The sequence below is a fragment of the Pseudocalidococcus azoricus BACA0444 genome, from assembly GCF_031729055.1.
GTDB classification, from domain to species: Bacteria; Cyanobacteriota; Cyanobacteriia; order Thermosynechococcales; family Thermosynechococcaceae; genus Pseudocalidococcus; species Pseudocalidococcus azoricus.
Map to the genome: position 1 here is coordinate 57,496 of NZ_JAVMIP010000012.1, position 41,209 is coordinate 98,704.

Here is a 41,209-nt window from a genome sequence, read left to right on the forward strand (position 1 = left end):
GGATCAAGCCAAAACCCAACTCCAAGCCCACTTTATTTTGCGAAACCGCGATATTGACAGCCAGGCCGGACAGTTAGCCTACGATCAAGTTGTCACCGGCGATTATCACTTCAGCGAAACCCTTTTAACCCGCATTACCCAAGTCACCGCGGCCGATATTCAACGGGTGGCCCAAACCTATCTGGTGACTGAAAAAGCGATTCAAGGGCAATTTATCCCGAGCGAACTCACCGCCACCTCGCCCCAGGCCAGCGGAATGCAAACCAGTGAAGATTTTAGCCCCGGGATTCCCGTGGATCCGGCCGCTGTGGCCCAATTTTTGCCCCCTGTTACCCACGAACCGCCCCACTCCCACCAGGCCTTGCCGGAAAAATTCACCCTCAAAAATGGCTTACGGATTTTATTGTTACGGGATACCAGCACGCCCACGGTGACCTTAAGCGGCCATATTCAAGCCGGAACTGCCTATGATTTGCAAACGAAACCCGGTGTGGCCAATTTAACCGCGGAAAATGTCGGCAATGGCACCAAAACTAAGACTGCATTGGAACTGGCCCAAGGTTTAGAATCCCGCGGGGCTGGCCTGGAGTTGGCGGCATTTCGCGAAGGCGTGGATTTGGATGGCTATGTTTTGTCGCCGGATTTATCGTTACTGTTAGAAACCTTGGCCGATATTCTCCAAAATGCGACATTCCCCGAAGCTGAATTGAACCGCAGTCGTCAACGGGCCTTAACGGATTTACAGATGGATTTAGATGATCCGAATCGGGTGGCAAGGCGCGTCTTTCAGCAAACCATTTATCCCAGCAATCATCCCCTGCATTCCTTTCCCACCCTTGAAACAACCCAGGCCATTACCCGTGATGATTTAATTCAGTTTTATCAGCAGCAATACACGCCAGAAAACACGATTCTAACCCTAGTTGGAAATTTTGAAATTGAGACGGTTTTAGCTGAATTAGAAACCCTGTTCGGGGCCTGGTCAAACAATCTAAACTCTCTGAAGTTAAACATCCCAAACATTGAGTTACCTAAACAAAATTCCTTTACTAATCCTGTCTTACCCGGCAAAACCCAGGCCATTACCTATTTAGGACATCAGGGGATTGAACGGCGAGATCCCCGGTTTTACGCGGCCCTCCTGCTCAATCACATCCTTGGGGGCGATACCTTAGCCAGCCGGTTGGGTGTAGAAATTCGGGATCGTCTCGGCTTAACCTATGGAATTTACAGTTACTTTGCTGCCGGACAACATCCTGGGCCGTTCGTGATCCAAATGCAAACCGCCGCTGAAGACACCCCCCCGGCCATCACGGCTACCCTATCTCTCCTCAAACAACTCAAAGAATCTGGGATCACTGAAGCCGAACTGGCCGCCGCCAAACGCACCCTGATGAATAGCCATCCGGTGGATTTAGCCAACTTGGATCAACTGGCCCGCTCGATTTTGGCTCAGGAAATTATTGGCCTCCCCACAACTGAAATTCGCGACTTTCCCAACCATTTAGCCGCAGTCATGTTAGAAGATGTTGAAAACGTGATTCAAGAGTTGATCCACCCCGAAAATATGGTGATTGTCTCCGCGGGGCCTGGGGTAAACGCACCGGAACTTCTCACCGCGACTTAACGTTCTGATAACACACTCACCCGCACTGTATCTCCAGACTTTAAGGGGCGGCCACTGCGAACCACATAGCGTTCCCCCGGATTCAGACCCGTAACAATTTCCACCTGCCCATTGCGGCGATTGCCCAACTCCACAGCCCGCACCTCAACCTGATTATTTGTGACCACATACACTTGGCCCTCCTTAGCCGAGACATTACCCTCCTGCTCCCCAGCTAATGCACTTTGAGGTACCACAATCCGGGCCTGAGTTTCCCCTTGAAATGTCACACGGGCTAACTGACCAGAACCAAACCGTTGTTGGGGATTATTGATCAGAATTTCAACTGGAACCAATCGGGCAGTTGCTTCGGCGGCTGGGGAAATCCGGCTGACTCGACCGGAGAGGGTTTCATTGGGGGCAGCATCAAGGGTAATCTCGGCCGATTGGCCAACTCCCAGATCCGCCGCTTCCCGTTCCGATAGCTCCACCACGACTCGGAGTTGGTTTAAGTTCCCAATCCGTAGCAATTCATTCCCCGGTTGAACCAGGTTGCCCGTTTCCGTTAAGCGTTCCAAAACAACCCCATTGAGGGGCGAGCGAATCAGGGCATATTGGAGACGGGCCTGGGTTTGTTTGACAATGGCGGCTTGGGCTTGAACTCGGCCTTGGGCAATGGCAACCCCTTCTTGGGCCGTTTGGACTTGGGCCTGGGTGGAGGCGAGGACTTGGCGTTGGGTCTGGGCGGTGGTTTCGGCCTGTTCGGCGGTCTGGGCGGCAATGGCTCCACTGGCTAACAACTGTTTTAAGCGGGCGGCATCGGACTGGGATTGCTGTAGATTAAGGCGGGCTTGTTCAACGGCAATGCGGGCATTATTCACCTGGGCCTGGGCCTGGACGACCTCACTGCGGCGGGCGGCTAATTCCGATTCGGCTTCAATGACGGCAGCGCGCAAAAGGGCAGCATCAAGACGAGCTAAGACCTGGCCCTGGGCCACCCGATCCCCCACATCTACCCCTAAACTGAGCACCTGTCCCTCCACCTGGGCGCGCAAGACCACATCCTGATTCGGACGCGTCGTTCCCGTAAATGTCACCCTGCTGCCTAGGGTTCCAGGTTTAGCCACCGCCAAATCTACAGGGATTTCCGCAGAGACCGGCCTGGCCGTTGCATTAGGAGAGAGTGAAGTCTGACATCCCGCGCTCCCCCAGGCCAGGGCTACTATTAATATCCCTTGTGCAAAAACGTTCATCCGGTTCATGGCCAAAATTCTCCCCACGGCGACATCCCATCATTAATTAATGCTTTGGGCCTCTTGTCATTGTCAGCCAGCTTGTGATCCATCCCAATGCTAACCATTGCCTTTTTTAATTGCGAACATTGCCTTTGATAAGACGGCTCAAACAGAGACTGGCCCAGGCCTGGGGAGGTAGATTGGCCTGGGGGAAGACTGCCAAGATTGGGAATTTTCCTGACAAAAGTTGAATGTTAAACTAGAAGGTGACAGATGCAAAGCGATCAAGACAAACCGATTCATTTACCCTCGAGGTATCTATGGCTACAACGTTAGAACTCACCCACGCAAACATTGAAAAAGTCTTGGATGAACTCCGCCCTTATCTCATGGCTGATGGCGGGAATGTCGAGGTGGTTGAAGTGGAAGGGCCCATTGTCCGGCTGCGGTTGCAAGGGGCCTGTGGCTCTTGTCCGAGTTCAACCATGACGTTACGAATGGGGATTGAGCGGAAATTAAAAGAGTCCATCCCCGAAATTGCTGAGGTTGAACAGGTTTTCTAAGGAGATTCATCGGATATTTCAAAAACACCTATTGCCTTAGACTGGCTGGCGCGGGCTGGGGTTCAATACCGTTAGCAGCTTTTTTAATCTTTTTCAGAAACTGGCTATAGACCTAGACCCATCTGGGAAATACTACAGCCGCGCGTCCAGAAACCTATTGATCCCTTGTCCTTGCAGCTTTTACTGGGACAGGGATTTTTTGATGGATGGTCACTATCAGGCCAACGTGCCTAGGATCACAGGCCGGGCATAGATTGATCACTGTTCCTTGCGGGTGGGCCTGGGAGAATCAATCCTATGTGATGGATTACCCACCGATGTGTCCTGCTTCCTTAATGGCTAAACCGATTCCCCAAAACCAAGTTGCGGCTCCCTTGATTGCTTGTATTGACGATAGTAGGACGGTGCAGCGGCAGATTTCTCTCACCCTCACGGCCGCCGGGTATAAAGTTTTGCCAATTACGAGTCCCACCCAGGCCAAGTCCCAACTCCTGGCCACTCCCCCGGCACTGATTTTGTTGGATATCGTCATGCCTGAGGTAGATGGGTATGAGCTTTGTCGGCAAATTCACCGGACTCCCGGCCTGGCTGAGATCCCCATTTTGATGCTGACGGCTGCGGATCACCCCATTTTTCGGATTCGGGCCCGAGGTGTTGGGGCTGAGGATTTTTTATCTAAACCCATTGCCCCCGATATTTTGCTGGCACACCTGGCAAAACTACTGCATCTCGGTCAATTTCCAACTAGGAGACCTCCCATGAGACAGGATTTTGCGATACCCTCCCCCACTCCGACTCTTGACCCAAAGCCCTATTGGGACTTGGCCAGCCAACGCCTGGGCCTGAGTAACCGCCAACGCCAAACCTTAATTACAACAGGTCAAAAATTAGAGCGGGCCCTGATGAATCAACCCCAACGGGCCGATCTCTGGGAAAAGCTGGGGATGGTGTCCTACTTGCTGAATCATCTCACCCTGGCTGTTTTGGCTCTGAATAATGCCCTTAAGCTCATGCCAGAACACCATTACCACCATCGCAATTTGGGCTGGTTGGCGGAAGAGTTGCAAGAGATTGAATCAGCCATTCAGCATTACCAGGCCTGGTTAGGGGTTGTGCCTGATGATGTTTATGTCCAAGGTCGTCTAAACTTACTTCAGAGACAACCCCAAGCCTAGTGATCCCAGAAAACCCCAGGCAACTCCCTGTCCTAAGCGGGGTAAAATACAGGGCAAGTCAAGGTCGAGATTCATGCCGAGACTAAAGACCAATTAGATTTTTACAAGAAATAATTCTTTGCATTAAAGCTATGGATCGGATTTGGGTTCTTGGGCGTAATGTTTTCCAGGCCACCTTTCGGGAACGGGTGCTCTACATCACGGCGGTGTTTGCGATTTTTCTGACCTTGGCTGTGGTCTTACTCAGTGAAGTCTCCGCAGGGACAGAAAATAAAATTACTCTGGATGTGGGCATGGGGGCGATTAGTCTCTTTGGCCTGGTAGTGACCGCTTTTGTCGGGAGTGGTTTGATCAATCGGGAAATCGAGCAGCGCACCGCCCTGGTAATGATCGCTAAACCCATTAGTCGGGCTGAATTTATTATTGGGAAACATCTGGGCCTGGCCGCAGTTTTGGCGGTGTTAGTGGCCTTGATGACGGTCATTTTCTTTATTGTGATGAGCTTCAAGGGGTTTACCTATCCAGCCGGAGCAATTACAATTGCCTCGATTTATCTCATTTTAGAGTTGGCGTTATTGGCTGCCGCGGCAATTTTATTTGGGGTCTTAACCAGTTCCTTGATTGGGACATTATTGACCTTAGCTCTTTATTTTATGGGGCATTTCAGCAAAAACCTGATTACACTCCAACAACGGATGGAAGATGGGTTTGTCAAATCCCTAATTAATACCATTTATTTAATTGTGCCTGATTTATCCCGCCTGGATCTCAAAAATGATGCGGTCTATGGAATTTTGCCGAGTTCTCAACAGTTAATCATCAATGGGGTCTATGGCCTGGTCTATACGGCGTTGTTACTTTCCCTGGCAACTTGGATATTTTCGCGACGGGATTTCTAAACAAGAGTTGACCAAATCTGATCCAGGCGTGCTTAAGGAAGATACTCAGCAGAATTTATGGCTGTTTCTTCAATTCGTAGGCGTTCAACCTGAATCTGGGGATCGGCGTTCAAGTCAGTTAAGATTTGCTGGGCCTGATGATATAGAAATTCTGCTAAACATTCAGTTGTTGGATCAGTAGTTAAGGTAAACAGGCGTAAATCTGGATCATGGGCCTGGAGTAGTTTGACAACGGGATCGCCTTGATACAAGAGCAGGGCATGATCTAAGTTTTGATCTAACCAGGCCCGCCAAACCAGCTTTAATTCGCCAAACTCAATCACCATGGCCTGGGGATTTAACTGGGGGGCGCGCAACGTCAAAATAACCTGCCAACTATGACCATGAATACTCCGACACTTGGGGGAATTCTCGGCCTGGTAAAAGCGGTGGGCCATTTCTAAGTTGTGGCGAATTTCCAGACGAAACATTCATCAATACAGTCACGCCCCTTCTAGTCTAATCTATGGCTGGGGAACCCTTTCGGGCCTGGGATATGGACAGATTCGGGTTTGTGATCGGCTTAACAATGGGAATCGGCCATCGGGGCTTAGGATGTATATACCTTGACAGCCTAGATGTTTTCTCGGATATATTCTACGAGAACATTGATTCTGAGCTTTTCCTTCTCGTCCTTCCACCCCAACCCCTATGGAACTCAATCCCGAACAGGCCGCCATTGCTGAACATCTCCACGGGGCAATTTTAGTTTTGGCTCCGGCCGGCACAGGGAAAACCAGGGTCTTAACTGCTCGCTTAATCCAGGCCATGAAGGCAGGGTTCCAAGCTCAGGATATTTTGTGTTTGACGTTTACGAACCGGGCTGCTCAGGAAATGAAGACTCGCGTCCGCCAAGAAATTCCCAACCAGGCCGAGCAACTAACGATTAAAACCTTTCATGGTCTCTGTGCTTGGATGTTACGGCAAGAAGCCACTGCGATGGGTTTACCGGCCGATTTTACGATTTTTGATGATCGCGACTGTCAAGAACTTGTCCAACAGATTTTTAACCTCAGTGATCCCCGCGATGTCAAACAATACACCAGTGAACTGATGACGACTAAAAGTCGCGGGTATTGGCAGGGTGATGATGGCTGGTTAGGGGTATTTCGGGGCCTGGGGGATTACGCACCACAGGGGGTTAAATACCAACTGGCCCTCCAAGAACGTCACACCCTCGATTTTGCCGATTTAATTTACTATGTGCGCCGGATGTTACGGACTGATCCGGAAATTGCCCAACGCTGGCAACAACGGTTTAAGCTCTTACAAATTGATGAAGTCCAAGATACCCATAGCTCTGAGTATGAAATTGTCGCCCATTTGGGACGGGGTTCCGGCAATATTGCCCTGATTGGAGACCTGGATCAGACGATTTTTGAGTGGCGGGGGTCAGAACCTGAGTTAATTTTGTCCCAGTTTCGCCAAGAGTTTCAGCCCCAAGTCTATGAACTGGCCTGGAATTATCGGGCGACTAAATCTTTGTTAGCCACAGCGGATCAATTTGCCCAGGAGTTTGCCAATCGCCACACCCGCATTAGTGCCGCCCCCAGTTGCCCGGCTGGCCCACCCCCGATCATCCACCAGGCCCCGACTGCCCAGGCCGAAGCGCAATGGATTGGTCAACACATTCAAGCACTAGCCAAAACTACCCCCAACTTTAGTTACAGTCGCACTACAGTTTTAGCCCGCAATCATTTCCGCCTGGCCGAAATCAGCACAACCCTGAAAGCAATGGGAATTCCCTGCCTGACGGTGGAGCAGTTTGAATTTTTCCAACGTCAAGAAGTCAAAGATGCCCTCGCTCTAATCCGCCTCCTCCTGAATCCCTTTGATACTACGGCTCTCCGGCGAATTCTTTTACAATTAGTCCCACAAATTGGCCTGGGAACCATTAATACAATTCAAAAACAGGGCCAGGCCTGTGGGTTGTGGTTAACCGACTTAATTGATTTACCCACCCTCGAAGACGGCGATCCCTTTCATGCGATTCTCCAGGCCCAGCAGTCCGGCAAGATTATCGTTTTTGATGTGGAGACAACGGGCTTTTCGGTGGCAGAATCGGAAGTGATTGAAATTGCGGCCCAACGTTATGACGGCGGCGAACATACCCTGAGTTTCCAGCGGTTTATTACCAATCTCAAACCCGTTGGTGAAACCGAGGCCGTCCATGGTTATAGCGATCAATTTCTGATGATTCGGGGCCGGCCGGCTAAAGAAGTGTTTAAGGAATTTCAACGGTTTGCCCAAGGGGCCTATTGGGTCGGCCATAACCTGGGGTTTGATGTCAAGATGATCAAGGCCCACGCCCGCCGCGTTGGTTTAGAGCTAAATATTTCTCGCTGGGGAGACACCCTGAATTTAGCCCATCGCTTTGTCCAGGCCCCCAACTATAAACTCGCCACCCTGGCCCAACATTTTCACCTCAAGCAAACCCCCACCCACAAAGCCGATGATGATGTCCGCACCACCGTTGAACTCCTGAACTGCCTATTACCCTTGACCCTGCCCGGCCGCCCCCAACGCCAGGCCCTGATTCAACGCTATCAACGCCAGTTTTTCCCCTTTGCCCGACAACTCTCCCAATGGCGACAAGCAAGTGATCAACTCCGGCCAGGAGAGTTAATCCGCCAAGTCATTCAAGATTCTGGGTTATATCGCCATTACAGCAGTCAACCGGAACGCCTAGAGAACTTGGATCAACTCATTGATGTCTTTACAGAGCGGGATCAAGCTCACCTCCATCCCCACACCGCCCTCCGAGAGATCATCGAATTTACCGCTCTAACACGCAATATTGACCGCCTCACCCAGGCCGAGAATCTTGTCCCGTTAATTACCGTGCACCAGGCTAAGGGGTTAGAGTTTGATCGGGTCTTTGTGGCTGGCCTGGCCGATGGAGAGTTTCCAAGTTTTCGCAGTGTCCAAGAAGGTCGGCTTGAGGAAGAAAAACGCCTGTTTTATGTTGCCTTGACGCGGGCCCAACAGCAGCTTTTTCTATCTACCCACGCCCAAGATGATCGTGGCAAGAAAGCTCCCAGCCCCTTTTTAACGGCCCTAGCCTAGGCCTGAAGCGAGTAGAAAGGTATTTCTTCTGGATCAACCAAGTTGGATGGAGCCTAAGTCTAATTAAATCTCAACGAGATTGAGTCTGAGCCAGCAAACTTACAAAATCTTGATGCTAAAATGGGGGGCCTGGTTGCCGATGTAGCTCAGTGGTAGAGCACTCGATTCGTAATCGAGCGGCCGTGAGTTCAAATCTCATCATCGGCTTTATTAAAAATCAAGGGTTTTAGGCTCTACATTAAGTCTTCTAGCTTAGTTTCTGGAAGGTACTCATAAGTAGTTATAGCTATTCCAAGTAGGAGTGGGACAGAGAGGAGAGAACAGCGATAAACTTAACGATTGTTGTTCACTTTGACATCCTCCCCGCCCTATAGCTTGCGTGCAAAGCAGGGCTAGGATTCCTTGTTTCACAGGGAGTCTCAAGACTTTGCCCTCCACAAGAGTTCTTTGCGAGATGCCCTCCCGCTGTTGTTTGCCCTGATCCTCCAGGTTCCTCCACTCTACGGTGCGAGCCTCTGGCGATGTGGCGGATTTCCTGTCCCGATTGTAACAAAGCCGCCCTAAAGTGCGGGGCTTGCATCCCATTTCTTTGGTCATGGTCATGAGTTACAGCTTGGATTTACGTGAACGGGTGATTGCCTATCTCCAACAGGGTGGTCAAATCACACAAGCCTCCAAAATTTTTCAGGTGGGTCGCTCCACGATTTATCGGTGGCTGGGACGAGATAATTTAGCCCCAACCGTGGTCACTCGTCGTCCCCGGAAACTGGACTGGTGTGCACTGGAAGCAGATGTGAGAGCCTATCCTAATGACCGATTAGCAGACCGAGCAAACCGATTTGGTGTCGGGATTTCGACCATTGCCTATGCCTTGAGCAAACTTAAAATCACCCATAAAAAAACAACTTTTACAAGCGAGCAAAGCTCCACGGTACCGAGAACGGTGTCACTCTGAGCGGATGGATGACTTAAAAACGTTGCAAGGATGGGTGAAGCAGCACGGGAGTTTCAGTCTCGTTTACGTTGATGAAACCGGATTTGATACCAATCCCACTTGTGTCTATGGCTGGTCAAAACGGGGGAAGCGGTTATTTGGAGACCAACAGGGGAAACGACGGAAACGAGAGAGCTTGGTTGCTGCTCGGCGAAATCACATTAAGGATTTTATTGCACCGATGCTTTTTAATGGCTCTTTGGATGCGGTGGGCTTTGCCGAGTGGTTGAGCGGTTATTGCTTACCCGAGTTAGACCAACCCTCGCGCCTGATTCTGGATAATGCCCCAATCCACCAAAAGGCCGTGATGCTGTGCATGACCGTTGGTCTACAAGACCGGGTTGAGACCGCCGGACACCCGGTTCTCTTTCTGCCTAAATACTCCCCTGACTGCTTCACATGATCGTTGGTCTACAACAAAATAGAGCATGATTTTAGTGTGCTGAAGTGAGCCAGAGTGTATGCTGCACCCGGAACTTCTATTGACGAGATTATCTGACACTATTGTGCTGCTCAATGTCCCATTCTTAATCGCAATAACTATAAAACTAGACGGACTATCTTTAACCCAGGTGAAACGTTTAATGAAATTGAAGATATTGTTGGTGGTGGCGATTTAGACTACGATGATGCGCTTCGTAAGCTAGGCTTGGGATAGACCTCTAATTTGAAGATGGAGCAGTGGTTTTCCCAAGAATATCTTGAGCGGAAAGACCATCTCCGGCCTGATTGCCCATATACCAGAGAGAGGCGGCGGCTTCGGCCCGGGTGACAGGTTTTTGCGGTTGTAACAAGAGGGTGGCTCCAAAAATCCGGCGAATATTGGATAAATCTCCATTTTGAAAATCAGCAGCGGTGGCACTTAGTGCTTCTGGGGTAATTCGATTGCTGTCTTTGAAGCCCCAGGTTTGTTCGATTCGATCAACGGCAGTGGTGGTTAGGTTTCGCTGAACATCTAAGGGGACTTTCCACTGGAGAAGAGTTTCTCGAGTCAAGGGGGCATTGGGGCGGAAAAGGGGAGTGACACTGCCTGTTAAGGGACTGGGTAAATATCCAGCGGCAGCCAGGCCTTGAATGTAGGGAAAGTCCGGGTTGGTTTTCGGGACATCATTAAAGAGGGGTTTATCATTGGGACTGCCCAGGCGAATTTGGCGGGCCGGACGGTCGGCATAAAAGCGATTATGGGCCGTGACTAACCAGCGGGCGTAGGTTCCCCTGGTAATGGGCTGGTTGGGGGCAAATTGTTGGGGATTTTGGGAACTGCCCGTGATGACTCCAAGTTCTGCTAAATCCTGGAGGGCGGGTTGGAGGGTGGCGGGAGCTTGGGCCAGGTCGGTAAAGGTTTGGGGCGGGAGATCCGCAGGGCTGGCCTGGGGAGTGGGAGTGGGGCTGGTAGGTGAATTAGTCGGATTGGGGGCAGGCTGTCCAGGCCCAAATTGAATCGTGAATTCTGTACCGTTGTTAGTGGGGGGATTCAGGGTGAGCCGGAGTTGATCGGTATCTTTTTGGGCCTGAAGAATCAGTTGAGTGCCAACGGTTTCTGGGGGTTGCAGTTGCCAGCCGAGTTGGGTGAGTTGTTGCTGATAAAAGCCTTGAATAGCGAGGGGAGGCTGACTGGTTTGCCAGTGGGTTTCACTTTGGCCATTGTCGAGGGGAAGAGTTTTGATCAGGCTGGCCTGGGGAAACTGTAATTCAGGGGGAAGTTTCAGGGGGGCCGGACTCGCTTCATTCCAGGTTTGGGTATTGGGATCTGCGGAAAACGCTTGTTCCCAGGCCTGGTTTCCGGCACATCCGGCCAAGCTAGTTACCACTAAGATGGGGGTAATTTTCAGAAAAATCCATCGAGATAGGGGAAAAGACATCGGTGGTTACTACTCAAAATTTAGAATCGGCAATCCTTAGACCCAGGCCAGTTTGCCCAGACGTACCTAACTTGGCTGATCGGTTGGCTGAGGAGATGGCCCATTAATTTTGCCATTTTGCTGATTGAACAGAGTTTGTTGAGGCCGACCAATTTCCAGGCCCATCTTTAACATTGTCCTCTGAACCCGCTGCCGTAACTCTCGCCCCACCGCCCACTGCCGCCCAGGTTTGGTCTTAATCCAAATCCGAATCGTCAAGCCACTGTGAGTCAATTGTTCAATGCCCAAGACTTCCGGGGGTTCAAGAATTTGTTCCTGCCAGGCCGGTTCTGTGTATAGTTGAGTCGTAACTTGTTTAAGGCAGTCTAGGGCCTGGTCGGCTGGGGTTTTGGGGTCTATGTCAATGGTAAAGTCCACTCGTGACCAAGTCCGCGTCAAATTTTCAACCACCGAAATGGCACTATTGGGAATGGTAATCAGCCGCCCCTCCCCATTCCGAAGCTGGGTAATCCGCAGATTCATATTTTCAACGGCCCCACTCACGGCCCCAATCGCAACCACATCCCCAATCCCAAACTGATCTTCCCAAAGGATAAAGGCTCCGTTAATCAAATCCCGCACTAAGCTCTGGGCCCCCAAAGATAATGCAAAGGCTAGTAAACCACCAATGGCAATCACGGAAACCACAGGAATCCCAACACTGTTCACGATCAGGCCAAGGGCAATGGCATAAATGAGGGTCGTTTTCAGGCCAGCAAAGACTTTTAAGGCCGTACTAATACGGAGATGACGACGTTGGAGATCGGTTTCGGCACTGACGGGATAACGATGCCAAAGAGTTCCCATCCGTTCGAGAGCAATGTCACCCAAGGAGTTGGCTAAACCACCCAGAAACCAAATGACAAGCCACCAAATCGGCAGCCCCAAGACCTGTAAGGCAAAAAAGCGTGTCCAAGGAAATAAATGCAGAATTAAGAATGTGCCCCCCAGCCACAAAGCTGCCTGACTCCAGGTCAATAAAAATTGAATCAGCTTTAGGAACTTGATGTGCTTGTCTTTCAGGTCAAACTCTGACGAGAACAGTTCTGGGCCTGGGAGGAGTTGGAAAAAGCGTTGCAGGCCTGTGGGGGGAGGAGTCGGGTTTGGCTCTGGGGAATCTAGGGGGGCCTGAGTATAGGCTTGCTTGAGGGACTGCAGCCGCAGAGTTAAGAGCCGCTGGAGGATGAGTACCCCTAAACTGAGACTAGCCATGAGGACTAAAATTTGGCAGGCCCGGCTCAATTGGCTAATTAAGGCATCAGGGGCACGTTCGGCAGCGGCTTCTCGGAGGGCGACTTGAATTTTTTTCTGCCATTCCGCAGCTAAATCAGGAATAGCCAGGCTATAAAAATCGGCATCAGTTTCTGTAACCGTGAGAATTTTTTGGGGGCGTTGTTGCTCGTTTGTCCGCACCGTAATAATGGTTTCCCCGTTAAAGAGGGCCACACCGGCGACAACATTGTCGGGCTTGGGATATCTAAGCTGGAGAGCATCCACAAAACTAAAGCTCACATCCGTAAATAAGGCGCGCCGGAGGTTGGCTTGAATGAGTTCAACCCGCATTTCTACAGGCAATAAGTCCCCAGGGTTATCCCGATCCCGCACCGTTGGAGCCGTCACTGCAAATAATATTTCGCCATCAAACCAGACTGGGGCAGCTTCAATATTCCCTTGCCGGACGACTCCCGTTGGCGGTCGTGATGAGCCGGAGGTCGTCAGTCCGGGGATTGTAAACTGGCCCCAACTTGGTAACTCTAGCCCCACGACCAGCAAAAAACTGAGGGTCATCAGTAGCAGAGATTTCCCCCAGCCCGAGAGTCTGAGCCTAGGGAGAAGTCGCGTCTGATTCCAGTTTTGCTGATGTGTCTGAGTCATGATTGGCTTTAGTTTGGGCTTCCAACTGTTCGAGGCGACTGAGGAGTTTTTGATTTTGGCGTTTCAATTCGGCTAGATCATCTTGGACGGTTTTCAGGGCCTGGGTGTTGCCGATGGCTTTTTGGACTTTGGCCACCCCTTCATCCGCAGCCCGCTTGACTCGGCCATCTAAACATTGTTCGGCCATTTGACGCAAGAGACTCAGGGCCTGGGGGTTATCCATTTGGCTTAAGGCCGTGATTGTGGCAATTTGGCTCAAGAAAAAGCTTTCACTGCTGAGATGTTGCAGGCGGTTCAAGATGCGCTCCAGCAATTCTGGGGTTTGATTTTTGCCGAGAGTTCCCAGAGTTCGGATGGCCGCTAAACGCAAGGGTTGAGGGATTCCCAGTTGGGTATAGTCCAAGACCAAATCCACAGCTTCCGGTAATTCCTTTAAGGCTCCCAGGCCCCCAATGGCTCCAGCCCGGACGACTTCATTCCAGCCAGCCCGTTCTTCTAAGGCGGTTTCGAGAATCTTGAAGACTTTTTTCGGTTTTGGTTTTTCCCCTGGTTTGGCCGCGGCAATTTCGCCAATCCCCCGCAAGGCCGCTGCTTCAACCAGATAACTAGGATCTCCATGAATCGCAATGGCTTTGATCAGTTGATAGGCTTCGGTGGTTTTGAATGAGGTGATGGCTTCGACACAGGCCCGGCGCACCCTCGCTTCTGCATCTTGTAATCCCACAGCCAGGCCATGGAGGGCTTGATCCAACTTAATCGTTCCCAACTGTTTGGCAATTTCGACGCGCACACCCCAAAACGGATCGGTTTCTAATCCTTGGGCGAGGGCGATAACCGCTTCTAATCCCCCTTTTTTGGCTAAGGCTTTGGCAGCATTGATCCGACTGAGGGGATCCGGATCCTGTTTGAGTTGGGCTTTCAGTTCGGGGAGTGGGTACTCTAGCGTGACAGTTTTTAAGGTGTGGTTGCCAACATCAAAGCTAATAAATTGCGGTTTTTGGGAGAGGGAAATGTAAAAACTTTGTTCAGGTTCATGAATCCGGACAGAAAGAGTTTGGGTCATTACCTCATTGCGATCAGAGACAAAGCCAAAACCCAAAGGAATCTCTAAATCAAACAAGCCGCGATCTAAGGGAGATGTGCCTTCCTTGCTGGCCTGGGATTGGGTCACGGTTAAAACGGCTAACTTGCTCTTAGAATCCCATTTATAGGCGACTTTATAGTCTGGATGTCCACCCCGGAAGACGTATTGATCAAATAAGGGGAGTAAATTCCGGCCAGTGGAGGTTTCAATTGCTCTTAACAAATCAATCGTTTCGACGGTTTTATGGGCATTGGCCTGGACAAAGGTATGAATGGCTTTCCAGAATAATTCTTCTCCCAATTCTGCCCGGATCATGTGATAGACACAGGCCCCTTTTTCGTAGAGGTGACGGTCATACAATTCAATCGCTTCTCGATAGACGTGGGTAACAATTGGACGGCGATAGCGGGAGCCATCTTCATGGAGGTAGTTGCGAATTTCCCCAAGACGATAATAGGCAGCTTCATCAGTTCCGTATTCCTGCTCTGTCCACATGATTTCAGAATAGGAAGCCATCCCTTCTTTAATCCAAGCGTGGGACCAATGTTTAATCACCACTAAATCCCCAAACCACTGGTGGGCTAATTCATGGGCAACGAGGCTTTCACTGTTGCGGTTGTCGAGGGCGGCCCGTTCATCTAATAAACAACGGTCGGTTAAAAGCGTCGTTGAGGTGTTTTCCATACCCCCAAAAATGAAGTCATCGACACAGACTTGGGCGTATTTGGGATAGGGGTAGTTGTAACCATATTTCTGACTGAAAAACTCAATCATTTGGGGTGTTTTACCCATCGTTCGCTGTCCGTCTGTTTCCCGGCCGGGGGTGACGTAATAGGTGACGGGTTTGCCTTGCCAACTGTCGTGCAATTCCGTAAATTCCCCAACTGCCAATGTCATTAAATAGGTGGGATGAACTTGGGGTTGATACCAGTGATAAATTTTGTGGTCGCCCTGATCTTCAACACCGCGCAATTCTCCGTTAGAAATGGCCATAAACGGCTGTGGCACCCGAACTCGAACTTCAGAGGTTGCTAACTGGCCGGGATAGTCAAAACAGGGAAACCAAAACCGGGAGTCTTCATCTTCCCCTTGAGTCCAGGCCTGGATCGGTTTATGGGGATAGTGGGCATCGGGCAAGACAAAATAAAGGCCCCGTTCCGGATGATCCAGGTGATAGTCAATTTTGATCGTGATGGCCTGGCCGGGGGTGGGGGGGTGGGACAGGGTGATTTCGAGTTGTTCGCCGGTGTAGTTAAAGGTTTGGGCCTCGTCGTTAATCCACACCCCGTTGATGTTTTGGTTGACAGCATCGAGGGTGAGTTGCTCCAGGCCTGGGACGATGGGGTTTAAGCGAATCTGACAGGTTCCCCAACATTGCTGCTGTTGTAAATCTAAATTGAGGTCTAAGAAAATGTGTTCCACCTGGCCTGGGCGATCTGGGTTGTAGTGAGGTTTTGCACCCGCTAAGACAAACGAAGGCCGACTTTCCCCATCCAAAAACGACCGAAGCTCTACAGACCCAAGCATGATTCAAGCCAACTCAACTGCACTTTTTTCAGGGTAGCGTGGATAGTTAGAATGTGAACAATCCTGGGCTATGGGAGTCTTGGGCTAAGACGAAATTGTGGTTAACCTTTTTATCAGTCCTACCCGGTACACTCTTAACTGTCTTAGTTGCCGTAACTGCCGCTCTACGATTTTATGAACCCACTGACTTCTCTCTCCCATTTACCCCCAAACCTTCAGAGAATGGAGCATCTGGGCCTTTGCCGCAACCCTCTTGGTGGCTCTGGTTGATCTTGGCCTTAAGTGGTTCAATAGAAACTTGGCTCGAAACCGAGAAATTGAGAGAGAGCAACGCCAGAATCGACGCGATTTTGCGCTCTTAAAATACTTAGCCAATCCAACACTAGAAAATCAACAAAAACTAAAAGCAATTTGTGAGGAAATTAAGCAATTCCAGGCCTGGGCGGTGTTGGAAGATAATTGACTTAAAAATCTCATTACTTCTTGATTAAGATATAGGCCTTAACAAATTCCGGGAGTTGATAGATATAATTCTGAAAATCCTGACGGCTTGGAAACACTCCAGTCAAAAAATCCAATTGATATAGATTAGGAATAAATGCCCCACCTGTATCAGCAATCACCCCTAACCGGAGCTTATGTCCCCCCCCGGCCTGATCTTCTAACAGAATCACCCGTCCCAGGCCAATGTTATAGACATCTCCGGCAAAAGTCACTTCGGGTTCAATATCAATTTTATTGGTAATTTCACTGCCATAGCCCTTAATGGCTTTAACTTCCCGAAAATACCAATAGCGTTTTTGATGATAGGGTTCTAGTCCTTTGACAAAAGCAATATTATTATTCCGATCCACATTGAAATAACTGGCTGAACCATCGGGAAACTGAATTAAAATTGTCCCCTGCATTAAGGCATCTTCAAAGGCAGCTCGGGTTAAATAGGCAATCGGTTGTACACGCCCATACTCCTGACCCCCAGGCTCATAAATACCGGCAATCACCTGCTGCTTTGTGTATTGACGATAGAAATAGTCCTGATTCGCATTAGGGGGCAAAGCATAAAGAGCCACGTTATAAGTCGCGGTGCGGGTACGAGAACCACGGTGGGTAAAAACCGCATATTTGGTCAACCGTAACTTTTCAGTTTGTTGGGGATTGCGAGGATTGTAGGGTTTCCAGGCCATGACTCGGAAATTTTGATTAATAAATTGACTATCCAAGAGGCGAATCGGTTGCTTTTTGCTAATGTCCTCCGTCAAGGTGGCAATCATAAAATCAAGAGTATTTAAAACATCCGTTAATGTCACCCCTTGGGCCGCCAAAATTCCATCCCGCTGCACCACTGGATCCGAACTACCATATTGGGCAAAATAGGTACGGGTATTTCGTAATACTCTCAATAACTTCGAGGGGGCTGTCCGAATCGGTAAGTTGGGCAATGGCTGAGGATGAAAGAGGCGGCGACTATCAATTTGAAAGGTATGATGACTAAATTCATTAACAGCGGTATAAGTCGGTTGGGCGGGCTGTAGCGGGGGAACAGCAGTGGGCAGAGTTGGCGTGGGGAGATTTTCTAGTTGCGGTATTTCTGGAGGAGGACTGGTTACGGCCGCTGGGACCGTTTCACTCTGGGCCTGGGAATAAAAAACCATCACGAGGGAACCTACCCCCAGGCCAGCCACCAGAATCCCTGCCCAACGCTTGAGGAAATTTTTATTCACTAATTTACGACTCCCAGGCCCCTCGTCTCGTTTTACGTTACCCCACCCCAAGCAAGCATCGCAAGAATAGGCTATTCTACCTAGGGGCCAAGTCTCCCTGAAAAAAATGGCTTAACTGTGGTTTGCGGTGTGATTTGAACCAATGCGGGTAGTAAAAACCATTGCCGGCCTGGAGGCCTTTTTAGAAAACCTGGGAACAACGTCCCGGCCCACATCGGCCACTGTCGGCTTTGTTCCTACGATGGGCGCGCTTCATACCGGACATTTAGCCCTGATCCACCAGGCCCGCCAAGACTGTGAAATTGTCATCGTCAGTATTTTTGTCAACCCCCTCCAATTTGGCCCCCAAGAAGACCTGACCCGTTATCCCCAAACCCTGGCCCAAGACTGTGATCTCTGTCAAACTGCGGCAGTTGATTTAGTTTTTGCCCCCAGTGCCGCGGAACTGTATCTCCAGGCCAACCCAACCCGCGTCATTCCCCCCCCAGAATTAACAGAAGTCCTCTGTGGTCTCAGCCGGCCGGGACACTTTACTGGGGTGGCTACGGTGGTTTTGAAACTCCTGCATCTGGTCAAGCCCCAGCGAGCCTATTTCGGTCAAAAAGATGCCCAACAGTTAGCCATCATTCGCCGCCTGGTTGCTGATCTAAATCTGCCCGTTAAAATTATCGCGGTGCCCATTGTGCGAGAGTCAGCGGGCCTGGCCTTAAGCTCTCGCAATCAATATTTAACTCCCTTAGAGCGGGAGCAAGCCAGAGCTATTTTCCAGGCCCTCAACCAGGCTCAAACCCTCTTTCAGCAAGGAATCCGTGACCGCGCCGCCCTCATTGCTACCGTCCAAAAACATCTGACACAGGTTCCAACCCTGACCCTAGACTATGTTGACCTCGTGGATCCCCGGACAATGCAACCCCTAGAGGCGGTTCAAACCCAAGGATTATTAGCAACTGCGGTCTATCTGGGCCCTACCCGCCTAATTGATAACTGTCTTTTAGATGCCTGTCCGCCAATTTTGGCCATTGATGGGCCAGCCGGAGCCGGAAAATCCACCGTCACCCGTCAAGCTGCTGCTGCCTTGGGGCTTCTCTACTTGGATACAGGGGCCATGTACCGGGCTGCAACCTGGTGGCTGATGACCGCAAAGGTAAACCTCGGGGATCCCATTGCCGTAGCCGAGACCATTAGCCAATGTCGAATTGAATTTGTGCCCCAATCTCAACCTGGCCTGGCCCCCAAGGTCTTCATCAACGGCCAAGATATTACCCAGGCCATCCGCGCCCCCGCAGTCACCGCCCATGTTTCCCAAGTCGCTGCCCAGCCTGCTGTTCGGAAAATTCTCGTCAAGCAGCAACAACTTCTGGGCCAAAATGGTGGGGTGGCCGCCGAAGGGCGAGATATTGGCACCCATGTGTTTCCCCAGGCCGGCCTGAAAATCTTTTTGACCGCCTCAGTGGAAGAACGGGCCAAACGCCGCTGGCAAGAACTCCAAGCCCAAGGCAACCCTGACATTAGCCTGGCCCAACTCCAAGCCGACATTAGCCAACGGGACTACGCGGATCAACATCGTGCCTACGCGCCCTTTCGCCCGGCCCCCGATGCCATTGAAATTGTCACCGATCAGTTGAGTATTGAAGCCGTCATTGCCGAAATTATCAGGCTCTATCAAGTACGGTTTTCCGTTCCTTAAATTTTGGTTCTCTTGTGGTAACTTCGCGAGCTTGTTATGATCTAGTCATAGCTGGTATTCAGTAAATTCCTTTTAATGCGACTTGCGAACCCTCTGATCACTCACTCTTTCACAATCCCCGTGCCAGCTATCCTCCGATTGTGTGGATAAAAGCTCATCGTTCAAAGGTCGTTTACTAATGACTGCTGTAATGTATCTGGCTAAAGCTCCCCAATGGAGTACGCTGACCTTTACTTCAACCCTCTATTTGCAGCCCGTCCTCGACACACTTCTGGCCCATGTCCCGGAAGCCTACCGTGAAGAAGTCCGCCTTGGATTGCAGGAAGCCCTCGTCAATGCCGCCAAACATGGCAATGAATTAAATCCCCAAAAAGTTGTCCTCGTCCGCTATTCCATCATTGATGAGCAGATTCACTGGGTTATTACCGATCAAGGGGCGGGCTTTGATCCCCCTTCTGCCTACCCAATCCTGATTGAAGACTTGCTCCCGGCAGAAACATCTGAAGGTGGGCGGGGCTTATTTATCCTCTATGAAATCTTTGATGAAGTCTATTGGAATGCCCAAGGAACCGAACTGAGCCTCTCAAAGGACTGTCATCATTGTCTTTCCACCCTCAATTCCTAGATACTGGCTACATCATGGATGCCAAAACTACGCCTTAGCCAAGGGTAAGCTGAGGATAAAATCCCGGACTGATTCCATGGCCGCAAGGTTAATTTCATGGCCCATCTTTAGCTCTTGATAGTTGACAGCAATTTGGGCTTGTTGGAGTTCCTGATAACTGGCCTGGGCAATGTTAACGGGCACAACTAGATCGGCTTGGCCATGGATCATCAGGATCGGTGGGGCCGTGATCGGTAAAGCTAATTGAGGATGGAGATAACCACTCAAGACCACCAGGCCCGCCAAGGGTAATCCCAGGCCAACCTCAAGGGTCATGGCTCCACCTTGGGAAAACCCAGCTAAAACGGTGCGCGATAAATCCAAGGGAGTCGTTGTCAACCAATCGCTTAGGGCCGCCCGACTTGTCTCCAGGCCTGGTTTATGTTCAAAATCTGTGAGGTCATACCACATATAGCCCCCCGGTACTTGCGGATGGGGAAAGGGGGCCTCCAAACAATAAATTTGCCAGCCAGCCAAACCGAGAATTGGAGCTAAGGAGAGTAAATCTTGACCATTGGCCCCCCAGCCGTGGAGGAGAATCAACCAACCCGCCGGTGTCGTTAGGGGAGGTGTGGGATAGGCCTGGAATAATAACGCCATAGACAAGCAAATGAGCGGGAACCGGAGATCCAGAGGCAAGATTTAGTAGGCTAAGGTTTCTAGGGTTTGCCGCAGATAGGCTGCCACTTGGGTATCTAAGTCCGCATCTGTCATCACCCGTAAAGCCGACTCTTGCAGCCAACGTTTGAAACCAGAACTCTGGGCAATGGCCTGCTTCAGAGACAGCCAAACCTGGGAAGAATCCGAGGCCGGGGGAGCAACGGGCAGTAATGGTTCAATCATAGGTTTTCCGAAGAGCCTCGCATAAAGTACCCCTACTCCCCTTAGCCTAGCCCAGAAAGCCACTGGACTCCGTATGGTAGGTTACGTTTTTTAAAGATTCCCGTCCCATGTGCATAAATTTTATGAACCTATGCCTAGAAATTTCCGACCTCATCGGCTACTTTGACCCCTTGCAATAGGCCATAGCGAATTAAGCCGGAACGAAAGCCCTGGCTCATCAACCCTAAGGATAAAGCCGCTTCCACCGTTGACCAGCCAGCCGTTAATAATCCCCACAGGGCCTGGGGCGAAGTTGTTGAGGCGATCACATCCTGCCAAAAGGGGGCCACGGCCGAAGACCAATCTGCGGTTTTAACCTCGGTGAGGGGGAGTGTTGTGGCAATGGCCTGGTAGTCGGGCAGGGAAATCACATAGGGCAAACAATAGACCTGATAAATCCGGCGGAGATGCTCCGATTCTTTTTCCGTCAGGGGTGGGTAATCTGGCAAGGTGGGCCGATGACACCAAGTGGCCATGAGTAATTTCCCTCCCGGTTGCAATACACGGCAACATTCCTGGAGAAATTGGGCTTTGTCCGCCATGTGTTCGCCACTTTCCAAGGTCCAAACCAGATCAAAACTCTGATCGGCAAACGGCATCTCTAGGGCATTGGCCACCTGAAAACTGACCCGATCCGCCAATCCCAACCGTTGCGCGCGCGATTGCCCCCGGCCCGCTTGCACTGAACTGAGGGTAATGCCCGTCACATTGGCTCCGAACTTTCCGGCTAGGTAGATGGAACTGCCGCCAATCCCACAGCCCACATCTAAAATGTCTGCCCCCCTCTCAACCGCTCCCCAATGCAACAGTTCTTCAATGAGGTCAATTTGGGCCTGGAGCCGGGATTTGGGGGTTTCGCCCGTGGGGCCATAATAGCCATGATGCATATGTTCGCCCCAGATTTGCTCCCACAGGCCTGAGGATCGATCGTAAAAGGCGGAAATTTTCTGCTCCAGGGATGGGGCCATGGGCTTGATTGCTCCAAGATAACGGCATAATTTTAACTGACTGACTGCGGGGGTGGCGGGAACAAATTTTGCACCAAGCTCTCTTATTACGCTCTATTCTGCAATTGGCCCTTTGGTGGTGTTCCAGATGTTAACCATTCCCCGGACAATCTGCTTAGGTTTTTTGGCAGTGATTTCCATTGGCACATTTTTGCTGGTGTTGCCGATTTCGACCAGTAGTGGGGCCTGGAATGATCCCATTGTCGCTCTGTTTACGGCAACCTCAGCGGTTTGTGTCACCGGCCATGTTGTGGTGGACACGGGGACGTATTTTTCAACTTGGGGACAGGTGGTAATTCTGGCCTTGATTCAAGTCGGGGGCCTGGGTTATATGACCGCCAACACTTTTTTAATTCTCCTGTTGGGGCGGAAGTTTAAGCTCAAGGAAAAAATGGCGATTCAACAGGCTTTGGATCGGCCAGGAATGAATGGGGGGCGGCAAATGGTGCGCTCGATTATCGCCACAACCTTGATCTTTGAGATTACAGGTATTTTCCTTTTGTTACTCAACTTCCACTCTCAATATGGCTGGGGCCATGGCCTGTGGCTGGCGATTTTCCATAGTATTAGTGCCTGGAATAATGCCGGGTTTAGTTTGTTTAGTGATAACTTGATCTCCTACCAGGCCTCCCTGGGAATTAACCTGACTATTCCCGCCCTGATTATCTTTGGGGGTATTGGCTATGAAGTGATTTTTGAAATTTATACCTGGTTTCGAGATCGCCTGGATCACAAGGCTGGCCTGTTAACCTTTAGCTTAAATTTTAAGATTGTCACCACCACTACCACTCGCCTCCTGCTTTTTGGCACTATTGCCCTTTTCCTAATTGAGGTCAAAACATCCCCAGAGTATTTTGATTTGAACTTTGGCCAGCAAGTCCTCGTGGCCTGGTTTCAGTCCGTGACCGCCCGCACCGCCGGATTCAATACGGTGGATATTGGGGCCATGAGTAATACGGCTCTGTTTATGATCATTGCCTTGATGTTTGTCGGAGGTAGTCCAGGGGGCACTGCTGGCGGGATTAAAACCACCACGGCTCGGCTCCTGACAGGAATTACGAAATCTACCTTGCAAGGAAAAGAAGAGGTCTTGCTTTATGAGCGACAAGTTCCTCCCTCCCTGATCATGAAAGCGGTGGCTGTAACGGTTGGTTCCGCCGTAGTCGTCATCTTCGCAACCATTATGATTTCCATTGCGGATCGGGATGTGAACTTTATTAGAATCCTGTTTGAGGTTGTGTCCGCCTTTGCCACCGTGGGCCTATCTACGGGAATCACCGCCAGCTTATCCCTTGTTTCTAAGGTAATTTTAGTGATCACCATGTATGTGGGTCGAGTTGGCATTCTTCTCTTGATGGCGGCAATTATTGGGGATCCCAAACCCACGACCGTGCATTATCCCGAAGAAAATCTGTTAGTGGGTTAGTCCCCTTGAAAACAGTGATTCGCGCAATTGAACGCTATTTCCTCCTGGTGGCTTTGTCCCTCTCTCTCTTGGCTTTGGGATATCCAGGGCTGTTTACGGGCTTTAGGGCCTATATTCCCCAACTGCTGGGCCTGGTGATGTTTGGGATGGGGTTGACCTTGGAGTTTAAGGATTTTCAAGGCATTTGGCAGAAAAAGTCCTTGGTGGGGATTGGGGTGTTGCTGCAATTTTTGCTTATGCCGACTTTGGGCTGGGGATTAGCGACACTTTGCCAATTACCGCGGGATGAGTTTGTCGGGCTGGTCATGGTTGGGGCTTGTCCAGGGGGAACGGCATCCAATGTGATTACCTATTTGGCCCGAGCCAATGTGCCTCTCTCCGTGGTCTTAACCCTAACAACCACCCTGCTCGCGCCTCTCCTCACACCTCTATTAATTTATGCTCTAGCCCGCACCAAAATCGATCTAGCTTTGGGGCCGTTGATGGGGTCTGTATTTTGGATTGTGTTGTTTCCCTTACTAGATGGCTTAATCCTCAGGCGACTTTTGCGGCGGCGTTTAGAGCCAATCTTAGCTATTTTTCCGGCCATTTCCATCCTTTTGATTGCCCTGATTATTGCTACGGTTGTGGGGCAGAACCAGGCCCAGATTTTACAACTGCCTTTAATGGTGATTTTGGCGGTAGTTTTACACAATGGCCTGGGTTTATTACTGGGGTACTGGGGGGCGCGCCTATTTCAGATGCCTGAAGCCGATTGTCGTACAGTGGCAATTGAAGTGGGGATGCAAAACTCTGGCCTGGGAGTGGCTTTAGCGACCCAATTTGTTAATGCGACCGCTGCCCTCCCCGCGGCTATTTTCAGCCTTTGGCATAATATTTCTGGCATTACCTTGGCGAACTACTGGGCCGGTCAACAGGATCGGCATCTACAGTCTCAAGATGGGGACTAAAGGGGTTTAAGAAATAGAAGCTACAAACTCTAGCGTGACAATTCATAGCCAAAGGCAGCCTCCCAGAAACCTATTCCTCTCCGCAACTGTCATAGATTGAAACAACGATAACACTATTCAATTTTGCCGATCCAATATGATGTCCCACCCGTTTCGTTTAGCTATCACTGGCCTGGTTTCTACGGTGCTGTCTGGGGTTCCCTTGGCTACCCTGGCCCAGGCCCCGAGTGATCCTTCTTCTTGGCTCGATCAACCCTTAACCAACTGGAACCGCCCAACCTCAGACTTTCCGGCATTGCCAAAACCCTTGCCCGCCACCAATATCAGTCAATGTGTGAGCCAAATTCGCCAGCCTAGCCTAGATGCCGAGCGGGCCGTAGTCGCCAAAGGCTGGAAATTGTTTGGCCCCTTGCAAACCTATGACACCACCCAGTTGTTTTTAGCCACCTCTGGTTTTGATGGGATGTGCCGGCCCATGGGCTTCCAGGCCTTTGTCTATGTGGAGGGCCGTTACGCCGGGACGCTCTCCCCTGTATTAATGGACTCCCGGAGTGATGGGGTTCTTTATGCACCTTATCTGAACAGTGGCAGCGAAATTAACGTTGAGTTTGCCCGTTATCGCAGCACGGATCCCCTCTGTTGTCCCTCTGGGAAAAGCTTTGTTACCTTCAAGATTCGTCCTGATGAAGTTCCCGACTTAATTGCGACTACTGTAACAACAACCGAAAACAATGGGAATAATTCCACTCCAGTTTCTACCTCCAGTCCGTCTATGGTGTTAGCTGGCCCCAAATGGTATCTCCAGGCCATTGGTAACCAAAGGATTCCACTAGAGCAAGTCAAAGCCAATCCCCCCTATGTGGAATTTAATGCCAGTGAACAACGCTATTTTGGCTCTGGAGGTTGTAACCGATTTACGGGGGGGTTTAGGGGGACGGGTAATGCCTTGAAGCTTGGCCCCGCTGCCAGTACAAAAATGGCCTGTTTACAGGGTAATGTCCAAGAGATTGAATCTCAATTCTTCCAGGCCATGGGGAAGGTAACCCGCTATGAAATCCAAGGCAACACCTTGCGGCTCTACGCCCAAAACCAACTGGCCCTGGTGTTCCAATCCCGATAATTAAGTCCCAATAGCCTTTGATCAGGATGACCCTTAATTCCCACAGACATTGGGGCTATAGCTTCAGGTTTCTTTAACAGCCAAGGAAAGCTGAATATGTTAAAACCATAGTAATTCGTTGTCTCGATGTCCGGGAGAGTCGGCTATGGGTTTAGCTCGTTTATCGCAAGGGTTAGTTGTTGCCAGTCTGATCGGAGTTGGTGCGCTTGGGGCGATGCCCATGTCTCCAGCCCAGGCCTGTGGCTACCATACCACCCACTCCACTGCTAAAGGGTCATTTCAAGTCCCCAATGCGCCTTGGCCCAATGTTTTAGGCCTGGGGGGTGGTTTGTTTGTTGTTGGCACGGTTGTGGCTGTTTTATATCAGAAACATCAAAAATCCCAGGCCAACCCCTCCACAATCCCGGCCCCCAGCGACATTCTTGAATCTGAAATTCCTGCCCCGGCCAAAACCCTGGTTTAGGGGATGATTTCTAGGAGAGTTTGAACGATTAGCCAGGGAAACCTTAAGCGAGCAATGATTCTCTGGCTATATTTTTTGACTGGCTAGCCCTAGAAATTTGCTGGAACAAAACTACGCCAGTCACTGCCAATCCGAATCGTAATATCTGAGCCAAAGCTCCCGGTTGCATCTACTTCTACTAGATCTTTAGCAACATTACCCAAGCCCAAGTTAATTAGCATGGCTACGGCAGCTTCCCGATCCCCCTGCTGGGCAATAACTTGTGTTTTTGCTTCGGGATGTGACCATTCAGAATCCAGATAGACATTTCGGTAGTTTTGGGCCATCAAAAAGTCAGCAAGGGCTTGTCCGGCCTGGTCGCTATTGGTGGCATTTTGGATCGCAATTTTTAAGCCTTTGGGGTCAACGCTCTCTGTTCCACTCCAACTCGCATCTTTTTCAAAAAAGTGGCGGGCCACCAAGCGATCAATCGCCTCATAATTGGGCAACCAATAACTAGCATCGTAGCCATCGCCACTGAACTGACCAGGCAACAGTAGCATATTGATATTTTTGGAGGACGTGCCCAGGCCAAACTGTAATATGGCCATCATCTCGCCAAAACTCAGGTCGGTGTCCACATATTGCTGCATGACTTGATACAACTGGGGTAGCTTGGCCAGCATGAGGGGATTGGCAATTTTTTTCTGTAGGGCTTTTAGTAAAATCTGTTGCCGCTGGGCGCGGCCAATATCACCGAGACCATCATGGCGGAACCGGACAAATCCCTCGGCTTGATCTCCATTTAAGGTTTGCAGCCCCGGTTGGAGGTCAATAAACAGTTTTTGGGTATTGTCGGTATATTTCATCCGCACAGGGACATTCACTTCCACACCGCCAATTAAATCCACAAGCTCCCGAAACGCTTGAGTACTGATGCGGATGTAACGATCCACCGGCACATAATTTAGGGTGTGGCTGACGACCTGAGTGGCTAAGGGCGCGCCCCCAAAGGCATTGGCCGCGTTAATTTTTTGCATCCCATAGCCAGGAATTTCGACCCGACTATCCCGGGGAATGGTTAAGACGGTAATGGAATCTTGATCCGGATTCAGGCGGGCTAAGAGGATCGTGTCACTGCGCCCATTCAATGATTCATGGTCATAGCCGCGGGCATTGGGTTCTAAATCTACTCCCATGACGAGGACATTGATCGGGCGGGCCAGACCATATTGAAACCCACGCCCAAATAATTCACCCCAGCCCCCAGATAGTGCCCCGTTACTCTGGCGTGAGGGTGTCATCAACGAAAGGGACATCCCCAGGCCCAAGGAAACTGCCGATACGGTTGCAAAGGCCACACCCCACCCTAACCAAGCCCAAGGAGAACGATTTTTGCGGGGGACTGCCATGGCCTGGGCGGTGCGAGGAGAACGAGATGAGCGGGAAGCACGTTGTTTTGATGAAATTGCCAAGGTTCTATACCTCATTTACCAGAGAGTCTTGGGAAATCGTGGGGGGCGTTAGGGGAGTGATTCGACATAACACCTGAACTGGGGTGACGTTGGACTTAATGATTGGGGACATGGGGGTAAATGTTCTGGAAAAACCAAAGCAGAATTGACCGGTGGATAACTGACTGGAATGGTTGAGAAATGAGCTTCTAAGGTGGAAAGGATCGGCAATGAGTTTATATACCTAATCTAGTATCTTAGGAGATTAACATTTCTCTGGGGTGCTGTGACCAAGGTAGAGGGATCGAAATGCCAAAGTTAAGTCGGCCGGAAACTGGATCAAATCGGCAATAGATGCTGGTTAAGGACATTGGCCACCCCTGGATAACCTATAGGTTGTTCTTCTCATACCGCTGCTCCAGCCTATCTAATGCTATACACTGAGTTCGTACTGTGCGTGGGAATTAGTCAGTTCTATGCAGGCTGTGATTATTGCGGGTGGTAAAGGGACGCGTATGGCCCCGTTGACCCAAACCACGCCCAAGCCAATGTTGCCCTTATTAGATCGCCCCTTTTTGGCCTGGATGGTGGATCGCTGTCGGGCTGTGGGGATTACGGATATTTTGATTAATGTTCATTACCACGCGCACCAGATTGAAGACTATTTTGGCGATGGCGGGGCCTGGGGGGTGCAAATTCGTTATCTGCGTGAGGAAACTCCCTTAGATACGGCCGGGGCGATGAAGTTAGCGGAACCCTATTTTACCGGTGACTCGTTATTGGTCTTTAATGCCGATATTTTGACGGATTTAGACCTGCAAGAATTGATCGACTGCCACCGCACCGCCCAGGCCCAGGCCACCCTAGCTTTAACCCGTGTGACTAATCCGACCGCCTTTGGCCTGGTTGAGCTAGCCGAAACTCAAGGGGGGGGGAATCAAGTCGTTGCTTTTCGGGAAAAACCCACCCCTGAGCAGGCGGCTGAATTGGGCATTGACACCATTAATGCTGGAACCTATGTCCTCGAGCCAGGGATTTTTGCCCAGTACGATCATGGCCAGCCCTTAAGTTTTGAGCGCACAGTTTTCCCCCAACTCCTGGCCCAGTCACAGCGAATGGCGGCCTTGATTTGGGAGGGCTATTGGCAGGATTTAGGCACACCCCAGAAATATTACCAGGCCCATCTCGATAGCTTGGCGGGAATTATGCCCTATCCGATTGCCGAGTACGCGACTGAAATTGCCCCCCAGGTTTGGGCCGCGCCGACCGCAGAAGTTCATGCCCAGGCCATTCTTAAGGGGCCAAGCTATATTGGCGAGAAGGTGAAGATTGGGGCCAAGGCGGTTGTGCCAGAGGGAACAGTGATTGGTCAGGCTTCCTTGGTGGATCGGCCCTTGGAACCCGGTATTTATCCGGCGGGGACATTAGCCATCTGAATACGCTCTCCCCCCTACAGCGATTAGCCGGCCTACTGACTGGAGCGACTCTGACTGCAGTTGGAATAGTTTTTGTTTGGTCTGGCCTGCCCCACACCGAGTTAGTCACTTGTCAGCAAAATCAAGTGCAGCGGATTGATTGCCTGAAAGAATATAAAGTCCTTTGGTGGCTGGTGCTAAAGAGGGTGACCCTCGATAATCTTCAGTCGGTTGGCCTGGGCCTGGGGGAAAATACAGACAGCGATCCGGTTTATCGTCTGGACTTCCGCAATCATCAAGAAACCCTGGAATTTGGGCATTCGTTATCCGAGGAGCAGGTCAAGGCCGATTTGTCCCAAGCTGAAATATTTATCAAAGACCCCGCTGCCTCCCCGTTAACGTTATCTCGATTTCACCAGGCCTGGGAGTTTGTGATTTTAGGCTTACCGATTGCGGCCTTGGGCTTAGGAATAATTCGCCACCAATTTCTCGGACTTTCTCCCGTGGCGAACATAGAGCAGCCAAGCTGATTTTAGGCGAAAATATAAACATCCTCACTGAATGAATTGTTTTGAGTATCTACGAATCAGCCACCCAGGCCATTGCCCAAGAACTATTTGCTGCCACCCAAGAAAACCGGAACTTTTTTAGCCAACTCCGAGATCAAGCTCGCTTAGACGACAAACTCCTGGGGTGGACAATGGAACATCCGGGGTTACGGGTGCAGTTGTTTCGGCTGATTGATTGCTTACCCTCGCTCCATAGCAAAACCGAAATTGCCCGCCATCTCCAGGAATATCTCAGTGATTCCAGCGTGGAGTTACCGGGGGGACTAAAAAGCCTGCTCAATTTTGCTCAAGCGGATTCGATGCCCGGTCAATTAGCAGCAACAACGTTTACCACCGCTGTCCAGGCCCTGGCCCATAAATACATTGCCGGAGAAAGCACGCCCCAAGTCCTGAAAACTATTGATCGCCTCAAGAAAAATGGCATGGCCTTTACGATTGATATTCTCGGGGAAGCGGTGATTACGGAGCGGGAAAGTCAGGCCTATTTTCAAAAATATCTGGATTTAATTCAAACCCTGGGAGAAGCGACAGTCGCGCAACAACCCCAAGTTTCGGTGAAATTAACCGCTTTTTATTCCCAATTTGATCCCCTCGATGAAGCGGGCAGTGCCAAAAAAGTCGGGTCACAAATTCGTTTATTACTGCGCCAGGCCCAGGAACATCGGGTAGCGATTCACTTTGACATGGAGCAATACCGCTACAAAGCCAGCACGCTGAAGATTTTGCAAGACCTGTTACTGGAGCCAGAATTTCGCGACCGCACGGATATTGGGATTACCCTCCAGGCCTATTTGCGGGACTCCTATCAAGATGCCCAAAACGTCATTTCCTGGTTGCAACAGCGAAATTATCCGGTGACGGTGCGGTTAGTGAAAGGGGCTTATTGGGATCAAGAAACGATCCAAGCTGTCCAGAAAGATTGGCCGCTGAGGGTTTACAGCCACAAAACCGATACGGATGTCAACTATGAGCGAATCACCCAGCTTTTACTAGAGCATCATGCCGTCGTCAAAACTGCCATTGGTAGCCATAACGTCCGCTCTCAAGCCAAAGCCATCGCCATTGCCCGCGCCCTGAATGTCCCCAGTGAGGCCTTTGAATGCCAAGTCTTGTATGGGATGGCCGATAAACTGGCTAAAGCCTTGGTAGGTCTGGGGCAACGGGTGCGGGTGTATTGTCCCTATGGTGATTTAATTCCAGGGATGGCCTATCTGATTCGCCGCCTCTTAGAAAACACGGCCAATAGTTCATTCCTGCGCCAAAGTTTAGGGGATGTGGATGTCGCCGCCCTGATTGCCCCCCCAATTCCCAGTAATGACTTTGATTTAATTGATGTCCACACCACCGCCGAGAAAGAATCAAGTTTTCATAATTCCCCGGATACCGACTACGCCCAGGCCGAGGCCCGCCAAGCCATCCAAGCTGCTTTCCAAACCGTGCGCCAAAACCTGGGAAAAACCTATCTGCCGATCATCAATGGTGAGCCGGTCAACACGCTGCATTTTGATCACTCGGTGAATCCCTGCAATCCCAGTGAAATCATCGGTCAAGTTGGCCAAGCTACCGTAGAACAGGCCGAACAAGCGATCCAAGCGGCCCAAGCCGCCTTTCCGGGATGGAAAAATACCCCGGCCACCGAACGCGCTACTATTCTCCGCCGGGCTGCTGACTTAATGGAGCAAAAACGCCCAGAACTCGTGGCCTGGATGGTCTTGGAAGTCGGAAAAGTAGTCGAAGAAGCCGATCCGGAAGTCTCGGAAGCGATTGATTTTTGCCGCTACTATGCCGATGAGATGGAACGGTTGGATCGGGGCTATACCCGTAATTTTCCCGGCGAAACCAATCACTATTTCTATCAGCCGCGGGGCCTGGCGGTGGTAATTTCTCCCTGGAACTTCCCCTTTGCGATTCCGACTGGGATGACTGTGGCGGCGTTGGTAGCGGGAAATTGCACCATCCTCAAACCGGCTGCACCCTCTGCGGTGATTGCGGCTAAACTGGCGGAAATTCTCCAAGAAGCCGGAATGCCCCCTGGCGTGTTTCAGTATTTGCCGGGGCCTGGTTCTCAGGTTGGTAGTTATTTAATAAATCATCCCGCTGTTCATCTAATTGCCTTTACAGGGTCTCAGTCTGTGGGCTGTCGGATTATTGAAGAAGCCGCCAAACTCCGGCCTGGCCAGAAGCACATCAAACGGGTAATTGCGGAAATGGGGGGCAAAAACGCCATCATCATTGACGAAAGTGCAGATCTTGACCAGGCCGTGGCGGGGGTTGTCCATTCAGCCTTTGGTTACAGTGGGCAAAAATGTTCGGCCTGTTCGCGAGTGATTGTCCTGGAGCCAGTGTATGCCACGTTTGTTGAACGCTTAATTGAAGCGACAAAATCCATCAATGTCGGAGTCGCGGAAGAACCCGGTTCGGGGATGGGGCCTGTGGTCAGTGAGTCGGCTCAAAAAACAATCCAGGCCTACATTGCCAAAGGTCAAGAAGAATGCAGTTTAGCTTTAGAAATGCCCTCTCCCCGGCCTGGTTACTTCATTGGCCCGGTGATTTTTACGGATGTGGCTCCGACAGCAACCATTGCCCAAGAAGAAATTTTTGGCCCGGTTTTGGCAGTCATCAAAGCTGAGAATTTCCAACACGCTTTAGAGATTGCCAATGGCACGAACTACGCCTTAACTGGAGGCCTATATTCCCGCACTCCCAGCCACATTGCCCAGGCCCAGGCCAAGTTTGAAGTCGGAAATCTTTATATCAACCGAGGGATTACCGGGGCAATCGTAGATCGACAACCCTTTGGGGGATTCAAACTGTCAGGAATTGGCTCCAAAGCAGGCGGGCAAGATTATTTATTACAATTCCTAGAGCCACGGGTCGTCACCGAAAATGTTCAACGTCAAGGCTTTGCCCCTATTGCTGGTGTAGATAGTTAAGCTGGTTAGACAAAGGGTGAAGCTATGACCGAAAAGCTAATTATCAAAAACTTTGCAGGCATTGAAGAGCTAGAAATTGAAGTCAAGAAAATCAACATTCTCATTGGCTCAGAAACCAGTGGCAAAAGTATTTGTGCTAAGTTACTCTTTTATTTCAAAAGCTTTTTTAGTCAAATGTCTTTAATTATCGAAGGTGGAAACACGAAAGAGGATTTAGATACTGATTATTCTCGGAAATTTACTGAATATTTTCCACGGAATTCATGGAGCAAAAATGATTTTTATATCAAATATGAAATTGCTAATGAATTTATAAGTATTAATAGAAACGAGAATCAAAACGCAGGAGTATCATTAGATTATTCACCCTATTTCTCCAACTTTTTCGATAAGTCTTCAGAAGATTTAGAAATAATGACAAGTAGAAAGTTCTTGATTAACAAGGAATACGAAAACTACGATAAAATTAGTAAACTTTATGTTATTTCAAAACAATTCAAAGGTGAATTTTTTCACAACCTAAGCAATCATTTTAAGAAAGACATAAAATTTGATCAACTATATATTTTATCTGGTCGTTCGTTTTTTTCAATCTTTAATAGAAACTTATATTTGTTTTATTCGCAAAAGATAAATGTTGATCCATTTTTGCTCTCTTTTGGTTTAAGTTATGAAGACATTAAGGATCTGCGCGAGTCTTTTCACAATCGGATTTATAAATCCATAGAGAAGCAAAAATCTCAATCTGAAATTAAGAAACTGGCTGAGGATTCTTTACGTGCTAAATATATTCGCCAGGATGGCCAAGATTTTCTGCTTCATAGTGATGGAAGGAAAGTAAGCATAACTAATGCATCATCTGGTCAACAAGAGCTTCTTCCTTTAACAATTATCTTAGAGGCACTACCGCATATGGCCCCTAGTTCACTTGGCTACACAGTTTATGTTGAAGAACCAGAAGCGCATCTCTTTCCAAGTACTCAAAGAAATATTATCGAGTTAATGGCTACAGTTTTCAACTCTTGTGAGGATAAGTTACAGCTTTTTATCACAACTCACAGCCCTTATGTCCTAACAGCAATTAATAACCTCCTCCAGGCCGGGCAAATCTATGAAACGGCTGATGAGAGTACCCAAAAGAAACTTGAAGAGATTCTCCCAAAATATAAGTCACTCCATACGGCTGATGTGGCTGCCTACTCTTTATCTGAGGGTCGTTGTCAAAATATTATTAATTCTGAAACAGGCTTGATCGATGCCCAAATTATTGACTCGGTTTCTGAAGACTTAGCAATTCAGTTTGATGAACTTCTTGATTTAATTTAGACGATCAATGAAAAGATTTCCCGGTTGCGAACAATGGTTATCAGACAAAATAATACCCATCCAAGAAAACAAGAGTAAAATTAATTTCCTCAATCCTGAGCAACGGCAAGTTTACAAACTTAAGATTGATGGATGCGCTATTAATGATAACTTAACGCCCCGATGTGATTATGGCTTAGTGCCTTGTACTCATGTGGAAATTTATATCGAACTTAAAGGTAGAGATGTATCGGGTGCAATCAAACAAATAGAATCTACAATTCATGAAATTTCTAGTGATTCCAAGAAAATAAAAAAGCTCTGTTTTATTATTTGTACACAGGTAGCAATTCCTCGAACAGATCAACAAAATTCGCAGACAAGATTTAAGAATCACTTTAACGCTATTCTTTACATTAAAAGAGGTGGATATGAATATGATTTAACCAATTGTTGTTAATTAGTTTAATCTCTTTCAATGATGGATACACATAGCTTTAATTTAGTCCTCAATGGGCAGCACTTTATGGCACGCTATAAAAGGTGAGCAGTCAAGACATTATGGAAGCATTATCAATTCCCACCTGGGTGATTCATATTTCGAGCGTTTTGGAGTGGATGGCAGCGATTGTTTTGATTTGGCGATTTGGGGAACTACATCCGCAACAAGGTTGGAAGTGGTTAGCTTTGGCGATGTTACCGGCCCTAATCAGTGCGATGTGTGCTTGTACGTGGCATTACTATAACAACGATGTTCAACTTGAGTGGCTTGTGGTTGTCCAGGCCGGCTTAACATTATTTGGGAATACGACCCTTTGTCTAGCGGCGGGATGGATTTACTATCGTTACCAGGCCAAGTTACCCTAATTACCTGCTTCTTTTGATTTATAAATTCGCTTAACTAATCAACGTCAGTTGTGATCCGGCCGTGGTTTTAGTGACAGCGATCCGGGTTTGAAACGCAGCTTGGAGTTGGGGCATATGGGTAATGGCTAAGATGCAGGCAAAATCTGGGGCAATACTATTCAAGGCGGCAATTAACCGTTCACAACCCTCCTGATCTTGGGTGCCAAACCCTTCATCAATAATTAACAGTTGCAGTTCACTCCCACTTTGACGAGCTAACAAACGTGAAAGAGCTAACCGGATCGCAAAATTGACCCGAAAAGCTTCCCCACCAGAATAGGTTTCATAGGGACGGGTGCCTTGGGTATCAGCAATCAAAATATCCAGGGTATCAATCAGCTTATTGGGTTCTTTACGGAAGGCTGCACCAACGGATTTAGTGCCTCGGCCCGCTTTTTGGGTGACAAACTGGACGTGGAGTTGACTGCCCGTTAACCGCCCAAGAAGATGATTCGCTTCGGCTTCTAGCTGGGGTAAAAGATTTTCAATCATCAGGGCCGGAATGCCATTTTGACCAAAAGCCTGGGCCAGTTCTTGATAAATTTGCAGTTGGGACTGGGCGTGGGCCTGTTGTTGTTGGAGTTGGCCCAGTTGGGTTTGGAGTTGGTGGTGTTGCTGTTGTTGTTGGCTGAGACGACCGAGGTGGGCCAGATGGGTTTCTAGATTAGTTTGGGCCTGGTTCATTTCCTCGGCAAGTTGCTTAAGGCGGCTGGGGGTATCTTGGCTGTGATGGAGTTGGGCTTGTAGGTGTTTGATTTGATTTCCCGTCTCTGCAATTTGCTCTTTAATCTTGTCTATGGCGATGGCCAGATTTTGGATGGTCTGTTGAAGTTGGGGAGCCGTGGCCTGGGCCTGGGTCAGTTCTTGCCATTGGAGTAAATAAGGCTGATAGTCCCGCAGTTGGGCCTGGAGTTGATGGTGAGCGGTGGGGTCATAGTCAAGCGCGTCCAGTTGGGCCTGGATGGTTTGCAATTCTTGAGCTAAGTCGGAGTTGGTGGTGAGGGTCTTAAGTTCCGTTTGGAGGTGATTTTGATGCGCGATCAGGGCCGGGAGTTGTTGTTCCAGGTGATGGAGTTGGCGGCGGGCTTGGTTCAGTTCGGCTTGTTTAGCTTCGGCCCAACGCCACCGTTCGACTTCGCCTCGGGCCAGGGCATGAGTTTTTTCGTCATAGTTGAGGGCGGTCAACTGGGTAGTCAGGGTGTGCCATTCGGGGGCCTGATTTTGGACCTGTTGCTGCTGCTGGAGTTGGGATTCAAGGGTTTGAATTTCGTTAAAGATGCGATGCAACTGTGCTTCCAAGCTCGTAGTATTTCCTAATTGGGCTTCGAGGCGGCCCCGCTGCTCTAGGACTTGATGGAGTTGACTCAGTTCTTGATCAACCTCGCGATATTCCCGACGCAGGACTTGAATTTCCCGCTCGGACACCGCTAACTGTTCCCGAATCACCCAAATTTGATCCAGCAGATCTTGTTGAGACTGCTCATGGCGTTGTTTGACCAAGGCCCAATGCAATTCATCCAATGGCCGATCACAGAGGGGACAACAGGCATCTGGAACCGTTAACAGTTGCATTTTTTGCTCCAATTGTCCCAGTTGAGTTTCGAGATCCCGTTGCCGATCTTGGAGTTGTTCCATAAAGCGGCGGCGTTCCAGGCCCTTGTCTTGCAGATGTTGCAGATACACCCGTTGCTTTTGGAGATGGGAGATTTTGCTGGTGACTTCTAAAACCGCTTGTTGAAGTTGGGGCTGGCCGGCCTGTTGTTGCTGGAGTTGGCGGGCATTGTGGCGTAATTCATCCATGCGGGCGACAAGGCGGGAGTGGGCGCGTTCCTGTTCGAGTTCCAGTTGGCGTTGGTGTTGCAGGAGGGGAAAGGCTTGATTTTGGAGGTCGTCAAGATCGTGCAGCTTGGCCTTGCTGGTGTGGAGGTTTTGGAGCGCGGCTGTGATTTCAGCTTCTTTACTGATAACTTTTAAACAATCAGCCTGTTGCTGTTCTAGGCGGGTGAGTTGAGATTGGCAGGTTTGTAATTGTTGATGGAGCGTCAGGCTGGCCTGGTCGAGGGCTTGTTGCAAGTTTTGGCGGCGAGTTTCCAGGCCCCGATAAACCGTAGCTTTTTCTGCTAACTGGCGATCCTGGGTTTGCAGGTGTTGCCAATAATCATAACCGGCCTGGATTTGAGCTTGGGTCTGGAGGAGGGGGCGCAGTTTTTGGAGTTGGGCCTGGGCTGTGGTACAACTTTGTGACTGGCGGGTGAGTTCTGCTTGGAGATGAGTCTGTTGCTGGTTGGCCCAAGTCAGTTGTTGCTGCCAGAGTTGTCGGCTTTGGGACAGTTCGGTTAGTTTTTGTTGCTCGGACTGGAGGTGTTCAAGCTGTTGCCGTAAAGCTCGAATTTTTTGCTCTAGGCTAACTTTTTCGCAGGCTAAATCTTCTAAACCCGTGAGTTGGGCTTCAATTTGGCTGAGGTTTTGCCCTAATAGCCCAAGTTGACCTTTATATTGACGGGCAGAATCACGGGCGGCCTCGGCTAGGGTTTCATAGTGATCCAGTTTGAGTAAATCGGCTAGGAGTTGTTTACGTTCGGCCGGCCGTTTGAGCATAAATTCATCGGCGCGCCCTTGACGTAAATAGGCCGAATTGATGAAGGTTTCATAGTCCAAATGAATCTGTTGGCAAATGCGCGCTTGGGTTTGGCGTAAACTGCGGCCGGTTAAACTCCGAAATCCTGATGGGTCGCCTATGTTGGCAGTGGCCTCAATCCGGGCCTGGAACTCCAAATAGGTGGCCTGGTTTCGGCGGCGAGTGCGGATAATTCGATAACATTGCCCCTGAATTTCTAAAACAAAATCAACTTGGGCTTCTGTTTGACCGCTGTGGATCAGATCATCTTCATTAATGGCCCGACTTTGTCCCCATACCGCCCAGGCCATGGCTTCTAATAGGGATGATTTTCCAGCACCATTGGGGCCACAAATACAAGCCAACTGTAAGCCGCTAAAGTCCAAACTGGCCTGGTGATAGCTGAGAAAGTTTTGTAAGGTTAGACGCAGGGGGATCATCGCATTATTAAGCAAAAATCCACAATTAAGCTCAGTATAGAATATTCTCTGTAGTTTTATACGTTCAGGGTGGTTGCTTGGCCTGGGCAGCGATTCTGTCTGCTGATAACCATAAAAACTTCGAGTTGGGAGCTAAAGTTGTACCTTAATAATTAATCATGACCCCCTTTGGGAGCAGATGAAGCAGGTCAAAATTACCCTGATTATGCAGGTCTTTATCCATGAAACTGAAACAGAGACGGAACAATTTACAAAGTTTAGCGACATTTATGGTTATAGACTTTATGTTCTTCAAGTTGTTTAATTAATATCATCCATTCAGTTAAGCGAAAGGCACATGATTGTAGTCATCAATTCTATCCAATCACCCAGACTGATATTGACTGAGTAACCAGGCCCCGACTTGGGATGGATCTGTTTATCGACTGCGGTGCAGCACTTCTAAGATTCGGAAAGACCAAGCTCACCGGATGCAGATAGCCTCATATTTTTAGTTGTGTAGTGCATCAGATTTGGCGACAATGCCCTGCCTTAAACTCAGCAATGGCTTCTTCTGCCAAACCCTCCAATTTACCGTTGGCGATGTCTTGTTCTAACTGCTCATCCCAACGCTGATAATCCACATCAAAAAGCCACTTCTTTAATTGTTGAAACTCATCAGATGAGAGAGTGAGGATGGCGGCTTCAAGTTGCTCCAGAGTTAACATATATAGAATATCTTGCTACGTGAACAGTGATCAAATCATAGCTTTTCTGTACGAATGAATCTGTCATACAATGTTGTGCTTGAACAATACCTAGGCCCAGTTCATTTCCTATTTTCTAAATCCGTTGATCTGCTGATGCTCAAAGTGAGGGTAAATAGAGTGGAGCCAGGCCTGGGAATTAACATCTACAACGGCCAACGCCAATTGACAATTTCTGGTGGATCAATGCCATGTTCAAAGGCGTAGTTAGCAGCTGCAATTTGTTGATTGCGGAATTTCTCCTTAGCATGGGCTCCGGCAACTGTTAGTTTCGGCACTCGGTTAATCACATCAATGGCAATACTAAACCGATCTACCTCGTTCTCAATTGCTAACTCTAGAGGGGTGTTGATGTTGCCTTTTTCCTTATAGCCCCGGACATGGAGATTAACGTGATTGTGACGGCGATAGGCCAGTTTGTGGATTAGCCAAGGATAACCGTGAAAGTTAAAGATAATCGGCTTATCAAGGGTAAATAAACTATCAAAATCTCGGTCACTCAGGCCGTGGGGATGTTCCGTATCCGGTTGTAACTTGAGTAAATCGACGACATTAAGAAAGCGAATCTTCAAGTCAGGAAAGGCTTCCCGGAGCATGACATTGGCCGCCAACGCCTCTTGGGTCGGAATATCACCACAACCGACTAAAACAACATCGGGTTCATAGCCCTGGTCATTGCTGGCCCAATCCCAAATCCCAATCCCTTTGGTGCAGTGAACAATCGCCGCATCCATATCCATGTACTGCAAATGCATCTGCTTATCACAGACAATCACATTGACATAGTTTTTGCTTTGGAGGCAGTGATCGGCACAGGAGAGGAGGGAATTCACATCCGGGGGCATATAAATCCGCACGACTTCTGGATCTTTGTTGGTGACAATATCTAAGAAGCCCGGATCCTGGTGGGTAAAGCCATTATGATCCTGCCGCCACACTGTCGAAGTAATCAGTAAATTTAAGGAGGGAACCGGGGCCCGCCAAGGCAATTCTGCCGCTTTTTGAATCCATTTGGCGTGTTGATTAAACATCGAATCAATCACATGGACAAAGGACTCATAGGTGGCAAAAAAGCCATGCCTTCCAGTCAGTAAATAGGCCTCTAACCAACCTTCAAGGGTATGCTCACTCAACATTTCCATCACCCGGCCATTGGTCGCCAACTCACCCCCATCGGCATCTTCCGGCAGATATTCAGCCAGCCAAGTTTTTTTACTCACGGCATAGATGTCATTGAGTTTGTTGGAGGTGTTTTCATCGGGGCCAAAAACCCGGAAGTTGGTCATATTCCGGGCCATAACATCCCGTAAAAAGACACCGAGAGGTTGGGTATTCGGGGCTTCAAATGTGCCTGGTTTTTCTACAGGAATGCCATACTCGCGGAAATCTGGCATCCGTAAATCCTTACAAATCCGGCCGCCATTGGTGTGGGGGTTAGACCCCATCCGTTTTTCACCCTTGGGCGCGAGGGCCTTGAGTTCCGGGATCAAAGTACCGTTTTCATCAAAGAGTTCTTCCGGCTTATAGCTCTTCATCCAGTCTTCGAGCAGTTGCAGGTGGGCTGGATTTTTGACAACATCAGCCATCGGAACTTGGTGCGACCGCCAAAACCCCTCAAATTTTTTCCCGTCAATTTCCGCCGGGCCTGTCCAACCTTTGGGAGTGCGGAAAATAATCATCGGGTAACGGTACAGTTTGGCGACTCCGGTGCTCCGAGCTTCGGCTTGATAGGTTTTGATTTTTTCGATGGCATAATCTAGGGTTGCGGCCAAGGCCTGGTGCATGGTTTCTGGGTCTGAGCCTTCGACAAACAGGGGTTCGTAGCCATAGCCTTGAAACAGTGCCGCTAGATCTGCATGACTAATCCGAGACAGGATCGTGGGGTTGTTAATTTTGTAGCCGTTCAAGTGGAGAATTGGCAGCACTGCTCCATCGGTAATTGGGTTGAGGAATTTGTTGCTGTGCCACGAGGTCGCTAGGGGCCCGGTTTCTGACTCGCCATCCCCGACAACCACGACTGAGATCAAATTGGGATTATCAAACACTGTGCCGTAAGCATGGGAAACGCTATAGCCCAGTTCGCCGCCCTCATGGATCGAGCCTGGGGTTTCGGGGGTGCAATGACTGCCAATGCCACCGGGGAAGGAGAATTGCTTAAAGAAGGCTTTGAGACCCCGGGCGTCTTCGCTTTTTTCTGGATAGACTTCCGAGTAACTGCCATCGAGATAAACCGGCGCAATCACTCCCGGCGCACCATGACCCGGCCCCGAGAGGTAAATCATATCCAGGTCGTATTTTTTAATAACCCGATTCAGATGTGTCCAAATAAACGACTGGCCTGGACTGGAGCCCCAATGACCGAGGAGGCGTTTTTTAATCTGATCAATATGCAGCGGCTCTCGGAGTAAGGGGTTATCCTTGAGGTAAATCATCCCAACAATAAGATAACAACAGGCCCGCCAATAGGCATCCATCAGTTTGACTTCTTCAGGAGTTAAGGGATTTCCGGTAATGGTGGCGCGGGCTGGGCCGTAGGGACTAAGAGATTGATTATTTGGAAGTGCTTGGCCTGGGGTGGTCGGTGTCATAACCATGATGCTAAAAACCAGTTATTCAAAGGACAGGCATTTTTTAGTCTTAGCTTTGTTCTAGCACGAATTTTTCGATGATCTGGGAAATTTAGGCTTTATTTAATCTATAGCAAACAGTAATTATTCATGAGAAAATACCATACATAGTCAGATGAGAAGAATGGAGAACAAAATAACCTAAAAACAGTTCAAATAGATATTTTGTAATTTTAAACGTCTTCAATAAGTGCCACACCTTCCTTAAGAAGTTTTTAACTTGCAGCCACACTGCTTCAATCGGATTTTGTTCCGGTGCATATGGAGCTAATTTGATGCAGTAAATTGGCCATTCTTGTTCTGGCTTATTTCCATTGACTTGATGTAAATATTT

At 49.4% G+C, this 41,209-nt stretch carries 31 protein-coding genes, 1 tRNA gene and 2 pseudogenes (1 of these 34 cut by a window edge); 20 read left to right on the top strand and 14 right to left on the bottom strand.

What is annotated here, in order from left to right; genetic code table 11:
• Nucleotides 1–1,627 carry the 3' portion of a M16 family metallopeptidase gene (locus RIF25_RS11590; RefSeq protein WP_322878702.1) on the top strand. Its footprint begins 1,046 nt before the window's first position, so only the last 1,627 of its 2,673 coding nucleotides appear in the window; its start codon lies beyond the left edge, outside the window; its stop codon occupies nucleotides 1,625–1,627.
• Here RIF25_RS11590 and RIF25_RS11595 read toward each other — a convergent pair.
• Complete coding sequence (locus tag RIF25_RS11595; RefSeq protein WP_322878703.1) at nucleotides 1,624–2,859, bottom strand: efflux RND transporter periplasmic adaptor subunit; 1,236 nt, start codon at nucleotides 2,857–2,859, stop codon at nucleotides 1,624–1,626. The two genes, RIF25_RS11590 and RIF25_RS11595, sit on opposite strands and share 4 nt — an antisense overlap.
• 302 nt (nucleotides 2,860–3,161) lie before the next feature.
• Here RIF25_RS11595 and RIF25_RS11600 point away from each other — a divergent pair, with 302 nt between their 5' ends.
• From RIF25_RS11600 to RIF25_RS11610, 3 genes are all read left to right on the top strand, one after another.
• Complete coding sequence (locus RIF25_RS11600; protein ID WP_322878704.1) at nucleotides 3,162–3,404, top strand: NifU family protein; 243 nt, start codon at nucleotides 3,162–3,164, stop codon at nucleotides 3,402–3,404.
• A gap of 254 nt (nucleotides 3,405–3,658) precedes the next feature.
• Nucleotides 3,659–4,579 carry a response regulator gene (locus RIF25_RS11605; RefSeq protein ID WP_322878705.1) on the top strand — a complete coding sequence of 307 codons (921 nt, stop codon included), beginning with the start codon at nucleotides 3,659–3,661 and terminating at the stop codon, nucleotides 4,577–4,579.
• Nucleotides 4,580–4,710: 131 nt separating this feature from the next.
• Complete coding sequence (locus tag RIF25_RS11610; protein ID WP_322878706.1) at nucleotides 4,711–5,478, top strand: ABC transporter permease; 768 nt, start codon at nucleotides 4,711–4,713, stop codon at nucleotides 5,476–5,478.
• 32 nt (nucleotides 5,479–5,510) lie between these two features.
• Here RIF25_RS11610 and RIF25_RS11615 read toward each other — a convergent pair whose 3' ends face one another.
• Nucleotides 5,511–5,948 (bottom strand): 6-pyruvoyl trahydropterin synthase family protein, encoded by a 438-nt coding sequence (locus RIF25_RS11615; RefSeq protein WP_322878707.1) that lies wholly within the window; start codon nucleotides 5,946–5,948, stop codon nucleotides 5,511–5,513.
• A 220-nt stretch (nucleotides 5,949–6,168) separates the two neighbouring features.
• On the opposite strand from RIF25_RS11615, the gene RIF25_RS11620 reads away from it, so the two are divergent.
• The 3 genes and pseudogenes from RIF25_RS11620 to RIF25_RS11630 all read left to right on the top strand — a co-directional run.
• Nucleotides 6,169–8,583, top strand: a complete 2,415-nt coding sequence (locus RIF25_RS11620) for a 3'-5' exonuclease (RefSeq protein ID WP_322878708.1) — start codon at nucleotides 6,169–6,171, stop codon at nucleotides 8,581–8,583.
• Between the two features lie 135 nt (nucleotides 8,584–8,718).
• A tRNA-Thr gene (locus RIF25_RS11625) sits at nucleotides 8,719–8,790 on the top strand.
• Nucleotides 8,791–9,184: 394 nt separating this feature from the next.
• A pseudogene (locus RIF25_RS11630) lies at nucleotides 9,185–10,025 on the top strand (IS630 transposase-related protein); the annotation flags it as partial.
• Between the two features lie 214 nt (nucleotides 10,026–10,239).
• On the opposite strand, the gene RIF25_RS11635 reads toward RIF25_RS11630, so the two are convergent.
• From RIF25_RS11635 to RIF25_RS11645, 3 genes are all read right to left on the bottom strand, one after another.
• Nucleotides 10,240–11,439: an S-layer homology domain-containing protein gene (locus RIF25_RS11635; RefSeq protein ID WP_322878709.1), complete on the bottom strand. Its 1,200-nt coding sequence runs from the start codon at nucleotides 11,437–11,439 to the stop codon at nucleotides 10,240–10,242.
• Nucleotides 11,440–11,505: 66 nt separating this feature from the next.
• Nucleotides 11,506–13,266 (bottom strand): mechanosensitive ion channel family protein, encoded by a 1,761-nt coding sequence (locus RIF25_RS11640; RefSeq protein WP_322878710.1) that lies wholly within the window; start codon nucleotides 13,264–13,266, stop codon nucleotides 11,506–11,508.
• 37 nt (nucleotides 13,267–13,303) lie between these two features.
• Nucleotides 13,304–15,964 carry a M1 family metallopeptidase gene (locus RIF25_RS11645; protein ID WP_322878711.1) on the bottom strand — a complete coding sequence of 887 codons (2,661 nt, stop codon included), beginning with the start codon at nucleotides 15,962–15,964 and terminating at the stop codon, nucleotides 13,304–13,306.
• A gap of 298 nt (nucleotides 15,965–16,262) precedes the next feature.
• Here RIF25_RS11645 and RIF25_RS11650 point away from each other — a divergent pair, with 298 nt between their 5' ends.
• Nucleotides 16,263–16,427 (top strand): hypothetical protein, encoded by a 165-nt coding sequence (locus tag RIF25_RS11650; protein ID WP_322878712.1) that lies wholly within the window; start codon nucleotides 16,263–16,265, stop codon nucleotides 16,425–16,427.
• Between the two features lie 13 nt (nucleotides 16,428–16,440).
• On the opposite strand, the gene RIF25_RS11655 is transcribed toward RIF25_RS11650, so the two are convergent.
• Nucleotides 16,441–17,685 (bottom strand): hypothetical protein, encoded by a 1,245-nt coding sequence (locus RIF25_RS11655; RefSeq protein ID WP_322878713.1) that lies wholly within the window; start codon nucleotides 17,683–17,685, stop codon nucleotides 16,441–16,443.
• 142 nt (nucleotides 17,686–17,827) lie between these two features.
• Here RIF25_RS11655 and RIF25_RS11660 point away from each other — a divergent pair, with 142 nt between their 5' ends.
• The gene (locus RIF25_RS11660) at nucleotides 17,828–19,372 is read left to right on the top strand and encodes a bifunctional pantoate--beta-alanine ligase/(d)CMP kinase (RefSeq protein WP_322878714.1); all 1,545 of its coding nucleotides are present in this window, start codon (nucleotides 17,828–17,830) and stop codon (nucleotides 19,370–19,372) included.
• Between the two features lie 178 nt (nucleotides 19,373–19,550).
• A complete protein-coding gene (locus RIF25_RS11665; RefSeq protein ID WP_322878715.1) occupies nucleotides 19,551–19,997 on the top strand; it encodes an ATP-binding protein in 447 nt (148 codons plus the stop codon).
• A 27-nt stretch (nucleotides 19,998–20,024) separates the two neighbouring features.
• Here the strand turns inward: RIF25_RS11665 and RIF25_RS11670 are convergent, their stop codons facing one another.
• From RIF25_RS11670 to RIF25_RS11680, 3 genes are all read right to left on the bottom strand, one after another.
• Nucleotides 20,025–20,636, bottom strand: coding sequence for an alpha/beta hydrolase (locus RIF25_RS11670; protein WP_322878716.1), 612 nt, complete (start codon nucleotides 20,634–20,636; stop codon nucleotides 20,025–20,027).
• Nucleotides 20,637–20,678: 42 nt separating this feature from the next.
• Entirely contained in the window at nucleotides 20,679–20,879 is a 201-nt protein-coding gene (locus RIF25_RS11675; protein WP_322878717.1) for a hypothetical protein, read from the bottom strand.
• Between the two features lie 134 nt (nucleotides 20,880–21,013).
• Nucleotides 21,014–21,886 carry a methyltransferase domain-containing protein gene (locus tag RIF25_RS11680; protein WP_322878718.1) on the bottom strand — a complete coding sequence of 291 codons (873 nt, stop codon included), beginning with the start codon at nucleotides 21,884–21,886 and terminating at the stop codon, nucleotides 21,014–21,016.
• A gap of 127 nt (nucleotides 21,887–22,013) precedes the next feature.
• Here RIF25_RS11680 and RIF25_RS11685 point away from each other — a divergent pair, with 127 nt between their 5' ends.
• The 4 genes from RIF25_RS11685 (at nucleotide 22,014) to RIF25_RS11700 (ending at nucleotide 25,884) form a co-directional block, all read left to right on the top strand.
• Nucleotides 22,014–23,351 carry a TrkH family potassium uptake protein gene (locus RIF25_RS11685; protein WP_322878719.1) on the top strand — a complete coding sequence of 446 codons (1,338 nt, stop codon included), beginning with the start codon at nucleotides 22,014–22,016 and terminating at the stop codon, nucleotides 23,349–23,351.
• Between the two features lie 14 nt (nucleotides 23,352–23,365).
• Nucleotides 23,366–24,301 (top strand): bile acid:sodium symporter family protein, encoded by a 936-nt coding sequence (locus RIF25_RS11690; protein WP_322878733.1) that lies wholly within the window; start codon nucleotides 23,366–23,368, stop codon nucleotides 24,299–24,301.
• 139 nt (nucleotides 24,302–24,440) lie between these two features.
• Nucleotides 24,441–25,421 (top strand): META domain-containing protein, encoded by a 981-nt coding sequence (locus RIF25_RS11695; RefSeq protein ID WP_322878720.1) that lies wholly within the window; start codon nucleotides 24,441–24,443, stop codon nucleotides 25,419–25,421.
• 145 nt (nucleotides 25,422–25,566) lie between these two features.
• Nucleotides 25,567–25,884, top strand: a complete 318-nt coding sequence (locus tag RIF25_RS11700; protein ID WP_322878721.1) for a hypothetical protein — start codon at nucleotides 25,567–25,569, stop codon at nucleotides 25,882–25,884.
• 89 nt (nucleotides 25,885–25,973) lie between these two features.
• On the opposite strand, the gene RIF25_RS11705 is transcribed toward RIF25_RS11700, so the two are convergent.
• Nucleotides 25,974–27,338 carry an LCP family protein gene (locus RIF25_RS11705; RefSeq protein ID WP_322878722.1) on the bottom strand — a complete coding sequence of 455 codons (1,365 nt, stop codon included), beginning with the start codon at nucleotides 27,336–27,338 and terminating at the stop codon, nucleotides 25,974–25,976.
• A gap of 455 nt (nucleotides 27,339–27,793) precedes the next feature.
• Here RIF25_RS11705 and RIF25_RS11710 point away from each other — a divergent pair, with 455 nt between their 5' ends.
• The 6 genes from RIF25_RS11710 to RIF25_RS11735 all read left to right on the top strand — a co-directional run bounded on the left by RIF25_RS11710 (nucleotide 27,794) and on the right by RIF25_RS11735 (nucleotide 34,406).
• Complete coding sequence (locus tag RIF25_RS11710) at nucleotides 27,794–28,753, top strand: NDP-sugar synthase (RefSeq protein WP_322878723.1); 960 nt, start codon at nucleotides 27,794–27,796, stop codon at nucleotides 28,751–28,753.
• A gap of 185 nt (nucleotides 28,754–28,938) precedes the next feature.
• Complete coding sequence (locus tag RIF25_RS11715) at nucleotides 28,939–29,262, top strand: hypothetical protein (RefSeq protein ID WP_322878724.1); 324 nt, start codon at nucleotides 28,939–28,941, stop codon at nucleotides 29,260–29,262.
• Between the two features lie 41 nt (nucleotides 29,263–29,303).
• Nucleotides 29,304–32,234: an L-glutamate gamma-semialdehyde dehydrogenase gene (pruA, locus tag RIF25_RS11720; protein WP_322878725.1), complete on the top strand. Its 2,931-nt coding sequence runs from the start codon at nucleotides 29,304–29,306 to the stop codon at nucleotides 32,232–32,234.
• Between the two features lie 24 nt (nucleotides 32,235–32,258).
• Nucleotides 32,259–33,560, top strand: coding sequence for an AAA family ATPase (locus RIF25_RS11725; RefSeq protein ID WP_322878726.1), 1,302 nt, complete (start codon nucleotides 32,259–32,261; stop codon nucleotides 33,558–33,560).
• 7 nt (nucleotides 33,561–33,567) lie between these two features.
• The gene (locus RIF25_RS11730) at nucleotides 33,568–33,999 is read left to right on the top strand and encodes a hypothetical protein (RefSeq protein WP_322878727.1); all 432 of its coding nucleotides are present in this window, start codon (nucleotides 33,568–33,570) and stop codon (nucleotides 33,997–33,999) included.
• 101 nt (nucleotides 34,000–34,100) lie between these two features.
• Nucleotides 34,101–34,406, top strand: a complete 306-nt coding sequence (locus RIF25_RS11735; protein ID WP_322878728.1) for a DUF2499 domain-containing protein — start codon at nucleotides 34,101–34,103, stop codon at nucleotides 34,404–34,406.
• A gap of 30 nt (nucleotides 34,407–34,436) precedes the next feature.
• On the opposite strand, the gene RIF25_RS11740 is transcribed toward RIF25_RS11735, so the two are convergent.
• From RIF25_RS11740 to RIF25_RS11755, 4 genes and pseudogenes are all read right to left on the bottom strand, one after another.
• A complete protein-coding gene (locus RIF25_RS11740) occupies nucleotides 34,437–37,502 on the bottom strand; it encodes an SMC family ATPase (RefSeq protein WP_322878729.1) in 3,066 nt (1,021 codons plus the stop codon).
• A 506-nt stretch (nucleotides 37,503–38,008) separates the two neighbouring features.
• On the bottom strand, nucleotides 38,009–38,209 hold the full coding sequence (locus RIF25_RS11745; protein ID WP_322878730.1) for a hypothetical protein: 201 nt from the start codon (nucleotides 38,207–38,209) through the stop codon (nucleotides 38,009–38,011).
• A 185-nt stretch (nucleotides 38,210–38,394) separates the two neighbouring features.
• Entirely contained in the window at nucleotides 38,395–40,842 is a 2,448-nt protein-coding gene (locus RIF25_RS11750) for a phosphoketolase family protein (protein ID WP_322878731.1), read from the bottom strand.
• Between the two features lie 121 nt (nucleotides 40,843–40,963).
• A pseudogene (locus tag RIF25_RS11755) lies at nucleotides 40,964–41,209 on the bottom strand (IS630 family transposase); the annotation flags it as partial.

Bases quoted from the DNA above. Each gene is read 5' to 3' on its own strand.
- RIF25_RS11595 (WP_322878703.1), bottom strand. From the start codon at position 2,859: ATGAACGTTTTTGCACAAGGGATATTAATAGTAGCCCTGGCCTGGGGG.
- RIF25_RS11600 (WP_322878704.1), top strand. From the start codon at position 3,162: ATGGCTACAACGTTAGAACTCACCCACGCAAACATTGAAAAAGTCTTG.
- RIF25_RS11610 (WP_322878706.1), top strand. From the start codon at position 4,711: ATGGATCGGATTTGGGTTCTTGGGCGTAATGTTTTCCAGGCCACCTTT.
- RIF25_RS11615 (WP_322878707.1), bottom strand. From the start codon at position 5,948: ATGTTTCGTCTGGAAATTCGCCACAACTTAGAAATGGCCCACCGCTTT.
- RIF25_RS11620 (WP_322878708.1), top strand. From the start codon at position 6,169: ATGGAACTCAATCCCGAACAGGCCGCCATTGCTGAACATCTCCACGGG.
- RIF25_RS11635 (WP_322878709.1), bottom strand. From the start codon at position 11,439: ATGTCTTTTCCCCTATCTCGATGGATTTTTCTGAAAATTACCCCCATC.
- RIF25_RS11640 (WP_322878710.1), bottom strand. From the start codon at position 13,266: ATGACCCTCAGTTTTTTGCTGGTCGTGGGGCTAGAGTTACCAAGTTGG.
- RIF25_RS11645 (WP_322878711.1), bottom strand. From the start codon at position 15,964: ATGCTTGGGTCTGTAGAGCTTCGGTCGTTTTTGGATGGGGAAAGTCGG.
- RIF25_RS11660 (WP_322878714.1), top strand. From the start codon at position 17,828: ATGCGGGTAGTAAAAACCATTGCCGGCCTGGAGGCCTTTTTAGAAAAC.
- RIF25_RS11665 (WP_322878715.1), top strand. From the start codon at position 19,551: ATGACTGCTGTAATGTATCTGGCTAAAGCTCCCCAATGGAGTACGCTG.
- RIF25_RS11670 (WP_322878716.1), bottom strand. From the start codon at position 20,636: ATGGCGTTATTATTCCAGGCCTATCCCACACCTCCCCTAACGACACCG.
- RIF25_RS11675 (WP_322878717.1), bottom strand. From the start codon at position 20,879: ATGATTGAACCATTACTGCCCGTTGCTCCCCCGGCCTCGGATTCTTCC.
- RIF25_RS11680 (WP_322878718.1), bottom strand. From the start codon at position 21,886: ATGGCCCCATCCCTGGAGCAGAAAATTTCCGCCTTTTACGATCGATCC.
- RIF25_RS11685 (WP_322878719.1), top strand. From the start codon at position 22,014: ATGTTAACCATTCCCCGGACAATCTGCTTAGGTTTTTTGGCAGTGATT.
- RIF25_RS11695 (WP_322878720.1), top strand. From the start codon at position 24,441: ATGTCCCACCCGTTTCGTTTAGCTATCACTGGCCTGGTTTCTACGGTG.
- RIF25_RS11700 (WP_322878721.1), top strand. From the start codon at position 25,567: ATGGGTTTAGCTCGTTTATCGCAAGGGTTAGTTGTTGCCAGTCTGATC.
- RIF25_RS11710 (WP_322878723.1), top strand. From the start codon at position 27,794: ATGCAGGCTGTGATTATTGCGGGTGGTAAAGGGACGCGTATGGCCCCG.
- RIF25_RS11725 (WP_322878726.1), top strand. From the start codon at position 32,259: ATGACCGAAAAGCTAATTATCAAAAACTTTGCAGGCATTGAAGAGCTA.
- RIF25_RS11730 (WP_322878727.1), top strand. From the start codon at position 33,568: ATGAAAAGATTTCCCGGTTGCGAACAATGGTTATCAGACAAAATAATA.
- RIF25_RS11735 (WP_322878728.1), top strand. From the start codon at position 34,101: ATGGAAGCATTATCAATTCCCACCTGGGTGATTCATATTTCGAGCGTT.
- RIF25_RS11740 (WP_322878729.1), bottom strand. From the start codon at position 37,502: ATGATCCCCCTGCGTCTAACCTTACAAAACTTTCTCAGCTATCACCAG.
- RIF25_RS11745 (WP_322878730.1), bottom strand. From the start codon at position 38,209: ATGTTAACTCTGGAGCAACTTGAAGCCGCCATCCTCACTCTCTCATCT.
- RIF25_RS11750 (WP_322878731.1), bottom strand. From the start codon at position 40,842: ATGGTTATGACACCGACCACCCCAGGCCAAGCACTTCCAAATAATCAA.